Annotated in this window: 52 protein-coding genes and 1 riboswitch (1 of these 53 running past the window's edge); of the genes, 31 read left to right on the top strand and 21 right to left on the bottom strand. The window is 73.2% G+C overall.

Annotated elements, in window-relative coordinates; genetic code table 11:
• The 6 genes from ABZ810_RS15275 to ABZ810_RS15250 all read left to right on the top strand — a co-directional run.
• Positions 1–1,296, top strand: the 3' portion of a protein-coding gene (locus ABZ810_RS15275) for a DUF4132 domain-containing protein (protein WP_358403353.1). 78 nt of this gene lie to the left of the window's left edge; only the last 1,296 of its 1,374 coding nucleotides appear in the window; its start codon lies beyond the left edge, outside the window; it ends in the stop codon at positions 1,294–1,296.
• A 13-nt stretch (positions 1,297–1,309) separates the two neighbouring features.
• Positions 1,310–2,407 (top strand): AAA family ATPase, encoded by a 1,098-nt coding sequence (locus tag ABZ810_RS15270; protein ID WP_358403351.1) that lies wholly within the window; start codon positions 1,310–1,312, stop codon positions 2,405–2,407.
• Positions 2,407–4,740 carry a DUF5682 family protein gene (locus ABZ810_RS15265; RefSeq protein ID WP_358403349.1) on the top strand — a complete coding sequence of 778 codons (2,334 nt, stop codon included), beginning with the start codon at positions 2,407–2,409 and terminating at the stop codon, positions 4,738–4,740. Before ABZ810_RS15270 ends, ABZ810_RS15265 begins: the two co-directional genes overlap by 1 nt.
• The gene (locus tag ABZ810_RS15260) at positions 4,737–5,885 is read left to right on the top strand and encodes a VWA domain-containing protein (protein ID WP_358403348.1); all 1,149 of its coding nucleotides are present in this window, start codon (positions 4,737–4,739) and stop codon (positions 5,883–5,885) included. The genes ABZ810_RS15265 and ABZ810_RS15260 overlap by 4 nt, the downstream gene beginning before the upstream one ends.
• Positions 5,882–7,972 carry a hypothetical protein gene (locus tag ABZ810_RS15255; RefSeq protein WP_358403346.1) on the top strand — a complete coding sequence of 697 codons (2,091 nt, stop codon included), beginning with the start codon at positions 5,882–5,884 and terminating at the stop codon, positions 7,970–7,972. The genes ABZ810_RS15260 and ABZ810_RS15255 overlap by 4 nt, the downstream gene beginning before the upstream one ends.
• A gap of 124 nt (positions 7,973–8,096) precedes the next feature.
• Positions 8,097–8,600 (top strand): DUF4231 domain-containing protein, encoded by a 504-nt coding sequence (locus ABZ810_RS15250; protein WP_358403344.1) that lies wholly within the window; start codon positions 8,097–8,099, stop codon positions 8,598–8,600.
• 16 nt (positions 8,601–8,616) lie between these two features.
• On the opposite strand, the gene ABZ810_RS15245 is transcribed toward ABZ810_RS15250, so the two are convergent.
• Positions 8,617–9,621, bottom strand: a complete 1,005-nt coding sequence (locus ABZ810_RS15245) for a HEAT repeat domain-containing protein (RefSeq protein WP_358403343.1) — start codon at positions 9,619–9,621, stop codon at positions 8,617–8,619.
• A gap of 48 nt (positions 9,622–9,669) precedes the next feature.
• A complete protein-coding gene (locus ABZ810_RS15240) occupies positions 9,670–10,704 on the bottom strand; it encodes a LacI family DNA-binding transcriptional regulator (RefSeq protein ID WP_358403341.1) in 1,035 nt (344 codons plus the stop codon).
• Positions 10,705–10,875: 171 nt separating this feature from the next.
• Here ABZ810_RS15240 and ABZ810_RS15235 point away from each other — a divergent pair, with 171 nt between their 5' ends.
• From ABZ810_RS15235 to ABZ810_RS15185, 11 genes are all read left to right on the top strand, one after another.
• Positions 10,876–11,703, top strand: coding sequence for an ABC transporter permease (locus ABZ810_RS15235; RefSeq protein WP_358403339.1), 828 nt, complete (start codon positions 10,876–10,878; stop codon positions 11,701–11,703).
• 63 nt (positions 11,704–11,766) lie between these two features.
• Positions 11,767–12,792, top strand: coding sequence for an ABC transporter substrate-binding protein (locus ABZ810_RS15230; RefSeq protein WP_358403338.1), 1,026 nt, complete (start codon positions 11,767–11,769; stop codon positions 12,790–12,792).
• A 19-nt stretch (positions 12,793–12,811) separates the two neighbouring features.
• On the top strand, positions 12,812–13,639 hold the full coding sequence (locus tag ABZ810_RS15225; RefSeq protein WP_358403336.1) for an ABC transporter ATP-binding protein: 828 nt from the start codon (positions 12,812–12,814) through the stop codon (positions 13,637–13,639).
• A gap of 57 nt (positions 13,640–13,696) precedes the next feature.
• Positions 13,697–14,857, top strand: a complete 1,161-nt coding sequence (locus tag ABZ810_RS15220) for a Gfo/Idh/MocA family oxidoreductase (protein ID WP_358403334.1) — start codon at positions 13,697–13,699, stop codon at positions 14,855–14,857.
• Between the two features lie 34 nt (positions 14,858–14,891).
• On the top strand, positions 14,892–16,034 hold the full coding sequence (locus ABZ810_RS15215) for a dihydrodipicolinate synthase family protein (protein ID WP_358403333.1): 1,143 nt from the start codon (positions 14,892–14,894) through the stop codon (positions 16,032–16,034).
• The gene (locus tag ABZ810_RS15210; protein ID WP_358403331.1) at positions 16,031–16,840 is read left to right on the top strand and encodes a sugar phosphate isomerase/epimerase family protein; all 810 of its coding nucleotides are present in this window, start codon (positions 16,031–16,033) and stop codon (positions 16,838–16,840) included. The genes ABZ810_RS15215 and ABZ810_RS15210 overlap by 4 nt, the downstream gene beginning before the upstream one ends.
• Positions 16,841–16,892: 52 nt before the next feature.
• Complete coding sequence (locus ABZ810_RS15205) at positions 16,893–18,992, top strand: PQQ-dependent sugar dehydrogenase (RefSeq protein WP_358403330.1); 2,100 nt, start codon at positions 16,893–16,895, stop codon at positions 18,990–18,992.
• On the top strand, positions 18,989–19,891 hold the full coding sequence (locus ABZ810_RS15200; protein WP_358403329.1) for a LamG-like jellyroll fold domain-containing protein: 903 nt from the start codon (positions 18,989–18,991) through the stop codon (positions 19,889–19,891). Before ABZ810_RS15205 ends, ABZ810_RS15200 begins: the two co-directional genes overlap by 4 nt.
• 62 nt (positions 19,892–19,953) lie before the next feature.
• Entirely contained in the window at positions 19,954–20,355 is a 402-nt protein-coding gene (locus tag ABZ810_RS15195) for a DUF6325 family protein (RefSeq protein ID WP_358403327.1), read from the top strand.
• A complete protein-coding gene (locus ABZ810_RS15190) occupies positions 20,352–20,642 on the top strand; it encodes an SHOCT domain-containing protein (RefSeq protein WP_358403326.1) in 291 nt (96 codons plus the stop codon). Before ABZ810_RS15195 ends, ABZ810_RS15190 begins: the two co-directional genes overlap by 4 nt.
• A gap of 41 nt (positions 20,643–20,683) precedes the next feature.
• Positions 20,684–21,160, top strand: a complete 477-nt coding sequence (locus ABZ810_RS15185; RefSeq protein ID WP_358403324.1) for a macro domain-containing protein — start codon at positions 20,684–20,686, stop codon at positions 21,158–21,160.
• Here the strand turns inward: ABZ810_RS15185 and ABZ810_RS15180 are convergent.
• Both ABZ810_RS15180 and ABZ810_RS15175 read right to left on the bottom strand, forming a co-directional pair.
• Positions 21,157–21,516, bottom strand: coding sequence for a hypothetical protein (locus tag ABZ810_RS15180; protein WP_358403323.1), 360 nt, complete (start codon positions 21,514–21,516; stop codon positions 21,157–21,159). The genes ABZ810_RS15185 and ABZ810_RS15180 overlap by 4 nt on opposite strands.
• Complete coding sequence (locus ABZ810_RS15175) at positions 21,510–22,061, bottom strand: hypothetical protein (RefSeq protein WP_358403321.1); 552 nt, start codon at positions 22,059–22,061, stop codon at positions 21,510–21,512. The genes ABZ810_RS15180 and ABZ810_RS15175 overlap by 7 nt, the downstream gene beginning before the upstream one ends.
• A 180-nt stretch (positions 22,062–22,241) precedes the next feature.
• Between ABZ810_RS15175 and ABZ810_RS15170 the strand changes: the two genes are divergently transcribed.
• The 4 genes from ABZ810_RS15170 to ABZ810_RS15155 are packed head-to-tail and all read left to right on the top strand — an operon-like array spanning position 22,242 to position 26,146.
• Positions 22,242–23,444: a hypothetical protein gene (locus tag ABZ810_RS15170; RefSeq protein ID WP_358403320.1), complete on the top strand. Its 1,203-nt coding sequence runs from the start codon at positions 22,242–22,244 to the stop codon at positions 23,442–23,444.
• Complete coding sequence (locus tag ABZ810_RS15165; protein WP_358403318.1) at positions 23,441–24,901, top strand: VWA domain-containing protein; 1,461 nt, start codon at positions 23,441–23,443, stop codon at positions 24,899–24,901. Before ABZ810_RS15170 ends, ABZ810_RS15165 begins: the two co-directional genes overlap by 4 nt.
• Positions 24,888–25,622, top strand: a complete 735-nt coding sequence (locus ABZ810_RS15160; RefSeq protein WP_358403316.1) for a hypothetical protein — start codon at positions 24,888–24,890, stop codon at positions 25,620–25,622. Before ABZ810_RS15165 ends, ABZ810_RS15160 begins: the two co-directional genes overlap by 14 nt.
• Positions 25,623–25,660: 38 nt before the next feature.
• Positions 25,661–26,146 (top strand): ATP-binding protein, encoded by a 486-nt coding sequence (locus ABZ810_RS15155; RefSeq protein WP_358403314.1) that lies wholly within the window; start codon positions 25,661–25,663, stop codon positions 26,144–26,146.
• A 57-nt stretch (positions 26,147–26,203) separates the two neighbouring features.
• Here ABZ810_RS15155 and ABZ810_RS15150 read toward each other — a convergent pair whose 3' ends face one another.
• The 3 genes from ABZ810_RS15150 to ABZ810_RS15140 form a co-directional block, all read right to left on the bottom strand.
• Positions 26,204–27,145, bottom strand: coding sequence for an MBL fold metallo-hydrolase (locus tag ABZ810_RS15150; RefSeq protein ID WP_358403312.1), 942 nt, complete (start codon positions 27,143–27,145; stop codon positions 26,204–26,206).
• Positions 27,146–27,334: 189 nt separating this feature from the next.
• Complete coding sequence (locus ABZ810_RS15145) at positions 27,335–28,477, bottom strand: crosslink repair DNA glycosylase YcaQ family protein (RefSeq protein ID WP_358403310.1); 1,143 nt, start codon at positions 28,475–28,477, stop codon at positions 27,335–27,337.
• 50 nt (positions 28,478–28,527) lie between these two features.
• Positions 28,528–29,406 (bottom strand): alpha/beta hydrolase, encoded by an 879-nt coding sequence (locus tag ABZ810_RS15140; protein ID WP_358403309.1) that lies wholly within the window; start codon positions 29,404–29,406, stop codon positions 28,528–28,530.
• A gap of 137 nt (positions 29,407–29,543) precedes the next feature.
• Between ABZ810_RS15140 and ABZ810_RS15135 the strand changes: the two genes are divergently transcribed.
• The gene (locus tag ABZ810_RS15135) at positions 29,544–32,585 is read left to right on the top strand and encodes a BTAD domain-containing putative transcriptional regulator (protein ID WP_358403307.1); all 3,042 of its coding nucleotides are present in this window, start codon (positions 29,544–29,546) and stop codon (positions 32,583–32,585) included.
• Positions 32,586–32,592: 7 nt separating this feature from the next.
• On the opposite strand, the gene ABZ810_RS15130 is transcribed toward ABZ810_RS15135, so the two are convergent.
• From ABZ810_RS15130 to ABZ810_RS15120, 3 genes are all read right to left on the bottom strand, one after another.
• Entirely contained in the window at positions 32,593–33,609 is a 1,017-nt protein-coding gene (locus ABZ810_RS15130; protein WP_358403306.1) for a nucleoside hydrolase, read from the bottom strand.
• A 128-nt stretch (positions 33,610–33,737) separates the two neighbouring features.
• Positions 33,738–34,889 carry a S1 family peptidase gene (locus tag ABZ810_RS15125; RefSeq protein ID WP_358403304.1) on the bottom strand — a complete coding sequence of 384 codons (1,152 nt, stop codon included), beginning with the start codon at positions 34,887–34,889 and terminating at the stop codon, positions 33,738–33,740.
• 101 nt (positions 34,890–34,990) lie between these two features.
• A complete protein-coding gene (locus tag ABZ810_RS15120; protein ID WP_358403302.1) occupies positions 34,991–36,214 on the bottom strand; it encodes a helix-turn-helix domain-containing protein in 1,224 nt (407 codons plus the stop codon).
• 99 nt (positions 36,215–36,313) lie between these two features.
• Between ABZ810_RS15120 and ABZ810_RS15115 the strand changes: the two genes are divergently transcribed.
• Both ABZ810_RS15115 and ABZ810_RS15110 read left to right on the top strand, forming a co-directional pair.
• Complete coding sequence (locus tag ABZ810_RS15115; RefSeq protein WP_358403301.1) at positions 36,314–37,210, top strand: SGNH/GDSL hydrolase family protein; 897 nt, start codon at positions 36,314–36,316, stop codon at positions 37,208–37,210.
• A gap of 8 nt (positions 37,211–37,218) precedes the next feature.
• Positions 37,219–39,195, top strand: a complete 1,977-nt coding sequence (locus tag ABZ810_RS15110) for a hypothetical protein (protein WP_358403299.1) — start codon at positions 37,219–37,221, stop codon at positions 39,193–39,195.
• Positions 39,196–39,288: 93 nt separating this feature from the next.
• On the opposite strand, the gene ABZ810_RS15105 is transcribed toward ABZ810_RS15110, so the two are convergent.
• Positions 39,289–39,681, bottom strand: a complete 393-nt coding sequence (locus ABZ810_RS15105) for a nuclear transport factor 2 family protein (protein ID WP_358403297.1) — start codon at positions 39,679–39,681, stop codon at positions 39,289–39,291.
• A 121-nt stretch (positions 39,682–39,802) separates the two neighbouring features.
• On the opposite strand from ABZ810_RS15105, the gene ABZ810_RS15100 reads away from it, so the two are divergent.
• Genes ABZ810_RS15100 through ABZ810_RS15090 form a run of 3 tightly spaced genes read left to right on the top strand, consistent with a single transcriptional unit; the run spans position 39,803 to position 42,262 of the window.
• On the top strand, positions 39,803–40,360 hold the full coding sequence (locus tag ABZ810_RS15100; RefSeq protein WP_358403296.1) for a helix-turn-helix domain-containing protein: 558 nt from the start codon (positions 39,803–39,805) through the stop codon (positions 40,358–40,360).
• 41 nt (positions 40,361–40,401) lie between these two features.
• Positions 40,402–41,406: an NADP-dependent oxidoreductase gene (locus ABZ810_RS15095; protein ID WP_358403295.1), complete on the top strand. Its 1,005-nt coding sequence runs from the start codon at positions 40,402–40,404 to the stop codon at positions 41,404–41,406.
• Positions 41,407–41,434: 28 nt separating this feature from the next.
• A complete protein-coding gene (locus ABZ810_RS15090) occupies positions 41,435–42,262 on the top strand; it encodes an aldo/keto reductase (RefSeq protein WP_358403294.1) in 828 nt (275 codons plus the stop codon).
• Between the two features lie 78 nt (positions 42,263–42,340).
• Here the strand turns inward: ABZ810_RS15090 and ABZ810_RS15085 are convergent, their stop codons facing one another.
• Positions 42,341–42,673, bottom strand: coding sequence for a CHAP domain-containing protein (locus ABZ810_RS15085; protein ID WP_358403292.1), 333 nt, complete (start codon positions 42,671–42,673; stop codon positions 42,341–42,343).
• A gap of 246 nt (positions 42,674–42,919) precedes the next feature.
• Entirely contained in the window at positions 42,920–43,177 is a 258-nt protein-coding gene (locus tag ABZ810_RS15080; RefSeq protein ID WP_358403290.1) for a helix-turn-helix transcriptional regulator, read from the bottom strand.
• 234 nt (positions 43,178–43,411) lie between these two features.
• A riboswitch (cyclic di-AMP (ydaO/yuaA leader) is annotated at positions 43,412–43,547 on the top strand.
• 10 nt (positions 43,548–43,557) lie between these two features.
• Here ABZ810_RS15080 and ABZ810_RS15075 point away from each other — a divergent pair.
• Both ABZ810_RS15075 and ABZ810_RS15070 read left to right on the top strand, forming a co-directional pair.
• Positions 43,558–44,235 (top strand): CHAP domain-containing protein, encoded by a 678-nt coding sequence (locus tag ABZ810_RS15075; protein WP_358403288.1) that lies wholly within the window; start codon positions 43,558–43,560, stop codon positions 44,233–44,235.
• Positions 44,235–44,915 (top strand): glycoside hydrolase family 25 protein, encoded by a 681-nt coding sequence (locus tag ABZ810_RS15070; RefSeq protein WP_358403287.1) that lies wholly within the window; start codon positions 44,235–44,237, stop codon positions 44,913–44,915. Before ABZ810_RS15075 ends, ABZ810_RS15070 begins: the two co-directional genes overlap by 1 nt.
• Here the strand turns inward: ABZ810_RS15070 and ABZ810_RS15065 are convergent.
• From ABZ810_RS15065 to ABZ810_RS15030, 8 genes are all read right to left on the bottom strand, one after another.
• On the bottom strand, positions 44,897–46,690 hold the full coding sequence (locus tag ABZ810_RS15065; RefSeq protein ID WP_358403285.1) for a choline/carnitine O-acyltransferase: 1,794 nt from the start codon (positions 46,688–46,690) through the stop codon (positions 44,897–44,899). The genes ABZ810_RS15070 and ABZ810_RS15065 overlap by 19 nt on opposite strands.
• A gap of 24 nt (positions 46,691–46,714) precedes the next feature.
• The gene (locus ABZ810_RS15060; protein ID WP_358403284.1) at positions 46,715–47,527 is read right to left on the bottom strand and encodes a class I SAM-dependent methyltransferase; all 813 of its coding nucleotides are present in this window, start codon (positions 47,525–47,527) and stop codon (positions 46,715–46,717) included.
• A gap of 12 nt (positions 47,528–47,539) precedes the next feature.
• Positions 47,540–48,385 (bottom strand): arpA protein, encoded by an 846-nt coding sequence (locus tag ABZ810_RS15055; protein ID WP_358403282.1) that lies wholly within the window; start codon positions 48,383–48,385, stop codon positions 47,540–47,542.
• Between the two features lie 176 nt (positions 48,386–48,561).
• Positions 48,562–49,140: a class I SAM-dependent methyltransferase gene (locus ABZ810_RS15050; protein WP_358403280.1), complete on the bottom strand. Its 579-nt coding sequence runs from the start codon at positions 49,138–49,140 to the stop codon at positions 48,562–48,564.
• A 22-nt stretch (positions 49,141–49,162) separates the two neighbouring features.
• Positions 49,163–50,650: a von Willebrand factor type A domain-containing protein gene (locus ABZ810_RS15045; protein WP_358403279.1), complete on the bottom strand. Its 1,488-nt coding sequence runs from the start codon at positions 50,648–50,650 to the stop codon at positions 49,163–49,165.
• Between the two features lie 180 nt (positions 50,651–50,830).
• Positions 50,831–51,448, bottom strand: coding sequence for an ATP-dependent Clp protease proteolytic subunit (locus ABZ810_RS15040; protein ID WP_358403277.1), 618 nt, complete (start codon positions 51,446–51,448; stop codon positions 50,831–50,833).
• Positions 51,445–52,122 carry an ATP-dependent Clp protease proteolytic subunit gene (locus ABZ810_RS15035; protein WP_358403275.1) on the bottom strand — a complete coding sequence of 226 codons (678 nt, stop codon included), beginning with the start codon at positions 52,120–52,122 and terminating at the stop codon, positions 51,445–51,447. The genes ABZ810_RS15040 and ABZ810_RS15035 overlap by 4 nt, the downstream gene beginning before the upstream one ends.
• Positions 52,123–52,124: 2 nt before the next feature.
• Positions 52,125–52,433 carry a helix-turn-helix domain-containing protein gene (locus ABZ810_RS15030; RefSeq protein WP_358403273.1) on the bottom strand — a complete coding sequence of 103 codons (309 nt, stop codon included), beginning with the start codon at positions 52,431–52,433 and terminating at the stop codon, positions 52,125–52,127.
• Positions 52,434–52,492: 59 nt separating this feature from the next.
• Between ABZ810_RS15030 and ABZ810_RS15025 the strand changes: the two genes are divergently transcribed.
• Positions 52,493–54,262, top strand: coding sequence for a M3 family oligoendopeptidase (locus ABZ810_RS15025; RefSeq protein ID WP_358403272.1), 1,770 nt, complete (start codon positions 52,493–52,495; stop codon positions 54,260–54,262).
• 88 nt (positions 54,263–54,350) lie between these two features.
• Positions 54,351–56,165, top strand: a complete 1,815-nt coding sequence (locus tag ABZ810_RS15020; protein ID WP_358403271.1) for a CocE/NonD family hydrolase — start codon at positions 54,351–54,353, stop codon at positions 56,163–56,165.
• Positions 56,166–56,278: the final 113 nt, after the last annotated feature.

The following is a 56,278-nucleotide window of genomic DNA, read 5'->3' as shown; positions in this document are numbered from 1 at the left end:
GGCACCCTGCCCGAGGACGACGTCCGGGAGCTCATCGCCATCCTGGCCAAGCCGCGAGGGAGACATCGGAAGCTCACCAAGCTCCGCGAACGCTGCGATCCGCGGTCGCTCGGCGACTTCGCCTGGGCGCTGTTCGAAGCGGGCGGGCAGGGCGAGAAGCGGTGGACGCTGACCGCCCTCGGCACGCTCGGCGACGACGGTGTCGTGCGGCGCCTCGGGCCCGTGATCGCCAGCTGGCCGTCCAACCTGTTCCAGCGGGCGGGCCTGGCCCTCGAAATGCTGGCGAGGATCGGCACCGACCTGGCGCTGCTGCACGTCAGCACGCACGCGCGCAGGGGCCGGACGGCCGGCCGCAGGAAGCGCGCCCAGCGGCTCCTCGACAAGGCCGCCGCCGAGCGCGGCCTGACCGTCGAGCAGCTGGCCGACCGGCTCGTCCCCGACCTCGGCCTGGACGCCACCGGCAGCATGGTGCTCGACTACGGCCCGCGCCGCTTCACGGTCGGGTTCGACGAGCAGCTGAGGCCGTTCGTGCTGGACGGGGCCGGCAAGCTCCGCAAGGCGCTGCCCAAGCCGGGCGTCAAGGACGACGCGAAGCTGGCGCCGGCGGCCTACCAGGCGTTCTCCGCCCTCAAGAAGGACGTGCGCAAGCTCGCCGGCGAGCAGATCGAGCGGCTGGAGACGGCCATGGCGTGCCGCCGCCGCTGGACCATCGAGGAGTTCAGCGACCTGTTCGTGGCGCATCCGCTGCTCTGGCACGTCGTCCGGCGCCTGGTGTGGCTGGACGAGACCGCCGGGACGGCCTTCCGCGTCGCCGAGGACCGCACGTTCGCCGACGTCGACGACGCGGTCTTCGTTCCCGGCGACTCCGCGCGCATCGGCATCGCCCATCCCCTCGACCTGGGGGACCCGGCGCCGTGGTCGGAGGTCTTCGCCGACTACGAGATCCTCCAGCCGTTCCCGCAGCTCGGCCGCTCCGTGCACGCCCTCACCGAGGAGGAGCGGAGCACGGGACAGGTGACCCGGTTCGAGAAGCTCCCGTTCCCCGGAGGCAGGGTCCGGGCGATGGAACGGCGCGGCTGGACACTGGGCGCTCCGGCCGACGCGGGCATCCAGAGCGACCTGACGCGCGGGCCGGTGACCGTCTGGCTGGACCCCGGCCTCGTGGTCTGGGGCGACCCCGGCGAGACCCAGACCTTGCACGAGGTCACCATCGGCTCCCGCGCGCGGGACCTCGACCCCGTGACCGCCTCCGAGATCCTGCGCGACCTCACCGAGCTGACCGCCCCGTCCGACTGACACCGGAAGACAGATGACCGACACCACCGAAGAGCAACTGCAGAGGCCGCCCGCCGAGGTGCGGTTCGCGGACGAGCTGGCCCGGCTGCGCGCCGGCGACACGGCGCCGCGGCCGCCCGGCTGGGCGCTGAGCCTGGAGGCCGCGCGCCGGTTCATCGTGGGCGACGAGGCGCGCGGGATCCGGCGCAAGTTCGTCGGCGACCCGTCCCTCATCGACCGCGCGCTGGTCACGCTGGCGACCAGCCGCGGGCTGATGCTGGTCGGCGAGCCCGGCACCGCCAAGTCGTTGTTGTCCGAGCTGATCGCGGCCGCGGTCAGCGGCGACTCGACGCTCACGATCCAGGGCGGCGCCGCCACCACCGAAGACCAGATCAAGTACTCCTGGAACTACGCGCTGCTGGTGTCGGAGGGCCCGTCGCCCCGGTCGCTGGTGCCCGCGCCGATGCTGAACGGCATGGCGGGGGGCAAGGTCGTCCGGTTCGAGGAGATCACCCGCTGCCCGCTGGAGGTCCAGGACTCGCTGCTGTCGCTGCTGTCCGAACGGGTGCTGGCCGTGCCCGAGCTGACCGGCGCCGACGCGATGGTGTTCGCCCGCGAGGGCTTCAACGTGATCGCGACCGCCAACACCCGCGACCGCGGCGTCAACGAGATGAGCGCGGCGCTCAAGCGGCGCTTCAACTTCGAGACCGTCTTCCCGATCGCCGACTTCGCCACCGAGCTCGACCTGGTCGAGGCCGAGGCCACCGCGCTGCTCGAACGGTCCGGGGTGACCGCGCCGCCGCGCCGCGACGTGCTGGAGGTGCTGGTCACCACGTTCCGCGAGCTGCGCGAGGGCGTCACCGCGCAGGGCGAGTCGATGGACCGGCTGTCCACGGTCATGAGCACCGCCGAGGCCGTCTCGGTCGCGCACGCCATCGGCGTCCGCGGCTGGTTCCTGCGCGGCGAGCCGGGCTCGCCCGCCGACATCGTGGAGTGCCTGGCGGGCACGGCCGCCAAGGACAACGCCGACGACCTGGCACGGTTGCGGCGCTACCTGGAGCAGCAGGCGCCCAAGCGCGGCGGCGGCCAGTGGCGGGCCCTGCACCAGGCCCGGCACCTGCTCCCGGGCTGATGGCCGTCACCTTCGTCGGCGTCCGCCACCACAGCCCGGCCTGCGCACGCCTGGTCCGGCGGACGATCGAACGGCTGCGGCCCGCGCACGTGCTCATCGAGGGGCCGGCCGACTTCAACGGGCGCCTGGACGAGCTGGCGCTGGGCCACGACCTGCCGGTGGCGATCTTCAGCCACCATCGGGACGGCGCCAGGTCGCACCTGTCGTGGACGCCGTTCTGCGACTACTCGCCCGAGTGGGTCGCGCTCGTCGCCGGGCGGGCGGCGGGCGCGGCGGTCCGGTTCATCGACCTGCCCGCCTGGCATCCGGCGTTCGCCGACCGGCGCAACCGCTACGCCGACGCCGAGCAGCGCTACGCCGAGGTGATGGACCGGCTGTGCCGCAGGTTCGCCGTCGACAACGTGGACGCGCTCTGGGACCACATGGTCGAGATCGAGCCGGACGACCGGCTGGAGGAACGGCTCGCGGCCTACTTCGACCTCGTCCGCGGCGAGGCGGCGGCAGGGGAGGACGACGACGCCCGCGAGCGCGACGAGGACGGCAAGGGCGAGCGCGCCGACGGCAGCGAGGGCGAGGGCGATGACGACAGCGCCCGCGAGGCCTACATGGCGCGCTGGGTCCGGGCCGCGATGGCCGACGCCGGCGACCGGCCGGTGGTCGTCGTGACCGGCGGGTTCCACCGGCCCGCCCTCCAGGCGCTGGCCCGGCGGCCCGCGAAGGAGGCGGGCTGGCCGGAGGTCCCGGCCCCGCCCGGCGGCGCGACGGGCGGAAGCCACCTGGTGCCCTACTCGTTCCGGCGGCTCGACTCGTTCACCGGCTACCAGTCGGGCATGCCGTCGCCCGAGTACTACCAGCGGCTCTGGGAGGACGGGCCGGAACGCGCCGCCGCCGGGCTCACCACGGCGGTCGTGGCGCGGCTGCGCGAGCGCAGGCAGGTGGTCTCCACCGCCGACCTCATCGCCGCGCGCACCCTCACCGAGGGGCTGGCGCGGCTGCGCGGCCACCGCCACCTGTCGCGGACCGACCTGCTCGACGGCCTGGTGGCCGCCCTGGTCTCCGACGACCTCGAACGGCCCCTGCCGTGGACGTCCCGGGGCCCGATCGGCGGCGGGACGCACCCGGTGGTGGCCGAGATGGTCGCGGCCCTGAGCGGCCGGCGCGTCGGGCGCCTGCATCCCGACACCCCGGCGCCGCCGCTCGTCCACGAGGTCGACGCCGAGCTGGAACGGCTCGGGCTCGACCGTCCCGGCACGGTCACGCTGAAGCTGACCGACCCGGTCGGCCTGGCGCGCAGCCGCACCCTGCACCGGCTCCGCGTCCTGCGCGTCCCCGGGGCGCGCCGCGACTCCGGTCCCTCGACCGGCGCGGACCCCGTCCTCGACGAACGCTGGACGATCACCGAGACCGAGGACCGGCTCTCCGCCCTGATCGAGGCCGGTGCGTACGGTGCCACGCTCGCCGACGCCGCCGTCGCCGCCCTGGAGGAACGCACCGCGCTCGCGGGCGGCGACGTCGGCCTGCTCGGCGAGGTGCTCTTCGACGCCGCCCTCTGCGGCTGCGCCGACCTCTCCGACAACGTCGGCGAGGCCATCGCCGCGGGCATCGTGAGCGCGTCCGACATGGACGCGCTCGGCCGCGTGCTCGTCACGGTCCTCGGCCTGTGGCGGCACGACCGGCTGCTCGGCACCGCGGGCAGCCCCCTGTTCGGGACCGTCATCGAACGTGCGGTCACCCGCCTGCTCTGGCTCGTGGAGGGCGTCCGCGGCGGCCCGGCGCCCGCCGACCTCGGCCGGATCGCCGCGGTGGCGGCGCTGCGGGACGCGCTGATCCACGCCACCGCCCCGCTCGGGCTCGACCGGACCGCCGCCCTCGGCGTCGCGGGCCGTGTCGCCGCCCAGGCGCAGGCGCCGCCCGACCTGCGCGGCGCCGCGTTCGGCCTCGGCTGGGCGCTCGGCGAGACGGCGTCCGACCCGGTGCGCGCGGTCCGCGGCGCGGCCGGGCCGCTGACGCTGGGCGACTGGCTCGCGGGACTGTTCGCGCTCGCCCGCGACGAGGTGCTGGCCGGTCCCGGCATCCAGGACGTCCTGGACGACCTGGTGGTGGCGTTCGGCGACGACGACTTCCTGATCGCGCTGCCCGCGCTGCGCCAGGCGTTCGAGTTCTTCCCGCCGCGCGAGCGCGAGACGATCGCCGAGGCGCTCGTCTCGCGTCGCGGGCTGCGGGCCTCGGGCCGGGACCTGCTGCGCGGCCCGGCCGACCCGATCCTGATCGCCGAGGCACGGGCTCTGGAGGACAAGGTGGACCGGCTGCTCGCCGCGGAGGGACTCGCATGACGACCGACCCGGGACTCGAACGCTGGCGGCTCATCCTGGGCGCCCCCGCCGAGGGGGCCTGCGGTGGCCTCGGGGGCGACGGCGCCGCCCGGGGCGGCGCGCTCGACTGGCTCTACGGGCGCGGCGACCCCGAGCAGGACCGGCGCGGCGTCCGGCGCGGCGGGGTGAAACGCGACGGCGGGCGCCAGGGCGGCTCCGGGCCGTCCCCGCTGACCACCGTGGACTGGCTGGACGAGGTGCACCGGCTCTTCCCCAAGGAGACGATCGAGCGGCTCGAACGCGACGCCGTCGAGCGTTACGAGATCCTCGACGTGGTGACCGACGCCGCCGTGCTGGAGCGGATCGAGCCCAACCCGACGTTGCTGCGCGCCGTCCTGCGCACCAAGCACCTGATGAACCCCGAGGTGCTCGCGCTGGCCCGGCGCATCGTCGAGGCCGTGGTGCGGGACCTGGTGGAGAAGCTGGCCACCGAGGTCCGGCAGGCGTTCTCCGGCACCCGCTCGCGCCGCCCGAGCATTCACAAGCAGGCGCGCAACTTCGACTTCCAGCGCACGATCCGCGCCAACCTGGGCCACTACCGGCCCGACGAGCGCCGCGTCTACATCGAGCGGCCGCACTTCCACTCGCGGACCCGGCGCCACCTCGACCGGTGGCAGCTCGTCCTGCTGGTCGACCAGTCCGGCTCGATGCTCGACTCGGTCATCCACTCGGCGGTGACCGCCGCCTGCCTGTGGAGCCTGCCCGGCCTGAAGACCCACCTCGTCGCGTTCGACAGCGACGTCGTCGACCTCACCTCCGACGTCACCGATCCGGTGGAGCTGCTGATGAAGGTGCAGCTCGGCGGCGGCACGAACATCGCCCGCGCGGTGCGCTACGGCGCCTCGCTCATCGACAACCCGCGCCGCACGATCTTCGTGGTGATCAGCGACTTCTACGAGGGCGGCGACCCGGGCGACCTCGTCCGGTCCGTCCGCGGGCTCGTCCAGCAGGGCACGCAGGTGCTCGGCCTCGCCGCGCTGGACGAGGAGGCCAACGCCGCGTTCGACCACGGGACCGCGCAGCGCCTCGCCGACGTGGGGGCGCACGTCGGCGCGATGACCCCGGGCGAGCTCGCAGCCTTCGTCGCCGAGAGGATCGGCCGGTGACCCGTTCCGACCTGCTCGCCCTCACCCCGGAGTCGCTCTCCGCGCTGGCCAACCGGGGCCTGGTCAAACGTGCGGCCAAGGACGTCGACGCGGGCGCGGGACCGGCGGTCACCGTCGAGGCCGACGGCACCGTCCGAGGCGCCCTGCCCGACGGCACCGAGATCGTCCTCCCCGCCGGAGCCGGTCTGGAGACCGCCACCTGCACCTGCGCCGCGACGGGCACCTGCCGGCACCAGATCGCGCTGGTCCTGGCCTACCAGCGCGACCACGAGGGTTCGGCCGGGAAGGGACGGCCCGCGCCCGCGGCGGAGACCGCGGCGCCCGCCGGACCCGGCGCCGCTGACGCCGGGTCCGAGACCGGGACCGAGACCGGGGCCGAAGCCGGGTCCGGGTCGCGTGCTGAAGACGCCGGGCCCGAGGCCGGGTCCGGGTCGGGCACCGGGGGCGGGGACTCCGGGTCCGGGTCGGACGAGGCCGCTCCCTGGTCGCCCGGGGAGATCGACGACGAGGCGCTCGTCCAGGTGCTGGGCTCGCGGGTGGTCACCGCCGCCCGCCGTACGTTCCGGGCGGGCTACACCGCCCGCCTCCGGCGCGCCGACGCGGCCGTCGAGCTGCCGACGTGCAGCGTGCGGTTCCTCGTGCCGGGCGAGCTCGGATACGCGCACACCGACGCCGCCGCCACCTCCCGCGGCGAGGCGATCGTGCTGGCGGTCTGGGCGTTCCGCGCCGCCGACGAACGCGGGCTCACCGCCGACGACGTGCGGATCGACGTCGGGGGCGAGGGCGGGCGGCAGGCCGCCGACCTCACCGAGACGCTACGGCTCGCCGACCAGGTGCTGCTCGACGGCGCCATGCACGCCAGCGCCGTGCTGGGCACCGCGCTCCAGCGCGCCGGGCGCGACCTCACCGCCCAGGACCTGCACTGGCCCGCCGCCGCCGTGACCGACCTCATCGGCCAGCTCACCGCCTACCGCGACCGCCACGCCGGCTACCGGCCCGAACGGCTCGCCGAACTGATCACCGAGCTGCACGCCCGGCACCGCGCCGGTGCCGGGAGCCCGCGTTCACAGGTCCTCGGCACCGGCGAGAAGGCCGAGAGCCGGCTGCGCCGCATCCGGCTCACCGCCCTCGGCTGCCGCATCGACGGCACCGACGACGAGCGCACCGCCGACGTCTACCTCGCCCAGGCAGACGCCGGCATCGTCCTGGTGCTGCGGCGCCACTGGAACGAGACCGCCACGGGCCACGAGCTGGCAGGGCGGCGCGTCTCCGGCAGCACGCTCCGCGCGTTCGCCACCGCCAACATCGTGTCCGAGACGGCCACCCGCAGCGCCGGCCGCGTCGTCCGCCTCGCCACCGGCCGCGTCGCCAAGTCGACGGTCACCCCGCTCGGCTCGTCCTGGACGGACCTGCCCGCCCCGGTCCTGGTGCGCGACCTGCGGCGGGCCGCCGACGAGCTGGGCCGGATGCCGCCCCGCCTCGTCCGTCCCCGCGTCGCCGCCGAACTCGTGCGCGTCGTCGAGGTCGCCGAGGTGGACGGCATCGCCTACCACCCGGGCGACCAGCGCCTGGACGCGACGATCTCCGACGCCGCCGGGGGCACCGCGACGGTCTCCGCCACGTTCAGCCCGTACGCCCCCGGCGCGCTCGACGACCTCGCGGACGCGCTGGCCCGCGGCCCCAGCCACATCAGCGGCACGCTCCGCCGCTCCCACGGCGCGCTCGTCCTCGACCCGATCGCCGTCCTGGCCGCGGGCGCCGTGACCGTCCCCGACCTGGCGCCGGGCACGGGCGAGGGCGACCTGGAGGGCTCCGCCGGGCGCCGTCTCGACCCGCTGAGCGCGGCTCTCGGCGCCGCGCTCGACGCGTGCGCCGACGCGGCCCACCGCGGGCTGCTGCACCTCACGCCGGGCACCCGCTCCCGCCTCGAACGGGTCGCCGCCGACCTCGCCGCGACCGGGCTCCGCTCGGCCGCCGAGCAGGTCGACGGGCTCGCCCGCGCGCTGGCCTCCGACGATCCGCGGCGCATGACCGACGCCTGGACGGCGGCCCAGATCCGCCTCCTCACCACGGCCGAGCTCCGTTAGGGCGGGAGTCCATGGCCGCGTCGTCGGGATGGACGAGCCTGACGTTCATGCCAGGACGTCTTGCCGGAGCGGCGCCGGTGGGCAACGCTCGCGGAAGCGGATCAACGCGAACGCTGGAGGGCTGATGACGGAGACACGAGACTCGGGCGACCGGAACGAGCGGCACTGGGTGTGGTCGGCGCGAGGGGCCGACGGTTCTCCGGTGCCCGACAGCGTGCTGGCCAAGTGGCGCTGGTACTCGGTGCACGCGCGCCGGTGCCGGCTCGAGCACTACGCGCTCGAACTGATCATCCTGATCATCGCGGCGGCCATCCCGGTGTCCGCCGCGCTGGACGGGGGAGCGGGCGTGGGCGCGGTGCTCGGCGCCCTGGTGGTGGTCGGTGCCGGGCTCCGGCAGATCCTCGGGCTGAACGAGAACTGGGTGAGCTACTCGCAGGCCAGGTACGCCGTCGAGAAGGAGATCGCGCTGTACGCCGCCGGCGCCGCGCCCTACCAGATCGAGCCGGCCGCCCGGCTGGTGGCCAACGTCGGGGCGCTCACCGAGAACGAGGGGCAGGACTGGTCGGTGCGCCGCCTGCGCGGAGTGCCGGGCGGGCTCGCCGTGCCGCCGCCCGGCAACAACCTCTAGCCGGCCCGGCCCGCCACTAGATGGCCAGGGCGCCGCGGGGATGGCCGTGCTCGCGGCCGCAGTCGGTGAGGGCGAGCACGCCGTGGCCCTCGACGCGGGTCGCGGGGCCGAGCGCCGCCGGATCGACCGACGACCCGGCGGCGACCACGGTGGCATGGCAGGTGGCGGGGATGCCGAGCCGTTCGCGCACCTCGCGGTGGCGGGCCCGCAGCGCGGCCGCGTCGGTGAGGTCGACGCCGTCGTGCCAGCCCTCCGGCATGGCCTGGACGTGCGGAGGCAGCAGGCCCTCCTCGGCGGGCAGCGGGCGGCCGATCTGGTCGTCGGGGTCGGACACGTCGTAGTGGCGGACGATCTCGCCGCCCTCGGCGACGGTCCAGGCCGTCCAGCCGTCGCCGCAGCTCACCCCGTACCAGTGCGCGGCGCCGAAGCGCAGGCCGAGCGCCGCGCAGCGGGCGAGCACCACGCCGCGGAGACGCTCCTCGTAGGCCTCGTCGCGCGGCGGCCCGGTCCGGTGGACGTCGTCGGACCGGTCGCCGAACACCAGCGTCCAGCCGTCCAGCACCGGGCTGACGTAGACGCGGTGGCACCCCCGGTGCTCGGCGCGGGGGTGGGCCCAGTCGTGGTTGTCGTGGTTCCAGGCGCCGGCGCCGAGCCGCATCGTCACCGGCTCGGGCGAGGACAGGCCGAACGCGTCGAGCACGGCCTCCTGGTCGGGGGTCGGGAGCGCGAACCAGGAGCCGCACAGGTGCATCGGCGCGGGCACCTCACCGCGGATCTTGACACGGATGAGCCGCCTGATCACCGCCCGGTCGTGGTCGTCGAGGGCGTCCGGCCCGCCGACCGCGGCCAGCGCCTCCAGGGCCCGGCGGCGCAGCGGCCCCCGGCTCTCGTGCCGCAGCCTGCGCAGCCGCGGCACGACCGTGGCCGGATCGAACTCGCACAGGGCCCGGACGGCGCCGTGCCGGACGGCCTCGTCCGGGTCGCCGAGCATGCCGATGAGATCGCTGGCCGTGACTTCCACGTCCGGGACGTTAACAGTCACCGCTGACAGCGTCAGGGTGAACGGGGATCATCGCAGGGGCGCGGTGCTGGCGCGCAGGACCACCCGGCCGGTGATGCGCTCGACCCTGCTGCGGCGGCCGCGCGGGTCGCGCAGCGCGAGGTTGGTGACGCGCTCGCCCATCTCGTCGAGCGGCAGCGCGACCGTGGTCAGCGGGGGAGTGAGGTCGCCGACGATCGGGATGTCGTCGAAGCCGGCCAGCGAGACGTCGCCGGGCACGTCGAGGCCGCTGTCGCGGAACGCGGTCAGCGCGCCGATCGCCATCACGTCGGTCACCGCGAACACGCAGGTGGGGCGCAGGCCGCGGCGCATCAGCTCGGTGGCCGCCGCGTGCCCGCCGTCCCGCGTGAACGGCGCCTCGATCACGTGGTCGCCGGCCAGCTCGACGCCGGCCTCGCCGAGCGCGTCACGGAACCCGGCGAGCCGGTCGGACACGGTGGTCAGGGCGAGCGGCCCGGTCAGCACCGCGAAGTCGCGGTGGCCGAGATCGAGGAGGGCGCGGGCCAGCGCCGCCGAGCCCTCGCGGTTCTCCGGCAGCACCGCGTCGACCTTGAGGCTGCGGTGGCGGCTCACGACGGCGACCCGGCCGCCCGCGCGCTGGTAGGGCTCGAGCTCGGCGGCCATCGACCGTTCCCACGCGCGGTCCTCGAAGCCGGAGCCGATGAGAAGGATGGCGCGGGCGCGCTGGGCGCGGAGCATCGCGATGTACTCGACCTCGCGGGCCGGGTCGCGGTTGGTGCTGGCCAGCATCACCAGCTGGCCGTGCTCGCTGGCGGCGCGCATCACGCCCCGGGCGATGGCGGCGAAGTAGGGGTCGCTGACGTCGTGGCAGATCACGCCGATGGCCTGGCTGGAGGCGCCGGCCAGCGCCTGCGCGTGGGCGTTGGGGGTGTAGGCGAGGTCGGCCGCCGCGGCGAGGACACGTTCGCGCAGGTCGGCGCGCACCTGCGAGGTGCCGTTGAGGACGCGGGAGGCGGTGGCGAGCGACACCTCGGCGCGCCGCGCCACGTCCTGCAATGTCACGTGCGTGCGTTCCCCGGTCACCACTGACCCCTCCCCGTTGCGCGTACGACGGCCACCGGAAGTCCGGGACGACCCCTTGACCGTGCCAGACCGCGTCCATATCGTACAACAGAAAGCGCTTTCTGAATGCGCTTTCTGAGCCCGCCGATGGAGGTGCTCGTGGTGAGTCAGGGCACGGTTTCCGGTGTTCCGGTGGCCGGAGTCGCGGAACGGGACAGGCCCGGCGCCGGCGAACGGCTGCGAGACGCCCTCGAACGGTCGTGGCGGCCGGTGGTGCTCCTGGTGGCATGCCTGGCCGCCTGGTGGGCCGTCACCGCGGCCGAGCTGGTCAAGCCCTACCTGGTGCCGTCGCCGGGCCGCACGTTCGACGTGCTGACGGGCAAGTGGGACTACATCTGGCACCACAGCTGGGTGACCACCTACGAGACGCTGCTCGGCTTCGTGCTCGCGGTGGCGTTCGGGGTGCTGGCCGCGGTCGTCATGGTCTACTCCTCGACGATCGAGAAGACGCTCTACCCGGTCCTGCTCTTCGCGCAGGTCATCCCCAAGATCGCGATCGCGCCGCTGTTCGTGGTGTGGCTGGGCTTCGGCATGACGCCCAAGGTCTTCGTCGCGGTGCTCATCTCGTTCTTCCCGGTGGTCATCGCGATGGTCACCGGCCTCAAGGCGGTCGACCCGGAGATGCTCGAGCTCTCGTCCACCATGGGCGCCGGATCGTTCGCCACGTTCCGCAAGATCCGCTTCCCGGCGTCGCTGCCGTACCTGTTCTCGGGGCTGAAGGTGGCGGTCACGCTCGCCGTCACGGGTGCGGTGGTCGGCGAGTTCGTCGGGGCGAACGAGGGCCTGGGCTATGTGATCCTCCAGGCCAACGGCAACCTCGACACCCCCATGTTGTTCGCCGGCCTGCTGGTCATGTCGGCGATCGGCGTCGTGCTGTTCATGTTCGTCGAGCTCGCCGAGGCGCTGCTCATCCCCTGGCACGCCAGCCGCCGCGGCTCGGCCGTGACCACCGCCTACTGACACCGCCTGCCGACGCACGGCCCACCGACACTTTCCGCCCGAGACCGACGGAGGTCCACCCCCATGAGACTCCGCAGATTCGCCGCCGTCATCGTCCCCGTCGTCGCGCTCAGCGCCGCCGCCGCGTGCGGCGGTGACGACGGCGACAAGACCAAGAGCGCCTCCGGCAAGGAGCTCGACAAGGTCACCCTCACGCTCAACTGGTACCCGTACGGCGAGCACGCGCCGTTCTACTACGGCAAGAAGCAGGGCATCTACGAGAAGCACGGCATCGCCCTCGACATCAAGGCCGGGCAGGGCTCGCAGAAGACCGTGCAGGCGACCGGCGCGGGGCAGACCGACTTCGGCTGGGCGGACACGCCGCCGCTGATGGCGGGCGTGGGCCAGGGACTGCCGGTCAAGAGCCTCGGCGTCTTCCTCCAGACCACCCCCGTCTCGGTGCAGTCGTTCACCAGCAAGGGCATCAAGACGCCGGCCGACCTCAAGGGCAAGCGCATCGCCTCCACCGCGGGTGACGCGCCGTCCAAGACGTTCCCGGTCTTCCTGGAGAAGAACGGCGTCGACGCGTCCGAGGTGCAGATCCAGAACACCGACCCGGCGGGGAAGATGGCCGCGGTGCTCTCCGGCAAGGCCGACGCCCTCATCGGGTACGCCAACGACCAGGGCCCGACGATGCAGAACAAGTCCGGCAAGCCGGTGTCGTACCTGCGCTTCTCCGCGTTCGGCCTCAACTACTACTCCAACGGCCTGATCGTGGGCGAGCGCAAGCTGCAGAGCTCGCCCGACCTCGCCAAGCGCATGTTCGCCGCCACCAGCGAGGCGTGGACGGCGGCGGAGAAGGACCAGGCGGGCGCCGTCGCGTCCATGCAGGGCGCGTCCGCGCAGCTGCCGCCGGTGTCGGTGCTGACCGACCAGTTCAAGACGACGCTGACCCTGCTCCACACCGACGCCACCAAGGGCAAGGCGCCCGGGATCAACACCACCGCCGACTGGACGCAGACCATCGACCTCTTCGCCCAGACCGGGATCATCGGCAAGCCCGAGACCCCGGACGAGTACTGGGCCTCCAACGTCGCCCCGCAGGGCTGACCGACCGCGACGGAGGGCCGTGAAGATCACCAGCGAGGACAGGACCGTGACGGCGCCCGACGCCGGCACCGGCGCCCCGGCGGCGGTGCGGATCGAGGACGTCGCCGTGCGGTTCCGGACGAAGAAGCGGGACGTGACCGCGCTGTCGGACGTGTCGGTCGACGTCGCCATGGGCGAGTTCGTGGCGATCGTGGGGCCCTCCGGCTGCGGCAAGTCGACGCTGCTGAAGCTCGTGGCCGGACTGCTCAAGCCGTCCGGCGGCGTCGTGCGGCTGCGCGGCGAGCAGGTCACCGGACCGCGCCACGACATCGGGTACGTGTTCCAGCGGGCGGCCCTGCTGGAGTGGCGCAGCGCGCGGCGCAACATCCTGCTCCAGGCCGAGATGCGGCGCATGCCCGCCGCGCAGGCGCGTGAGCGGGCCGCCCGGCTCATCGAGATGACCGGGCTGGGCGGCTTCGAGGACGCTCTCCCGCACGAGCTGTCGGGCGGCATGCAGCAGCGCGTCGCGCTCTGCCGCGCCCTGCTGCACGAGCCGCCCGTCCTGCTGATGGACGAGCCGTTCGGCGCGCTCGACGCCCTCACCCGCGAGCAGATGAACGTGGAGCTCAACCGCATCTGGCGGGAGACCGGCACGACGATCCTGCTGGTCACGCACTCCATCGCCGAGGCGGTCTACCTCGCCGACCGGGTCGTGGTGATGACCCCGCGGCCGGGCACGGTCGAGGAGATCATCGACGTCGGCCTGCCCGCCGAGCGGGACTACGCCGCGACCATGGCGCGGCCCGAGTTCGCCCGGGCCACCCGCCGCATCCGCGATCTCCTGGGCGCCGAGTCGGCGCACGACTGACCCGCTGCACGACCTACCGCTCCACGAGCGACCCGCTCTCTGCGACGAAGGGGATTCATGGGCACGGAACGCAGGCCCGTCGGCATCGTCATGAACGGCGTGACCGGACGGATGGGGCTTCGCCAGCACCTGATCAGATCGATCCTGGCGATCCGCGACGAGGGCGGGCTGCCGCTCACGGACGGGACCGTGCTGTGGCCCGAGCCCATCCTCGTCGGCCGCACCGAGCACAAGCTGCGGGCCGTCGCCGAGAAGCACGGGCTCGGCGAGTGGACGACCGACCTGGCCGAGGCGCTGGCCAGGCCCGGCGTGGAGATCTACTTCGACACCCAGATCACCGGTGCCCGGTCGCCGGCGATCAGGGCGGCCATCGCCGCGGGCAAGCACGTCTACACCGAGAAGCCGCTCGCCGAGGACCTCTCCGGCGCGCTGGAGCTGGCGCGGCTCGCCGGCGAGGCGGGGATCAAGCACGGCGTGGTCCAGGACAAGCTCTTCCTGCCGGGGCTGCGCAAGCTGAAGCGGCTGGTCGACGGCGGCTTCTTCGGGCGGATCCTGTCGGTGCGGGGCGAGTTCGGCTACTGGGTGTTCGAGGGCGACTGGCAGGAGGCGCAGCGGCCGAGCTGGAACTACCGGGCCGAGGACGGCGGCGGGATCATCGCCGACATGTTCTGCCACTGGCGTTACGTGCTGGACGAGATCGTCGCGCCGGTGCGGTCGGTGCAGTGCCTGGGCGCGATCCACATCCCCGAACGGGTGGACGAGGACGGCAAGCCCTACGAGGCGACCGCCGACGACGCCGCGTACGGGATCCTCGAGCTGGACGGCGGCGTCATCGCGCAGATCAACTCGTCCTGGGCGACCCGGGTGTTCCGCGACGAGCTGGTGGAGTTCCAGGTGGACGGGACGGAGGGCAGTGCCGTGGCCGGGCTGCGCCGCTGCCGCGTCCAGCACCGGTCGGCGACGCCCAAGCCGGTCTGGAACCCCGACCTGCCCGCGACCGACGACTTCCGCGGCCAGTGGCTCGAGGTGCCCGACAACACCGAGTTCGGTAACGGCTTCAAGGCGCAGTGGGAGGCGTTCCTTCGGCACGTGGCCGAGGACGCGCCGTTCCGCTGGGACTTCCACTCCGGCGCGCGCGGCGTCCAGCTCGCCGAGCTCGGGCTGCGCGCCTGGCGCGAGGGCCGCCGCGTCGAGGTGCCGGAGCTGGCGCGGACATGAACCGGCGCGGACACGAACCGGAGCGACCGCTGACATGAAACTGCGACTGCCCGAACCGGACGGCACGCTCACCCCGTACACCCTGGGTGAGCCGCGGGCCTACGAGCGCACCGCCGCCCCCAGCGCTCGTAGGTCCGCCTACGCGGCGGCCCATGTCGTCGCCGACCCGCTGAGCGGTACCGGCGCCCTGGACTGGGACGCGACGCTGGCGTTCCGCCGGCACCTGTGGGACCACGGGCTCGGGGTCGCCGAGGCCATGGACACCGCGCAGCGCGGCATGGGCCTGGACTGGGACACGACCCGCGAGCTGATCCGGCGGAGCGGCGCCGAGGCGCGGGCGCGCGGCGGCCGGATCGTCTGCGGCGCGGGGACCGACCAGCTGCCGCCGGGGCCGTCCACACTGGACGCCGTGACCGCCGCGTACGAGGAGCAACTGGAGGTCGTCGCCGGCGCCGGGGCGGTCCCGGTCATCATGGCCAGCCGCCAGCTCGCCGCCACGGCGCGGGGCGCGGCCGACTACGCGAAGGTGTACGGGCGGCTGCTCGGCGGGCTCGACCGGCCGGCGTTGCTGCACTGGCTCGGGCCGATGTTCGACCCGGCGCTGGCGGGCTACTGGGGCTCCGGCGACCTGGGCATCGCCGCGGAGCACGTGCTCGCGCTCATCGAGGAGCACGCGCCGCGCGTCGAGGGCATCAAGATCTCGCTGCTGGACGCCGGCCGCGAGATCGCGCTGCGGCGGCGCCTGCCGGACGGGGTGCGCCTCTACACCGGCGACGACTTCAACTATCCCGAGCTGATCCGGGGAGACGGGGACCGGCACAGCGACGCGCTGCTGGGCATCTTCGACCCGATCGCCCCGGCGGCGGCCGCGGCGCTGAGATCGCTGGACGCGGGGGACCTCGACGCCTACGACGAGATCCTCGCGCCGACCGTACCGCTGTCCCGGCACCTGTTCGCCGCGCCGACCTACTACTACAAGACCGGCGTGGTGTTCCTGGCCTGGCTGTGCGGGCACCAGGACGCGTTCCGCATGGTCGGCGGCCTGGAGAGCGCACGGCCGGTGCCGCATCTGGTGCGGCTCTTCACGCTCGCCGACGCCGCGGGACTGCTGCCCGATCCCGAGCTGGCCGCGTCCCGCATGCGCGCCTGGCTGGCCGTTCAGGGAGTGCGGTCGTGAGCGCGGGGCCGTTCAGCCTCAACCAGTGGACGACGCGGTACTGGCCGCTGCCCGACCTGGTGGCCGGTTGCGCCGGGGCGGGGGTGACAGGCGTCGGGTTGTGGCGCGAGCCGGTCGCCGAGTTCGGGCTCGCGCGGACGGCGAAGCTGGTCCGGGAGGCGGGGCTCGCGGTGACCTCGCTCTGCCGGGGCGGCTTCTTCCTGGAGCGGGGAGCCCTCGACGACAACCGGCGCGCGATCGAGGAGGCGGCCGAGCTGGGCGCTCCCGTTCTGGTCCTGGTGAGCGGCGGCCTGCCGGACGGCCCCGGCGCGCGCGACGTGGACGGCGCGCGGCAGCGGGTCGGCGACGCGATCGCGGAGCTGGCCCCGTACGCGGGTCAGCACGGCGTGCGGCTCGCCATCGAGCCGCTGCACCCCATGTTCTGCTCGGACCGGTGCGTGATCTCGACGCTGGGCCAGGCGCTCGACCTGGCCGAACGTTCGCCGGCCGAGCAGGTGGGCGTCGTGGTCGACACGTACCACCTGTGGTGGGATCCGCACGCCTACGTCGACATCGCGCGGGCGGGGGAGCGGATCGCGATCTTCCAGGTGGCCGACTGGGTGACGCCGCTGCCCGAGGGCGTCCTCACCGGGCGAGGCATGCTCGGCGACGGCTGCGTGGAGCTCCGCCGGTTCCGCACGGCGGTGGAGGCGGCGGGCTACACCGGGCCGGTGGAGGTGGAGATCTTCAACACCGGCCTGTGGGCGATGCCGGGCGCGGAGGCCCTCGGCCTCGTCCTGGAGCGGTACGCCGAGCACGTCGCCTGATTTTCCGGAGGCATTGAGAAAGCGCTTTCACTACGACCCGAGGATGGGTGGGATGCGCAAGCACAGATGGTTCCTGCTGACGACGATCGTCATGATGTTGGCCGCACTGCTGCAGGCGGCACCGGCGCACGCACGTTCCGCGCCCCCCGGCGAGCCGATCCTCGACCCGATCCCGGAGGAGCCGGTCACCTCCGGCCTCGGGCTCACCGTGGAGGAGTTCGCGCAGTTCCCCAAGTCCGACCCGACGCCGCCGCCGACCGACCAGCGCCTCATGCGGGTCGCGCGGATCAACCACCTCGGTGACGTCCCCGACGGCTCGGGACGCAAGTACGTGCCCGACCTCAACGGCAGGCTGTACCTGGTCGAGAAGGGCAAGGCCCCGGCCGTCTACCTCGACGTCGGCGCCACGTTCGCCCCGGCGTTCTTCTCCGGGCGCGGCATGGGCCAGGGCTTCGGCTTCGTCACGTTCGACCCGGGCTTCAAGCGCAACGGCCGCTTCTACACCGTGCACACCGAGAGCGCGGCCGCCGCGACCCGGCAGCCCGACCTCACCCCGCAGCCCAACACGATCTACCACGGCATCGTGACCGAGTGGACCGCCGGCGACCCGTCCGCCGGCACGTTCAGCGGCAGCCGCCGCGAGGTGCTGCGGCTGGGCTTCGCCGGGCAGATCCACGGCATCCAGCAGATCGACTTCAACCCCACCGCGCGTCCGGGCAGCGAGGAGGCCCGCGTCCTCTACGTCGCGGCCGGCGACGGCGGCTCCGGCGTCCGGAACACCGGCCCGCAGGACCTCACCACCCCGCAGGGCAAGATCCTGCGCATCGACCCGCGCGGCACCGACAGCGCCAGCGGCCGGTACGGCATCCCCAAGGGCAACCCGTTCTACGGCCAGGAGGGCAAGCTCGGCGAGATCTACGCGTACGGCATGCGCGACCCGCACCGCTTCAGCTGGGACCCGGGCGGCCGCCACCGCATGTTCCTCGGGCACATCGGCGAGCACGCCATCGAGGCGATCTACGACGTGCGGCCGGGCGCCAACCTCGGCTGGAGCGAGCGCGAGGGCAACTGGGTGTTCGACCGCGAGCCGGTCAACCCGTGCCACCGCCTCTACCCGCTGCCCGCCGACGACGCCCGGAACGGCTTCACCTACCCGGTCGCGATGTACGACCACAACCCGGCGCCCGGCTGGAACTGCACCACCGACGTGGGGCGGGCGGTCGCGGGCGGCTTCGTCTACCGCGGCGAGATCGCGGCGCTGCGCGGCAAGTACGTCTTCGACGACCTGGTCGACGGCCGGATCTTCTACACCGAGGAACGCGACATGCGCCTCGGCGGCGAGCCCGCCACGCTGCACCAGCTGATGCTCTACGACGCCGCCGGGAAGCGCGTCACCATGCCGGACCTGTCGGGACCCGGCTCGATCGGCGACCCCAAGCGGGTCGACCTGCGCATCGGCCGCGACGCCGCCGGTGAGCTCTACCTGATCGCCAAGTCGAACGGGAAGATCTGGAAGGTCACCGGCACGCGGGGCTTCGCGTCCTGCGACGTCGGCCGCACCACCGTCAGGCACGTCATGGCGGGCGGCGACTGGGCGCCCGTGACGCCGGCCAAGTGGAGCTTCCCCGGGCGCGAGGCGATCCTCACCGAGGCCGGGGCCGAACGTCCCGGGCCGCGCCGCCCGTTCGAGTACGCGGTGCTCACCGCGGGTCCGGTGTGGGGCTCGTTCCAGCTCGACGCCGAGGTCCGGCTGGACACCCCGGTGGAGATCACCAACAGGGACGTGATCCTCGTGTACGACCACCGCTCGGACCTGGAGTTCTCCTACGCCCACCTCTCCTCCGACAACACGATCTATCCGCACAACGGGATCTTCACCGTGAACAACGCCGACCGGCTGCGGCTCGACGACCAGTGGAACGCCGTCCGGTCCCGCGGCGCCGCGCCCGCCGTCACCGACACCGCGTGGCACAAGGTGCGGTTGCGGCACTGCGCGGACACCGGCGAGACCGCCGTCTACCTGGACGGGTCACGGACCCCGCTCATGACCGCCGTCGACACCACGTTCGCCTCGGGCCGGGTCGGCTTCGGCTCGTTCGACAACATCGGCCGCGTCCGCGACGTCCGGATCACCGGGACGGTCGCGCGATGAGGCCCCACAGGACGGCGGCGGCCCTCGCGGCCGCCGCCCTGGGCGGGTCGCTCGTGGTGGCCGCTGCAACCCCCGCGGCGGCCCGCCCAGACAGCCTCCGGCACCATCTGATCGCCGCGTACGACTTCGACCACCCCGTGCGCGGCAACCCGGCCGGGGAACGTGACCGGGGCCGCTCGGGCACGGCCATCGACCTGGTCAACGGCGGCGCGGCGATGCGCGTCCGCGACGGCCGCGGGCACGCGCTCCAGACCGGCCAGCGGCCCGGCGCCAACGACGACTGGAAGGCGGGCACGTACTCGGCGACCGGCGTCACCAGCCTGCGCGCGTTCAACGCCGTCCGCGAGGTCACGATCATGGGCTGGTTCAAGACGACCGGCCAGAACCCGAGCCCCAACACCAACACGCCCGAACCCGACGACCTCTACAACGCCGTCGGCCTCGCCGGGATCCTCAGCGGCAACTCGGCGGGCCACGACGTGCGGGCCCTCCTGGAGGTCATCAACGTCTCCGGCGAACTCCGCGTGGTGGCGCTCGCCCGCCGCGTGGACGGCTCGGCGTCCCAGACGTTCGCCGCGTCCGAGCCCTGGCAGTCGGTCCTGCCGCCGAACACCTGGGTCCACCTGACCGCGACGTTCGACTTCGACAACGCCGTCATGCGGCTCTACAAGAACGGACGGCCCCTGGACGGCTTCACCACCGTCGCCGGCGACCCCTGGGCGGTGGAAGGGCCGCCCGAACCCGACGTCACCACCGCCACCGACCCGCGCGGCATCAAGATCGGAGGCAGCTTCCCGCAGAACGACCGGGAGCAGAACCCCTGCGCCTGCCGCATGGACGGCCTGAAGTTCTTCGACCGCGCCCTCACCGGCAGGGAGGTACTGCGCTTGGCCCGGTGATGGACCCCGCTTTGCCTCCGGCGGGTATGTCAGCAGGACATGATCCGTTGGAGGCGATGCACATGACCTGGGGTCCCCTGGAGTTCGTCGTGCTCACCTTCCCGGGCCCCGCGCCCGGGAAGGAGGCCGTCGACGCCCTGGCCGGCCTGCGCCGCGCGGGCGGCGTCCAGATCGTCGACTCGCTGGTGGTCGTCAAGGGTGCGGACGGCGCCGTCACCAGCACCGAACTGGCCGACATCCCCGAGCTCGAAGGCGTGGTGTCCGGCCGCGACCTGCGCGACGACCTGATCGGGGCCGAGGACGCCGACGAGGTCGGCGCGAGCCTGGACCCCGGCACCTGCGCGCTGGCCGTCCTGGTCGAGCACGCCTGGGCCAGGGAGGCCGCCGACGCCGTCCGCGACGCCGGCGGCCGCCTGGCCGCCTCCATCCGCATCCCCGCCGAGCACATCCCGGAGAAATCATGATCGTCCGACGCCGGGGCATGCCCCTGCTGCGCGGCGCCCTCATCGGCGGCAGCGCCTACGCCATGGGCCGCCGGGCCGCCTCGAACGCCCAGCGCGAGGCCCAGCAGGACGCGGCCATCGCCGACCTTCAGGCCCCGCCGCAGCCGCCGCCACCCGAACCCGTTCAGGCGAGCGTCCGCACCGCCACGGTCGCCGACCAGCTCCTCCAGCTGGGCCAGATGGTCCAGCAGGGCCTCCTCACCCAGGACGAGTACGCCGCCGCCAAGACCAAGCTCCTCTCCACCTGACTGGTCGGCGAAATGTCGGAGGCACCCCGTACCTTCGGGTCATGGCCGAGATCGCGTACCTCAGGGGTGATGCCACGTCACCCCAGGCCAAGGGGGTCAAGGTCATCGCCCATGTCTGCAACGACCTGGGCGGGTGGGGCAAGGGCTTCGTCCTGGCGATCTCACGCCGCTGGCCGGAGCCCGAGAAGGCCTACCGCGCCTGGTACCGCCAACGTTCCGGCAACGACTTCGGCCTCGGCGCCGTCCAGCTGGTCCAGGTCGACCCGTACACCTGGGTGGCCAACATGGTCGCGCAGCGCGGCATCAAGCCCAGCCGCAAGGGCCCGCCGATCCGCTACGACGCGCTCGACACCTGCCTGGCGGCCCTCGCCCCCGGCGCGGCCGGCCTGAACGCATCGATCCACATGCCCCGCATCGGCTGCGGCCTCTCCGGCGGCAAATGGGAGCGCGTCGAGCCGCTCATCCAGGACCGCCTGGTCACCAAGGGCCTCGACGTCACCGTCTACGACCACGACTAGCCCGGCGACGTGCCCCGGCGGAGCATCCTCAGCAAACGCCGTCTCTGCTCGGGGCCCTCGCCTGTCACGGCGATCCCGTTCGCCATGGTCAGGAGGTCCGGCGCCGTGAGGTCCGCGCGCACCGTCCCCGCCCGCTGCGCCCGCGTCAGCAGGGCCGACACGGTCGCGTGCATCGCCTCGTGCCACTCGGTGGTCAGCGGCGTGCGGCGCCCCCCGGCCGCGATGACCGGCTCGGGACTGGACGCCACGTGCGTGATGTACGAGCGCAGCCAGGTGAACAGGGCGTCGCCCGGCTCCAGCGCCTCGAGCTGCTCCTCGCCCTCCGCCACCAGCCGGTCGAGGTCCCCGGCTACCACAGGGCCGTCCGTTCTCGATCGAGGAGGTCGGGGCGGGCCAGCTGGTCCAGCATGAGCCGCACCGCCTCGCGGGCGTCCCGGGTCCACGCGTGGCAGCGCTCCATCGACGTGCACTCGGTGGCCGCCCGGCGCCGGGCAGCCGCCACGATCTCCTCGGCGTCGGCCCGCACGCCCGCCACGTCCCCGGCGTCCAGCGGCACCCCGCTCGCGGCGCCGACGTCGGCCAGCTGGCCGCGCAGCCACTCCCACGGGTCCTCCCGCAGGTAGTCGCGCTCACTGGGCTCGACGCCCTTGAAGTACGGATGGAAGTGCGCCGCCGCGAAGTTCCCGGGCGGCCCGTCCAGCCGGTCGAAGAGATCGGCCCGCCAGAGCGGCTCGTCCACCACGATCTTCTGCGCCGCCGACTCGGTGCCGCGCCTCTCCTGCGGAACGAGCCACCGCACCTCCAGCCGCGCCCCGTGCTCCAGATGGCTGTCGTCGAGGTCGATCTCGAACCAGTGCCGCACCAGCACCGCGACCTGGTCATAGACGAACGCCTGCTGCACGGCCCACCCCTCCCCAAATGATCACTTACCCCCCGATTCTACGAACTCCGCGAGCCGAGTCCCGTCAGGCCGGGGGGACTGGGCTTAGAGAGGGGGAACCGGATGATGGGGAGGGCTGTCTAATCAGCGGCCGGTCCCGGGCCGGCCGGCTCTGAACTCGGCGCGTACCGGCGGGAGGTCGTGACCTTGGGTTCTCCGGCGACCGAAGAGCCGTCACTGAACGTCCTGCGGTCGGCTCCGTACTTCCTCAGGCGCAGGTTCCTGACGCGGTTCGCGGCGCTGGCGCTGGTGCCGCTGGCGGGGCTGGCGGTACTGGCCGGGCAGGAGAAGCTGCTGCTGCCGCTCGAACGGGTCGTGGTCATCAAGGGCAAGCTCGCGTCCAAGGGCGACTACTTCGAGGACGCGGAGGTGCAGCGCATCCTGATGCGGCACGGCATCCGGGTGCGGATCACCAAGTCGTCGTCCCGGGAGGTCGCGGTCAACTCGCTGGGCGAGTACGACTTCGCGTTCCCGTCCGGGCAGCCGTCGGCGCGGCTCATCCTGGACCAGCGCAACGCGAGCGGGCTGCGGGCCAGGCAGTTCCGGCCGTTCGTCAGCCCGATCGTGCTGGCGACCTTCCGGGAGTACGCCGAGACGTTGCGGCGGGCGGGCGCGGCCCGCCCCCAGGACAGGGCGGGCTCGCTCTACTACGACCTCGACATGAAGGCGTTCCTCGGCCTGATCAAGGCCGGGAAGAGGTGGGACGACCTGGGGATCGCCGGGCACGGGGTGTCGAACGGCAACCTGGTGCTGGCGCAGACCCCCGACCTGTGCGCGGCCAACTCGGCGGCGACGTACATGGGCCTGATGGCGTTCGTGGAGAACGGCAACAAGGCGGCCGGGTCGGAGCGGGAGGCCGTCGCGCTGGCCCGGCGGATCAAGCCGCTGCTGACCGAGCAGGGGCTGCCCACGTCGGAGATCTTCAAGACGTACGTGGCGAGCGAGGGGCGGCAGATCGCGCCGATCATCGTGGTGTACGAGCACCAGTTCCTGGCGTACCAGCTGGACCGGGGCGGCACCGACACCGGGCGGGTGCTGATGTACCCGCAGCCGGGGTTCTTCCCGCTGCCGGAGCTCATCTCGTTCAACGACAGGGGCGACCGGCTCGGCGAGCTGATCATCAGTGACCCGGCGCTGCGCCGGCGGGCGGTGGAGCTCGGCTACCGGCTGCTCGACGACCCCGGCGCGCCGCAGGGGCAGCACCTCGGGCCGTACCTGGAACAGGAACGGGTCCCGTCGCCCGCCCTGGCGGCGCCGGACCTGACCAGGACGGTGCTTCCTTCGGTCGCGAACCTGGAACGGATGCTGGTCGAGGTCGGCTGCGCCGAGAGCAAGCCGTCGTGAGGTGGCGCGCGGGGGCGGTGGCGCTGCTGCTGGCGATCGGCGGGTGCTCGGGGACGGCGCGCACGGAGCTGTCGGTGCTCGCGGCGTCCGAGTTGCGCGACATGGGGCCGCTGCTGGCCGATCTCGAACGCGACACCGGCGTGCGGCTGCGGCTGGACCCGCGCGGCGACGCGCTCGAGCCGGGCCGTTACCGGCACGACCTGGCCTGGCTCTCGTCCGACCGGTCCTTCCGGCTCCGGCTGAAGGGGACCCGGACCGAGCCGCCGCTCAGCACGACGACCATGCTCTCCCCGGTCGTCATCGGGCTCAAGCCCGCCACCGCGGCGCGGCTGCGCCAGGGCCGGCCCGGTCTTTCGTGGGCCGACATCGCGGACGCGGCGGCGCAGGGGCACGTGCGCTTCGCGATGGCCGACCCGAGGACGGACGGCGGCGGGCTCGCGGCGCTGGTCGGCGTCGCGACCGCGGCGGGCGGGGGAGTGCTGCGGCCCGAGACCGTACGCTGCGACCGGCTGCGCGGCTTCTTCACCGGCCACGCCCTCACCTCGGCCGGAGCCTACGCCGCGAACGAGGGCGCGGCCGACGGCGTGATCGCGCACGAGTCGACGCTGCTGGCGCTGAACGGCCGGCTCTGGCAGCCGCTGGAGATCGTCTATCCGCGGGACGGCATGGTGATGTCGGACCACCCGCTGATGTTGCTGGACCCGGCCAAGCGCGCCGCGTACGACAAGGTCGTGGCCTGGCTCAAGCGCGACGCGACCCAGCGGAAGATCATGGAGCGGACGTCGCGGCGGCCGCTGTCGCCGGGCGTGACGCGCGATCCGCGCCTGCGCGCCCCGGTCGGCAACGCGCTGCCGTTCCCCGGCCAGCGGCAGGTGCTCGACACCCTGCTGGCCAACTACGCGCCACCCGGTGAACGCGCGCCGGACGGGGTGGTCTTCCTCCTCGACTTCTCCCGCTCCATGGCGGGCGCCCGGATCGAGGCGGTGAAGTCGGCCTTCGCCGGGCTGGGCGGCGCCGACGACTCGGCGACGGGCCGGTTCGTGCGCTTCCACCGGGGCGAGCGGATCACCGTGGTGCGCTTCGGCGGGCGCGTCCTGTCCGAGCGCACGTTCACGGTCGGCGAGCCCGGCGCGATGGAACGGCTGCGCGACGCCGTCGGCGCCGACGACTTCGACGGCAGCACGGCCGTCTGGTCGGCCCTCGACCACGCGTACGCCACGCCGGGACGCACGTCGATCGTCCTCATGACCGACGGCCGGAGCAACAGCGGCCTCACCCTCGACGCCTTCCTCCGCCGGGACCGGCCGCGCGCCGTCCCCACGTTCGCCATCGGCTTCGGCGACGCCGACCGGACCGGCCTGCGCCGGGTGGCCGCGGCCACCGGCGGCCGGTACGTCGACGGCGACACCCGGCCGTCCCTACTCGAAGCCCTCAAGGAGATCCGTGGGTGCCGCTGACAGCCTGTGGCGGAGCATCAACCTGCCGTGGATGCTCGTGTGGCTCGCCACGCTCGCCGCGTTCGCCGTCCTGGTCGTCTACGTCGCCGCCGCGCACCGCCGGCACCGCCGCACCAGGCCGGGCCAGGGCGTGGTCGACATCTGCGTCTATCTGAACGCCCGGTCCGTGATGGGCGTCTACCAGACGAGCAAGGTCCGGCCCGCCCTCGTCCGCCAGGTCACCGAGCGCACGACCCGCAGCCGGTCCCGAGAGGCGTGGGGCTCGGTCTACGGCCTCGGCGGCGGAGGCGGCCGGGAGGCCAGCGACGAGAAGCTCCTCAGCTACATCGAGGAGAAGGAGCCGATCACGGTCATCGCCGAGGTCATGGAGATCCTGGAGCAGCGCGACGGGGTCGTGCACGCCGACCTGACCGAGGGCACGATCACCGCGGGCCCGGTCCGGCCCGGCGCTCGGACGTTGCGCCTGAGCGACCTGCGCGGTCACTACGTCTCGGTCACCGGGCTGTTCCGGCTGGCCGACGCCGGGCCGGGGAAGGTGACCTTCCTCGCACCGTACGGCGCGCCGTCGTCCGGCGGCCCGCACGTCAAGATCAGCTGTTCCCCGCGCGACCTGCGGGATCAGGACGCCGAACGGTTCCACGGCCGCTGCCTCGGCAAGGTGAACGGATGGGACCCCGAGACCGGTCTCCTGGACGTCCATCCGGTCGCCGTTTTCCGCTGAAACCAGGCGTCCGTCACATGCGTCACAGAGACGCCATGATGAAGACTGATGAGCTCAGGCTGGAGCTGCTGGCCTCGGTGGCGGCCGTCGGGCTGGTGCGGACGCTGGTCGAGCAGCGGCTGCTCAAGTGGGGCCTCGCCGGCCTGGTCACCGACACGACGCTCGTCGCGGCGGAGCTCGTCACCAACGCGGTGGAGGCGGCCCCCACCGGCTCGGTCGTCCAGGTGCGCCTGTCCCGCGAGCCGAACGGCGTCCTGCTGGAGGTCTGGGACCCGGTCGACGCGCTGCCGCAGGCACGGCAGCCCCGCCTGGACCTGGCCGACGATCCCGCCCGCGACGATCCCGCCCGCGTGGCCCACCCCTACTTCGACCGGCCCGCCGACAGGACCCGGTCCGGCGGTGCCGACTTCGACGACAACGGCGGCTGGGGCCTGACGATCGTCGAGGCGCTGTCGGTCGAGGCGGGCTACGAGCGTACGAGGGGCGGCGGCAAGACCGTCTGGGCCAGGCTCAAGTCGCTCTGACCCAGCCGCTCTCGGAGACGGCGGGCTCGGGGTCCGTCCGCGTCGCCGTGGCCCCCGTCAGGCGCGGCAGGTGAGCGGGCGGCCGCCGTTGAAGGCGACCATGTCGTTCAGCGCCGAGACCAGGTCGATCTGCGCGCCCGGCTCGGCGCCGTCGAGCTCGGCGTACGCGCGGTAGAGGTTGCCGACGATGCGCTCGTGATCGCTGAGCTCGGCGTACGGTCCGAGGTCGGTCTCGCGGGCGAGCTCCAGCGGCGACAGGCCGGCGGCCTTGCCCTCGGCCGCGGTGGCCTGCACGAAGCGGGCGTAGCCGACCACGTGGTCGATCAGCTCGGGACCGGCGACGGGCCCGTGCCCGGGAACGATGGTCTCGGCGCCGAGCGGGGCGATGACCTCCTCCAGCACGGTGACGGCCCCGGCGATCGAGCCCTGCATGAGGAACGGCGTGCCGCCGTTGAACAGCAGGTCGCCGCAGAACAGCACGCGCCGGTCCGGGACCCACACGATCGAGTCGTTGGTGGTGTGCGCCGCGGTCCCGACGTGCCGGACCTCGCAGCGCAGGTCGTCCACCCACACCGTCACGCCCTCGGTGTAGGTGAGGAACGCGGGCTCGATCTCGACGCCGCCCCACTCGACCTTGGTCCAGAACGGCTCGTCGAACGGCCGGCCCCAGGCGATCGCCCCCTCGCGCGTGCCCTCGTGGGCGACGATCGTCGCGCCGCCGAAGAGGTAGTTGCCGAACGTGTGGTCGCCGTGGTGATGGGTGTTGACCAGGGTCCGCACCGGCCGCGCCGTCACCGTCCCGATCGCGTCGAGGTAGGCGCGGGTGCGGCGTTCGGTCGAGCAGGCATCTACGCTGACCACCCCGCGCGAGCCCGCCAGGAACCCGGTGTTGTTGATCCACCACGTGCCGTCCGGCTGGATGTAGCCGAAGATCCCGTCGCTGACCTCCTCCAGGCGGGGCGGTGCCGGGGAGGTGACCTCGTGCGCGCTGCTGCTCATGGACAGCCAACCTAGGTGACACGCTCGGGTGTGACACGGTCAGAGGTGACACGGTCGGGGGTTGCGCGGCGCTCGGCGGGGTCAGGACGGCGGCGGCCCCGGCGGGTCGCCGGTCAGCATGTGGAACGTCATCGCGCCTGCCCGGCCCGGACGCCGCCGGAGGCGGATTGTCCGGGGAGGGCCGGCCGGTCAGGCGTCCTCGTGCACGACCGTGACGTCCTTCGCCCCGCGCACCGCGCCGATCGCGGCGGCCTCGCGGCCGGCCTCGGCCCGTTCGGAGGCGGACAGGCGGCGGAACGCGATCACGGTGATGGTGAGGCGGGCGCCGTTCGCCCGGGGCCGCCAGATCCCGGCGACCTCGCCGCGGGCGAGCACGACGCCCGGCGCCCCGGCGGGCTTCCACACCTTCGACCGCAGCGCCTGCTCGGGGACCAGGAGCTTCTTGTCCCAGCCGCGCAGCAGCACGTCGCCCGGCGGGAGCAGGCGGACGCGCTCGGGCTCGGGGGCGGTGCGGAGCGCGTCGAGGTCCGCCTCCAGGATCCAGGCCTTGCGCCCGCCGGCCTTCACCGGGACGAGCTCGTCCGCGACGAGGTCCCACAGGGCACGGACCGGACCGGGCCGCGAGCCGATCCAGTCGGCGAGGCCGGCCGGGGCGGTGGGGCCGAGGCGCCGGACGAGGCGGCGGACCAGCTCGCGCCGCGCCTCGTCCGGCTCGACCTCGGCGACCGGCCCGCCGAACGGCCGGAACACCACGCCCTTGGCGCCGGGGTCGATGACGAGCCCGGCGCGGACGGCCGCCAGCCGGAAGATCTGGTCCTGCGGATGGAAGACCCCGCACCCCTCGCACCACGGCGCCAGCACCCGGGGGAGGTGCCCGGCCACCTGCCCGGACAGGTCGCCCTTCGGCGTCGGGCCGGTGACGATCTCCCGCATGTGGCCGGCGATGGTGTCGACGGCGTCGTCCGGCTCGATCCCGGCGGCCTCGAGCTCGGTCCCGTAGGCCAGCAGCCGGCCCATGGCGTCGGCGTGGCCCGCGGGGCGGAGGCCGGCGGCGAGCAGCCCGAGGTCGTCCTCGTGGTGCAGGTGCGCCGCGCCGCGCACCGACCACAGGAGCACCAGCGGACCCGCGGGCCACAACGCGGCCCGCAGCCGTTCCGGGTCGTCCACGCCCGTCCGCGCGCGCACGGCCAGGAGCGCGGAGCCGGGAGGCGTGTCCTGCAGCCCGGTCTCCAGCGCCCCCAGCGTCTCCGGCTCGGCCCCCTGGGAGTCGAGGTCGTGTCTCAGCGCGCGGTAGGCGAAGACCTGCGCGGGCTCGACGGATACGGCGTCCATGGCGTCAGTCCTACCCCGCCGGGCTCGGCGCGGCATCCCGCCGTGGCGGCTCAGCGCGCCATCAGGGCGCGCAGGGCCTTGACCACCGCGGCGGGGGACTCCTCGGCCATGAAGTGGCCGCTGGTGACCGTGGTGTGCTCCAGGTCCGCCGCCCAGGCCTCCCAGAGCGCCGCGGCGTCGTACCCGAGCGCGGCGCCCCAGTCCTGCTGGAGGACGGTGACCGGCATCTGGAGCCGGTTGCCGGCCTCCCGGTCCGCCGTGTCGTGCTCGACGTCCACCGACGCCGAGGCCCGGTAGTCGGCGACGATCGACGGGACCGCCTCCCGCGAGGCCTTCAGGTATTCGGCCCGGACGTCGGACGGGATCGCCGCCGGGTCGTTGGCCCACCCGTCCAGGAAGGACCCGAAGAAGGCGTCCGCGCTCGCGGAGATCATCTGCTCGGGCAGGCCGGGTGGCTGGGCCATCAGGTAGAGGTGGAAGCCGACGGCGGCCGAGGCGCCCCGCATCACGTCCCACATGTCCAGCGTGGGCAGGACGTCGAGCGAGGCCAGGTGCGTGACCGTGTCCGGGTGGTCGAGCCCGGCGCGGAGGGCGACCAGCGCGCCGCGGTCGTGGCCCGCCAGCGCGAACCGCTCGTGGCCGAGGGCCCGGGCCAGGGCGACGACGTCGGCCGCCATGGTGCGCTTGGAGTACGCCCGGCCGTCGGGGTCGGCGGGCTTGTCGCTGGCGCCGTAGCCCCGCAGGTCGGGGGCGATCACGGTGTGGTCGGCGGCCAGGTCGGCCGCGACGTGCCGCCACATCAGGTGGGTCTGCGGGAAGCCGTGCAGCAGGACGACCGGACTGCCCGAGCCGCCCACGGCCGCGTTGAGCGACACGCCGTCCGCGACCGGGACGCGCCGGTGGTCGAAGCCTTCGATCGTGAGGGTCATGAGGATCTCCAGTCCGTCGGGTCGTACGCCCGTTCGGGGCGTACTCCATGAACGGTGCCGCGCGCCGATCAGCGCTGAATCAGCGCCCGCCGAGTGCCTGATCAGGGGTGACGGGACACGGCGCTACCGTGGGAGGCGTGTCTGGAGTGACCTTCGGGGTGCTGGGGCCCCTGGTGGCCGGCGGCGAGGGCGGCCCGATCGACCTGAAGGGCCCGCGCCACCGGGCGGTGCTGGCGCGGCTGCTGGTGGCGGGCGGCCGGGTCGTGCCGGTGTCCCGGCTGATCGACGACCTCTGGACGGTCCCGCCCGGCAACGCCCTGGGCGCCGTGCAGACGTTCGTCGGGGCCCTCCGCAAGGCGCTGGAGCCGGATCGGCCGCCCCGGACGCCGGCCAGGCTGCTGGTGACGGCGGCGCCGGGCTACGCGATCAGGACCGACCCCGCGAACGTGGACGCCTGGCGGTTCGAGGCCGCCGTCCGTGCCGCGGCCGGGGCACCGTCCGCAGCCGCGTTCGAGCGGCTGGACGAGGCGCTCGGCTGGTGGCGCGGGCCCGCGTACGCCGAGTTCGCGGACGAGGGCTGGGCGCGCGGCGAGGCCCTCAGGCTGGACGGGCTGCGGCTCCTCGCGGTGGAACGGCGGGCCGAGGCGGCGCTGGCGACCGGCCGCGCGGCCCTGGCCGTGCCCGACCTGGAAGGCCACGTCAAGGAACACCCGCGGCGGGAGGACGGCTGGCGCCTGCTCGCCCTCGCCCTCTACCGGACGGGCCGCCAGGCCGACGCGCTGGCCGCCCTCCGCCAGGCCAGGGACTATCTCGACGCCGAACTCGGACTCGATCCCACCGAGGGCCTGCGGCGCCTCGAATCCGACATCCTCCGGCAGTCGCCCGGCCTCCTCGCCGGGGCGCCGGCCGCCGCCGAGGCGCCGGCGGCTCCCGCGCCCGCCGAACGTGTCTTCGTGGGCCGTGCCGCCGAGCTCGCCGAGCTGGAGCGGTCGGCAGGCGCCGCCGTGGCCGCCGGGCGCCCCGTCCTGGCCCTCGTCTCCGGTGACGCGGGAGCGGGCAAGACCGCCCTGACCGAGACGCTGGCCGAACGCCTGGAGGCGCGGGGCTGGACGACCCGGCGGGGGATCGGCGGGGAGACGTACGGGGAGGGGGCCGAGGAGGGGGCCGACCCGGCCGAGGCGAGGTTCCGCAGGCATCGGGCCGTCGCCGCCCGGCTGGCCGGCCGCACGCTGCTGGTCCTCGACGACCTGCACTGGGCGGGGGAGGAGACCCTCGCCCTGATGACCGCGCTCGCCGCCGACCCCGCGGCCGGCCCCGTGCTGATCGTCGGGACGTACCGTTCCACCGAGGTCCCGGCCGTGCTGACCGAGGCGCTCGGCCGCGCGGCCCGCGCCGAGCCCGTCCGGATCTACCTGACCGGGCTGGCCGAGCGGGAGGTCGCGGCGCTGGCCGGAGCGATGAGCGACACCCAGGTCACGCCGGAGGAGGCGCGCCGGATCCACCGGCGCAGCGGCGGCAACCCGTTCTTCGTGCGCGAGCTGACGCGGCTGCTCGACGCCGGGGGAGCCCTGGACGAGGTGCCCGCCGGGGTCCGCGACGTGGTCCGGCGGCGGCTGGGCCGGCTGCCGGAGCGGGCGCGGACGGTCCTGCGGCAGGCGGCGGTGGTCGGCGACGACGTCGACCTCGACGTGCTGATCCCGCTGGCCGGTGACGAGGACACGGTGCTCGACGCGGCCGAGGAGGCGCTGCTCGGCGGGTTCCTGGCCGAGCCGGACGCCGACCGGCTCCGGTTCGCCCACGCGCTGGTGCGCGAGGTGCTGTACGACGAGGTCCCGCGTGCCCGCCGGGCCCGCTGGCACGCCCGCATCGCCGAAATCCTCGAAGACGCCCATCCCGGCCGGATCGAGCCGATCGCCCATCACCTCGTCCAGGCGGGCAGCCGTGCCACCGCGGCCCGGGCGGCCCGCTACGCGCGCGCCGCGGCCGAACGCGCCGAACGGCGGGTCGCCCCGCACGAGGCGGCCCGCTGGTGGCGGGCGGCGGCCGATGCCGAGGACGACGCCAGGCTCCGGCTGGAGGCGACCATGGGCCTGGTCCGCGCGCTGGCCGTCACCGGCGACCTCGACGGCGCCCGGCGGCTGCGCGCCGACGCGACGGCCGCCGCCGAGCGGCTCGGCGACCCGCTGCTCACCGCCCGGGTGATCGGCTCGTTCGACGTCCCGGCCAACTGGACGACGACCGACGACCCGGCGCTCTCCGCCGGGATCGCCGCCGCGGCCGAGCGCACGCTCGCGGCCCTGCCCGCCGGGCACGACGCCGAACGGGCCCGTCTGCTCGCCACCGTCGCCCTCGAACTGCGCGCCGACGCCGGCCCGCGCGGCGGGGAGGCGGCGGCCGAGGCGGAGGAGATCGCCCGTGGCCTCGCGGATCCGGCGCTCCTCGCGTTCGCCCTCAACGCCCGCTACCTGCAGTCGTTCCGGCGGGCCGGCCTGGCGCCGGAACGGGCCCGCATCGGCGCCGAGCTGGCCGGCCTCGCCGCCGCGCACGGGCTGGCGACCTTCGAGGTGCTCGGGCACCTGATCCTGGTCCAGGCGCACGCGGCGCTCGCCGACCTGACCGCCGCCGACGAGCACGCCGCCACGGCCGACCGGCTCGCCGAACGGTACGAGCTCCCGCTGGTCGGCGTCTTCACCGCCTGGTACGCCGCGCTCCGGCAGGCCGTCTCGGGGCGTACGGCCGAGGCGGAGGACGCCTACCGGCGGGCCGCCGCCCGGCTCGCGGGCTCCGGCATGCCGGGAGTGGAGGACGGGATGCTGCCGCTGGCCCTGCTCTCCCTGCGACTCCAGGACGGGACGCCGCCCGCCGACCTGGCCGGGCTCGACTTCGGCCCGTACGAGGCGTGGGCGCGCCCGCTGATCCTGGCGGCCCAGGGCAGGGACGGCGAGGCGCGCGCCGCCGCCGCGGCCGTCCCCGAGTCCCCGCGCGACCTGCTCTTCGAGGCGCGCACCTGCCTGCACCTGCGGAGCGCGACCGATCCCGCGACGCGCCGGAGGCTGCGCGACGAGCTGCGCCCGGCCGCGGGCGAACTCGCGGGGGCGGGCTCGGGGATGGTCACCTTCGGCCCCGTCGCCGGCCACCTGGACGAGGCCGGCCACCCGGACGAGGACGCACCGGCATGAGCCCGGGTCATCTCCGGCCGTTGAGAGTGGCGAGGAAACGTTCCTCGAAGCCCGCCCGGTCGGCGCCGATCGCGTAGCCGACCCGGCGTCCCGTCGCGGACAGGAACGTGCGCCCGGCCGCCGGGCCGTCGGTGACGACGTCGACGCGTCCCGAGGTGAACTCCACGATCTCCGGATGGACGACGCTCACCGCGGCCAGCGGGTCCCACCAGAACAGCAGGTCCGCCGCGATCAGCGGCTGGACGTCGGGATGGGTGAAGGCCTCGACGACGATCTCGGCCGCGGGCGTCCTGGCGTCCGCCCGGAGCCGGTCGACGTACTCCTGGGTGACCGGGACGTCGTCGGTGGCGTTGAGGGGCACCATGCGCGGCGGCCGGGGGCTGTGCCTGATGAAGGCGCGCGACGCGGGCGGGTCGATCCAGTAGTTGAACTCCTGCGAGCCGTCGAACTCCGGAGGGGTGCGCCAGAGGTTCCCCGGCACGCCGACGGCACCGCCCATCGAGGTCACCCGGCCCGCCGCCTCGGGCAGCGCCGCCGCCACGTTGCTCAGCGGCCCGGTGGCGATGATCTGGGCGCCGGGCTCCTGCCTGAGCACCCGCCGGATCAGCTCGGGAGCGGGCACCCGCGACGGCGTCTCCGCGGCGGTGCAGCCGCGGGTCACCGTCGTGAGCACCTTGTCGACGGTCTCCAGGATCTCGACGGGGAACGCGTTGGGCGCGGTGTTCGAGCCGTCGGCCACCTGGACGCCGCGCAGCCCGAGCCGTTCGACCAGGCAGCGGGCGTGGCGGATGGCCCGCCCCGGCCGCCCGCCGCCGTTGTTGACGACCGTCACCGCGCGCAGCTCGATCCGGCCCAGCCGGTGCTCCTGCGCCAGGTACGCCAGCGTGGCCGCGTCGTCGTAGTCCATGTCGGTGTCGAAGACGACCACGGGCGGCGCCGCCCGCTCCCGCGCGTGCGCGCTCGCCGGGGCCAGCAGGGGCACCAGGAGCAGCGCGGCGCCCAGCATTCTTCGTCCGAACCGCACGCGGCCTCCCGAGGTCGACGACACCATGATTCTTTGTACCGATCGGGAAGGTGTCGTCGCAGCGGCGAATCCGGACGTATGACCCACGACTTCGGCCGAGCCCGGAGCCCGGACCGGGGCGTCCGGGCCTAGAAGACCTCGGCTCCGAACTCCTGGAGGGCCTCGGTGACCGGCTGGAAGAAGGTGACGCCGCCCGACTGGCAGTCGCCCGCGCCGCCGGAGGTCAGTCCCAGTGCCGTGGTGCCGCTGAACAGCGGGCCTCCGCTGTCGCCCGGCTCCGCGCACACGGTGGTCTGGATCATGCCGGTGACCGTGCCCTCCGGGAAGTTCACCGTGGCGTTGACCGCGGTGACCTGGCCGGTGCTGACCCCGGTGGTGCTGCCGCTGCGGACGACGTCCTGGCCCACGACCGCTTCGGCCGCCTCGGTGATGTCCCGGGTCTGCCCGTTGAACAGGTTGACCTCGCCCTCGCCGGCGGCGCCCTCCTCGGACCGGACGAGCGCGAAGTCGTCGCCCGGGAAGCTGCTGGCCACCGTGGTGCCGAGCGCCTGCGCTCCCTGCTGGTCGGAGGTCCAGTTCTGTACCGCGTTGCCGCAGTGCCCGGCGGTCAGGAAGAAGTCCTCCTCGCCGCGCTTGACGTTGAAGCCCAGCGAGCAGCGCGAACCCTGCCCGAAGATGGCGTCACCGCCGAGCGCCAGCGTGCTGAGGCGCCCCGGTATGCGCACCATCCGCACGGCCGAGCCCATCTCCCGCGCCGTCTGGCGGACGGCCGCCAGCCGCCTGCCGGTGACCGTCCCGTCGGTCCACATCACCACCCGGCTGGTGGCGGGATCGATGGTCCATCCGGTGCCCGGCACGGTCATCGTGCGCCGCAGCGTGCTGGTGATCCCGTTGAGCGCCGCCGGGCTGCGGGCCGCCATCCTGGGCGTCGCTCCCGCCGCGCGGACCGTGGCGGCGTCGGTGGCGTTGGTGACGGTGACGACCGCTCGCCCCGAGGCGTCGAGGTAGGCGCCCGACGTGCGCGCGCCGAGCTGCCGCGCCAGCCTGGCGGCCGTGGCGCCGGCGCGGTTCGTGGACACCGGGACCGTACGCCCCTGGCCGGCGCCTCCCTGGTCGGCGTCGTCCGCCAGCGAGGTGTTCTTCGCCGTCCGGTCCGACGGCTCGTGCGCCTGCACCGCGTAGAGCGCGCCGGCCGCGAGACCGGCGGCCCCCGCGGCCACGGCGCCCGCCTTGGCCGCCGTGCGCACACGTCCTTGCCCTGCGGCGTTCCGATGCCTCATGAGCCCCTCCAGACTCTGGGAGCGATCTACGCCAGGGAAATACGGCCGTTACGCCGGAGATGGTTCAGAAACGGGCGCCGGGGCGTTCGCCCGGCCGCGCCTCAAGGGCTGCCGAGCGAGCGGCGGGCGACGAGCGCCGCGTTGATGAGCTGCAGGTCGGTCGGGCGCGCCGGGTCGAGCCCGGTCAGCTCGCAGATGCGGCGGATCCGGTACGCGACCGTGTTGGGGTGGATGTGCAGGGCGGCGCCCGTGCCGCGCCGGTCGAGGTCGCGCGCCAGGTAGCACTCCAGGGTCAGCAGCAGCTCGGGTTTGGAGTCGAGCGGCTCCAGCAGGCCCGCGAGCCCGCGCAGCGCCTCGCTGGGGCGGCTGAGCTGGTAGTCGAGCAGGACGTCGGCCAGCCGGTAGAGGCCGGGCGCGCGGCCGGTGCGCCGGACGACGTCCATCACCTCGGCGCTCTGCGTGACCGCGGCCGGGACGCCCGCCGGGCCGGCGAGCTCGGCCGCCGCGGTGATCAGCGTGTCGGCGGCCTTGGTCGCCTGCGCGACGACCTCGCACAGGGACTCCCACGGCGGCGCCGCCGGCACCGGCAGCAGGACGGTGCCGCCGGAGCCGTCCAGGGTGGTCAGCGCCGGCTCGCCGGCGAACCCGTCCAGCACCGACCGGACGCGCCGGATCTTGCGCCGGGCCGCGACCCGGGCCCGCTGGCCGGTGCCGTTCTCGTCGGGATGCGCGGCGAACGCCAGCGTCATCACCACGTAGCAGGCCGCCGGACGCAGCCCGGTCCGGTGGATGACGCGGCCCAGCGGCTCGCCGGACAGCAGCGCCGTCATCAGCGCGTGCCGCCCGCCGTGCTCCTGGCTGTCGATGAGCCGCCGCGCCTCCAGGTAGGAGCCGCTCACCACCGACGTCAGCTGCCGCTGGAAGTCCAGCAGGCACGAGAGCGCCTCCTGGAAGTCGGGCAGGTCGCCCGGCCCGACGCCGTCCGCGATCTCGTTCCAACCCATCGCCGCGCCGATCTGGTACGCGGTGAGGATCGCGTCCAGCGGCACGCCCTCCTCGGCCCGCTGCGCCGCCGAGTCGCGCTGCCGGTGCAGGTCGGCGGGACGTACGGGGCGGCGCCGTTCCAGCACGTCGGCGAACTGCCGCAGGCTGTGCTGCACGATGTCGGCGATGTCGCCGGCGACCTCCTCCTGCGGGAGTTCGGCGTAGACCGGGAGCTCGTCCAGCAGCCGCTCGACCACGCGCCGGGTGAGGTGCGGAGCACGTGCGCGCAGGTGGGCGGCGATGGGCCGCCCGCCGACGCACAGCGGCTTGTCGTGCGGCACAACGGCTCCCGGCAAAGTCTGCTTTTCGGGCCAATTGAACGGTTCATCCCGAGTCTGCATGATCGCGGCCACATCCACCATCACGGCGGGAGCAGAACCGTGAACTCTTCGTACGCCCCGACGAAGCGCCGCCTGTTCACCGGCATCCTCGGCACGTTCGCCCTCGCGGCCCTGACCGTGGGCGTCGCCGCGCCCGCGCGGGCGGCCGCCGCGCCGGCCGACGTCTACGTGGCGCTCGGCGACTCGATGCCCTCCGGCCCGCTCATCCCCAGCATCACCGGACCGGTCGGCTGCGGCCGGTCGAGCAACAACTACCCGCACGAGCTGGCCGACCGCCTCGACGCCGGCACGCTCCGCGACGTCACCTGCAGCGGCGCCTCGTCCAAGCACCTCACCGAGCCGCAGTCGACCAGCGTGCTGGACGTCCCGGCGGAGACGGTGCCGCCGCAGTTCGACGCGCTCTCCGCCGCCACCACGCTGGTGACGCTGACGATCGGCGGCAACGACACCGGGCTCGTCGGCGTCGCGGAGGACTGCGTCCGCCTCGACCCGACCGCCAGGCCCTGCAAGGACGAGTTCACCTCCGGGGGAGTGGACCGGGTCGCCGAGCGCATCCAGGCGTTCGAGCCCAAGCTGTCGGCCGCCCTCGGCGAGCTCGCCCGGCGGGCGCCCAACGCGCGCGTCGTCCTCACCGGCTACGGGCTCTACATCAAGCCGCGCGGCTGCTGGCCGGTCCAGCCCGTGCTCCCGGTCGACGCCGACTACCTCCAGGGCAATGTCAACAAGCTGAACACGGTGATCGCGCGGCAGGCGGCCGCGCACGGCGGCACCTACGTCGACCTGGTCACCCCCAGCGCGGGCCACGACACCTGCCAGAGCCCGTCGCGGCGGTGGATCGAGGGGTACGTGCCGACCACGCTGGCCGCGCCGCTGCACCCCAACGCGGCCGGCGAGGCGAACTACGCCCGTATCATCGCGGGCGTCATCGGGAGCTGAGGAATTCGATGCGACGACGTCTGATCGGGGTGCTCGGCGCCCCGGCCCTTGCCGCGGCGGTGCTCGCCGTTCCGGCCGCGCCCCCCGCGCTCGCCGCGGAGCCGAGCGCCCCGGGCGGATGCGACCCCCTCGCGGCGGCCGAGTGCCTGCTGCCGTTCCCCAACGACTGGTACACCCGTGCCGACGCGGCGACCGCCACCGGCCGCCGCGTCGCGTTCGGGCGCGACGTCATCCCGCGCACCCTGCTGAGCGGTGCGGTCGACCCCGCCGCGTGGAACCGGTCGGACGGCTTCTCACCCGGCTCGGCGCTCATGACCCAGATACCGGGCCTGGACCTGACCGCCACCGGCGCCGCGCCCGTCACCGACATCGGCGCGTCACTACGCGACGACGCGCCCATCGTGATCCTGGACGCGGCCACCGGCGAACGTCACCCGTACTGGGCCGAGCTCGACTCCAACGCCCCCGCCGGCGACCGCAGGGCACTGCTCGTCCACCCCGCCCGCAACCTCCGCGACGGCCACCACTACATCGTCGCCCTGCGCGACCTCAAGAACACCGCCGGCGGCGCCATCGCGCCATCCGCCGCGTTCGCCAAGGTCGCCGGACCGGACCTGCCCGCCACCGACCCACTCCGTCAACGGCAGGACCAGCTGCGGCCGGCGCTCACCCGCCTGGCCGCCGCCGGGATCGACACCGGTTCACTGACCCTCGCCTGGGACTTCACCGTGGCGAGCACCCGCAGCCTGACCGGCGACCTCCACACGATCCGCGACGACGCGTTCCGCCGCCTGGGCGACCGGGCCCCGGGCACGGTCGTCACCAAGGTCACCGACTTCACGCCCGAGCAGGACGCCCGGGTCGCGCGCGAGGTCGAGGGCGTCGTCGCCGTGCCCAGCTACCTCGACACTCCCGGCGGCCTGCCCGGGTCCAGGTTCCACCGGGACAAGGACGGGCGGCCGAGCCGGGCGCTCGTCAACACGCAGGCGGCGGGCTTCCGGTGCGAGATCCCGCGCAGCGCGTTCACCACGCCGTCCAGCCCCGCGCTGTACGGGCACGGCCTGCTCGGCAGCCGCAACGAGGTCGGCGCCGGCAACGTGAAGGCGATGGCCGCCGAGCACAACTTCACCTTCTGCGCGACCGACTGGATCGGCATGGCGCAGGAGGACGTGCCCAACGTCGTCTCCGCGCTGCTCGATCCGGCGCGCTTCGAGACCATCCCCGACCGCATGCAGCAGGGCATGCTGAACGCGATGTTCCTCGGGCGCGGCCTCGTGCACGCCAAGGGCCTGGTCGCCGACAAGGCGTTCCGGACGCCGGACGGCAAGCCGCTCATCGACCCCGGCCAGGGGGTCGTCTTCGACGGCAACAGCCAGGGCGGCATCCTCGGCGGCACGCTCGTGGCCGCGTCCCCCGACATCAGGCGGGGCGTCCTCGGCGTCACCGCGATGAACTACAGCCTGCTGCTCAACCGCAGCTCCGACTTCCCGACGTACGGGCAGGTGCTGGACGTCTCGCAGCCGGACAAGCTGAAGCAGCAGCTGCTCATCTCGCTCTTCCAGATGCTCTGGGACCGCGGCGAGACCAACGGGTACGCCGGCCACCTCACCGACGGGCGCCAGGTGCTCATGCACATCGCCTACGGTGACCACCAGGTGGCCAACGTCGCGGCCGACGTGCAGGCCAGGACGACCGGCGCCCGCCTCGTCGTCCCGGCGCTGACGCCTGGCCGCAGCCCCGACCGGGTCCCGTACTGGGGCATCACGCCCGCGGGGAAGCTGCCCTACACGGGGTCGGCGATGGTGGTCTGGGACAGCGGGACGCCGTCGCCGCCGACCACCAACACGCCGCCGACCGAGGGTGAGGATCCGCACTCCGACCCGCGCAACATGGCGAGCGCGCGGCTGCAGAAGGCGGTCTTCCTGCGCACCGGCCAGGTCATCGACGTCTGCGAGGGCGCGCCCTGCAAGGCGAACCCCAGCTGAGCGAGGCCCCGGGCTGACCGGGGGCCCGGCTCCGTCGGGGGTGGCCTTCCCGACGGAGCCGGGCCACCGGCGCTCCTGGGACGGGTACGGGGGTCAGGCCACCCCCGCCTCCCGCTTGATGTCGTCGAACTGGGCGCCCATGGCCTCGGCCAGCGCGTTGGCGGCGCTGAGCGGGCGCACCATGACGCAGAAACGGTCGATCAACCCGTTCTCGTCCAGGTGCAGGAAGTCGCAACCGTGCACCTCGCGGCCGTCGACCGTGGCCTTGAAGATGAGGGCGAGGTCACGGCCGCCGGGGTCGTTGATCTCGTTCACGTAGTGGATGCCCTCGAAGACCCGCAGGACCCCGCGCAGGATCGCGGCCACCAGGTCCCTGCCCACGTAGGGCTTGAACGCCACCGGGCTCAGGAACTCGACGTCCTCGGCCAGCAGCAGCGGAAGGCCCTCTAGATCACGGTTCTCAACGGCCGCACGGAACGCGTGCATCCAGGCCTCCTAGTCATATTATTGAATAAGTAAGAATGCTAGTTCGGTTCCGGCGATGTTGTCCAGGCAGGTATCAACCTGACGTTTTGCGCATAGAACGTCAGAACGTACACTCGGTCATATGGGACTCAAGCCCGCCGATCGGCTGAGCCAGGTGCTCGATGCCACCTACATCTGCCTCACGCTGCACGGGGTGCGGCGCACGACGATGGACGACATCGCACGCCAGGCGGGTATGTCCAGGTCGGCGGTCTACCAGTACGTCCGCAACAAGGACGACGCCTTCCGCCGGCTCACCGAGCGCCTGCACGACGACGCGCTCGTCCGGGCCAGGGCGGCGGCGTCCGCCGGGGGGCCGCCCGCCGACCGGGTGCGCGGCGTGCTCGGCGCCAAGCTCGACCTCGTCGGGCAGCTCATGGGGGCGTCGCCGCACGGCGCGGAGCTGCTCGACGCCAAGGCCCGGCTGTTCGCCGACGTCTGTGCCGGGTTCGTGACCGAGCTGAAGGCCCTGCTGGCCGGGGTCTTCGCCGAGGCCGGCGTGGTCTCCACGGTCACCCCTGACCAGGCGGCCGACATCTGCATAGCTCTCGTGATGGGGCTGGAGGCGCGCCCCGACGGCGCCGTTCTCCTCCAGCCCGCCGCCGACGCGCTGATCAGCGGGCTGCTCGCGGCCCGCTGACCCGCCCGGCGCACGTTCACCTACTTCTTGGAGGTTCAGTCATGTCCGTCGCCAGCAGGGAGGTCCACCTCGTGGCCCGCCCGGTGGGGGAGCCGAAGCCCGAGGACTTCGCGATCCTCGACGCCACCGTGCCGGACCCGGGGCCCGGCCAGGTCCTGGTCCGCAACGACTGGATCTCGGTCGACCCGTACATGCGGGGACGCATGAACGACGTGAAGTCCTACGTCGCGCCGTTCGGGCTCGGCGAGGTCATGACCGGCGGCGCGGTCGGCACCGTGATCGAGTCGAACGCCGACGAGCTCCCCAAGGGCACCGCGGTGCGGCACTTCCTGGGCTGGCGCGAGCACGCCGTCCTCGACGCGTCCGCCGCCGAGGTCATCGACACCGACCTGGCCCCGGCCGAGGCCTACCTGGGCGTGCTCGGGCTGACCGGCCTGACCGCGTACGCCGGGCTCAAGCGGGTCGCCCCGGTCACCGAGGGCGAGACCGTCTTCGTGTCCGGCGCCGCGGGGGCCGTCGGCAGCGTGGCCGCCCAGGTGGCCAGGAGCCTGGGCGCCGCGAGGGTCGTCGGCTCCGCGGGAGGCCCCGAGAAGGCCCGGCGGATCGTCGAGGAGTTCGGCTACGACGCCGCGATCGACTACAAGGCCGGCGACCTGGCCGGTCAGCTCGCCGCGGCGGCGCCCGGCGGGATCGACGTCTACTTCGACAACGTCGGCGGCGACCACCTGCGGGCCGCCCTCGACTCGCTGCGCGTCCACGGCCGGGTCGCGATGTGCGGCGCCATCTCCCAGTACAACGCCACCGAGCCGGTGCCCGGGCCCGACAACCTGTTCCTCGCGGTCGGCAAGCGGCTGACCCTGCGCGGCTTCCTGGTCGGCGACCATCTCGACCTCGCGCCCGAGTACGCGCGGTTCGCCGCCGCCCTGCTGAGCGACGGCAGGCTGCGCAACGAGGCGACCGTCGTCGAGGGCATCGACAACGCCGTGGAGGCCTTCCTCGGCCTGCTGCGCGGCGCCAACACCGGCAAGATGCTCGTCCGTCTCTGAGCACGTCCGTCTCCGAGGAGAAACGATCATGCAGAACGTCACCCTGAACAACGGCGTCGTCATGCCGCAGCTCGGCTTCGGCGTCTGGCAGGTACCCGACGACGAGGCGCAGACCGCGGTGACCACCGCGCTCCAGGCCGGATACCGGAGCATCGACACCGCGCGGATCTACGACAACGAGGCGGGCGTCGGCCGCGCGATCGCCGCGGCCGGGCTGCCGCGCGAGGAGCTCTTCGTCACCACCAAGCTCTGGAACAGCGACCAGGGCCACGACGCCACGCTCCGCGCGTTCGACGCCGGGCTCGACCGGCTCGGCCTCGACCACGTCGACCTCTACCTCATGCACTGGCCGATGCCGGGCGTGGGCAAGTACGTGGAGACCTGGCAGGCCATGGAGAAGATCTACGCCGACGGCCGGGCCAGGGCGATCGGCGTCTCCAACTTCACCGTCGAGACGCTGACCCGCCTGATCGGCGAGACCGGCGTCGTGCCCGCGGTCAACCAGATCGAGCTGCACCCCTACCTGGCGCAGAACGGCCTGCGCGCGTTCCACGACGAGCACGGCATCGCCACCGAGGACTGGAGCCCGCTCGGCCAGGGCAAGGGCCTGCTCGACGACCCGGCGCTGAAGCCGATCGCCGGCAAGCACGGCAGGACCGCCGCCCAGGTCGTGCTGCGCTGGCACCTCCAGCTCGGCAACATCGTGATCCCCAAGTCGGTGACCCCGTCCCGCATCGAGGAGAACATCGACGTGTTCGGCTTCGAGCTGGACGCCGCCGACATGCGGGCGATCGGCGAGCTCGACAACGGCACGCGGTTCGGCCCCGACCCCGAGACGTTCGCCGCGGGGGCCTGAAGACCCCGGCAGAGCCCGCACGCAAAGGGACGAGGCCGCCCTTCCCGCATCACGGGAGGGCGGCCTCGCCGTTCCCGGTCAGAAGTGGATGTAGTTCTCGACGCTGCCCTTGGTGACGGTGCGGGTGCCGTACACGTGCGTGCCGCCCTTGTCGTACTCCTCCAGCGGCACGGTGCCGTCACTGTTGACCCGCGCCACGTACGCCACGTGACCGTACGTGCCGGCGTTCCACTGCGCGACCGCGCCCACCTTGGGCGTCGCGTCGACCCGCACCCCGGCGGACCGCGCCGCGTTGTCCCAGTTGTTGGCGTTGCCCCAGTGCACGCCGCGGTAGGAGTTGGTGAAGTCCACGCCGAGCCGCCGGCGCACCCGCCAGGCCGCCCACGACACGCATCCGCGCTTGTAGAACAACCACGGGTCGGCCTGGTTCCACGAGTCGCTCTTGTACGGGTAGTCGTTGGTGGACCGTCGTGACGCACGGCGGCGCCACCGTGCCGTCCGAGCCGGTGTAGACGTAGGCGTCCGAGACGTATCCGGCCGGGCCGGTGGCCGCCAGCGCCGCCGGGGAGGTCAGGGTCAGCACGGTGACCCGCCGGGCTGCGGCCAGTGGGTCGCCGGGGACGACGTCGTCGATCGGAAAACGACCGTGAACCGACCCTAATGTGGACGCCTCTCGCGTTCTCCTCGATCATTCGGCGTGCGGGGCTCGAACGTGAGGATCAGGCGCAGGCCGAGGACCTCGCCGATGCGCTCCAGGGCCGGGATCGGCGGCAGCGGTCCCGCCGCCTCGAAACGCGAGATCGCGGGCTGGCTCAGGCCGGTCAGCTCCGCGAGGCGGCCCTGGGTGAGCCCCAGCGCCTTCCTGCGGCGACGGGCGACCTCACCGAGACCGCTGCCGAGGTCCGTGTGCTGCATGGTGGTCACCTCCTTACGCCCCACGCTCGCCGCCCGCGTCCGCGCCCGGATCGCGTGATCGCCGCATCCCCGGGTCAACCGATCGGTTGATGCTGGCGGTGCGCCGAATAAGGCCAGGCGCCGACGCCATCGAAGGAATGGCCTCATCGGCCGTTCGCTTACGCATAATTTATTTGCTTTACCCGTTTGATAACTGCTCTTTAACCTGATTAATGTGCGCTTCATCGGCCGATCGCCGGCCGACCGCCGAGTCTCGCAACGAGAGCCGGGGAACCACGTTTCTGGGGTGAATCCGCTGTTCGCAGCGGTAGGACCTGCCTCCTTGGCCCGAACCCGTCAGCTAACCCGGTAGGCGGCACAAGGAGAGGTGCATTCCCCTCATGGATCCTGGCATCCAACAGATGATCAAGGTGCTCGAAGCCGAGCTCGGATATACCGAATCAGGCAACGGGTACTCGAAGTTCGGCGACTGGTACGAGAAGAACGTCGACGATTCCTACTCCTTCTCGAACGCCGCCTGGTGCGACATGTTCCTCGCCTGGGGCGCGACCCAGGCGGGAGTCCAGGCCAAGACCGGCACGTTCGCCTACACCCCCTCGCACGCCGCCTGGTTCAAGAATCAGGGCGCCTGGGGCGACAAGCCCCAGCCCGGCGCCTTCGTCTTCTACGACTGGTCGGGCGGCGGCTCGATCGGCGGCATCGACCACATCGGGATCGTGACCGAGGTCGAGGGCGGGAAGATCCACACGATCGAGGGCAACGTCGACGGCGTCCACGCCAAGCGCAAGGTCCGCGACCAGGACCAGGTCGTCGGCTACGGCTACCCGGAGAAGGTCGTGCCGAAGCCGGAGCAGCCCGCTCAGCAGCAGGCCGCGGCCACCACGTCCACCACCGCGCTCACCGGGACGGCGAAGCCGCCGCCCCTCGACGGGGCTCAGGTGGAGCTCTCCGGGGCGTTCACCTCGGTGCTGCTCCCCGTCATCGCCCTGCTCACGCGCGTGAAGCGCCGCGACGCCGCCGCCCGCGCGGCGTCCATCCGCACGGAAGGGATCTCCTGATGCGCCTCTCCCGCCTGATCACGCCGGCGCTGGCCGGTGCCGCGATCGTCGCCGCGCTGGCCGGGCCGGCCGCCGCGGCGGCACCCGGTTCGGACCTGCCGCACGGCATCGACGTCTCCAACCACGACCGCGGCGTCGACTGGGGCGACGACGGCCTCGACTTCGGCATCGCCAAGGCCACCGAAGGGGTGCACTTCAAGGACGGCACGTTCGCCGGCCAGTGGAAGGAGATGCGCGACAACGGCGTCGCCCGGGGCGCGTACCACTTCGGGCACCCGAAGAACGACCCGGTGAAGGAGGCCGAATACTTCCTGACGGCCGTGCGCGCCCAGGGCCTCCAGCCCGGCGACATCCTCGCGCTGGACCTGGAGGTGACCGACGGCAGGTCGTCCGGCGACGTCAACGCGTGGGCCAAGCGGTGGCTGGAGCACGTGACCCGGCAGACGGGCGTCAAGCCGTTCCTGTACACCTCCTGGTCGTTCGCCCAGGAGAACGGCGCGGGCCTCGGTGACTACCCGCTGTGGGTCGCGCACTACGGCAGGGAGCCCGGCGAGGTGAAGGCGCCGCGTCCGTGGAAGGACTGGACGATCCACCAGTACGAGGCGACCGACCACGACCACAACGTCTCCCGGATCTCGCCCGACGAGCTCCGGAAGCTGGGTCAGGTCAGGAGTTCCTGAAGCTCCGCCACCGCCTCCCTGAGCCGGTCGGCGAACGTGTGCATCGCGTCGGCGACCGGCGCCGGGGTGCTCAGGTAGAGGTTGAAGCGGTCGGGCAGCAGCACGTAGCCGACTCCGATGCACTGCGCGCTGGTCGACCCGAAACCGAAGTAGCGGATGTGGGTGGACGGTGCGGAGCTGGTGCTCAGGTAGTCGTCCCGCATCGTGGTCCAGCCGGGTGAGTCGAAGAGCGTCAGATGCTCGGTGACGCCCAGCTCCGCACCGCGGCGCTTCTGGATCAGCTGGAGCTCCCAGAGGTGCTGCTCGGGCACCTGGCCCGCCTGCGCCGCCTTCGCGCGCTCGACGTGCTTGGCCGCGGCGGCGCGGAAGGCGGCGCGGCGGGTCTCGGTGCCGGCGTCCGGGTCGTCCATCACCTCGGTGAACCGGACGGACTCGGGCGTCACGACGCGCATCGCCTCGGTGCGCCCGCGCCGGAAGTGGCGGGTGGCGATGGATTCGTACGTGGCGCCGACGAATCCCTTGGTGCGTTTGTGGGCGAGCTGGTAGGCCATCTGCACGAACGCGTCCGGCGAGACGCGCAGCTCCTTGGCGCGGCTCGACCCGAAGTCGTCGAAGCCCACCGTCGTGGTGGCGTTGGCGGCGGCGTACTCGGCGAACGCCTCGCCCGCCGCCCGCACGTCGGCGCGCAGCGCGCGGTCGAGGACGAACTCGATCGGCGCCGTGGCGGGCGTGCCCTGGGAGAACGCCCGCGCCTCCCGCTCGTGCTCCTCGGCGGGCGTGCCGAGCATGTCGTCGACGAAGCCGAGGATCGTGGTGCCGTCCAGGCCGCAGTGCTCGACGTTGATCCCGGCCGTGCCGTCGGCGAAGACGATCAGCGACACCGCCTTGTCGAACCACCGGTTGCCGCTGTCGCCGTGCAGTAGCTGGTCGCAGGCCTGGAGGGTGTCACGGGGCGCGAAGTCCTCCAGGCACACGCAGAAGAGCGCGGTCTCGACCTCGTCCAGCCGGGCGGCGTTGTGCGGGTCGGCGGCCAGCAGCGCCTCCCGGCTCGCCGCCCACTCGGCCCGCGCCTTGGTGGTGAGGTGGCCGGCCGGGTGCTCCGCGCGGGCGTCGTCCTTCATCACCGTGCGCAGCCCGGCCGCCAGCTCGTCGAGGGTGTGGGGGCGCCGGTCCGGGCCGAGCACGTCCATCCGGACCATGTTGCCGCGATAGAACACGACGATGTGGCGCGCCGGGGACGGGCCGGGCGCCTCGTCGGAGTAGGGGGCGCGGACGGTGTCCTGCACGGCCCCGGGCCGGCGCGTGGTGGAGAAGAGGTACTTGTTCTGCTCCATCGTGAGCGCCTGGCCGCGCTGGACGATCGGCGGGACGCGCTCGTCGTCGAGGCGCGCCTTGAAGCCGAGCGCGGCCATGATCAGCCCGGCGGCCCGTTCGACCTGGGCCTGCCCGGTGTCGTGGAACAGGAAGAAGAAGTTGGCGTTCAGCGCGATGCGGTCGCGCCGGCCGAGGTAGCGGTAGGGCCAGAACGTGTCGAGCCAGCTGTGCACGCCGGGGCTGCGGTCGTACTCCTCGAGCGCGGCGTGCAGCGCCCGGCCGGGCCCGTCCGGGCGGAGGAACGCGGCGAGCGCGGCCTCGGTCTCCGCCAGTTCCTCCGGCGTGAGCAGCGGTGCGCACCACTCGATGAACCGCGCGCCGCTGTCGTCCAGCGAGGGCAGCGGCACCCGGGGCAGATGGTCTTCGTTCTCGAACGTGCGGGGCGAGTGGTCGCTGGTCAACTCTGGTCCTCGTTCTGGAAAGGGTCAGGGGAGGTCGCGGCCGTGCGGCCGCGAGGTGAAGAGCTCTGCGTAGAACCAGCCGTCGGTCTCCAGGCCGCCAGGATCCACCCCGACGTCGGAGAGCCGGTCGAGGACGAGCGTCTGCTCCTCGGACGTGGCGAAGCGCCGCTGCCGGAACACGCCCTCGTGGCGGACGGTCTCGTAGCCGGCCGCGGCCAGGCACTCGGTGACGGGATCGAAGGGGAACATCCGCAGCACGAAGTGTGCCATCCAGGGGAGACGGTCGCCATGAGCGGCGACGACGCGGGAGATGGTCCGCTCGGTGACATAGCCGATGCAGCCCGTGGAGACGACGAGGTCCACCCCGGCGAGGCGTTCGTGCTCGTGCGGGGTCGGGTCGCGTTCCTCGAGGTCGGCGTGCATCGCGCCGTCGATGAATCCGGCCCGCAGGGCGTACGACAGCGCCTCGGACGAGGCGTCGAGCCCGATGAACCGCAGGCCGCGGGCCGGTTCGCGCGCGCCCACCCAGGTCCGGTCGCGGTCCAGCAGCTCGTCGGTGCCGAGCTGGGTCTCGGCGTACCGCTGGTAGAGGTCGTCCATGGAGGCGTCGCAGCGCAGCAGCGCGCCGTTGACGCCGTAGGAGCAGCCGATGTCGAGGACGGTCGGCACCCTGACCCGGTGCGCGTCCCGGTATTCGTCGATGAGCCCGGCGAAGAACGGCTTCGCCAGTTCGGGGATGATGTAGCCGAGTCCGCGCAACGTGCCGAAGTAGGCGCGCGGATCGGGCTGCGTGTAGATGTGGTCGAGTGAGATCTTCCCGGTGGTATCGACTTGCACGGCGCAGGTCCCCTAATCCAAGAGTTGGTCGACCCGTACGTTCTCGGCCTCCAGATGCGCGGGGAGCACGCGCCCGAACAGTTGCCTCGTCCGCGCCACGCTCCCGATGACGCCGGGCCTCTCGCTGTAGGCGAAGATCGCGGAGTGCCGCGACGCGGTGCCCTCGACCTCGCTCACACGGTGCAGCGAATACCGTCCCTGGAACAGCTGGAGGTCCCCGGGCCGGAGTTCGAGCCGCCGCACCAGCGGCCCGCCGTTCCCCGCCAGGACCCTCGCGACCTCCGCGAAGTTCTCGTCGCCGGCGGACCGGATACCGGGGCAGTACTCGAACACACCGCCCGTCTCCGGCTCCTGGGTCAGCATGCTGATTGTGAACTCGTTGATGTCGAAATGCCAGGGGTGTTCCATCCCCGGCCGGACCACGTTGAGGCACAGGGCCGACAACGGGTCCGCCAGCTCGAACACCTGCGGCAGGCCGAAACAGTCGGCCACAAAACCCTGGAACAACCTGCTCGAATAGAGCCGCTGAATAACCGCGTCGACCGGAATGCGGTCACGGGCCACGAACGCATTTCCGCGCTCGAACGTCACCCGCCCGGGATGCCCCTCGGGCAGCTCCGCCCCGACGTCGAGGTTGTAGACGTTCACGGTCTCGACGTCGTAGTGCGCCTGCGGGGCGACGGCGGCGCACTCCCGCCGCAGCGTGTCCCGCACGTCCGGGCTGATGAAGTCGGGGAGGACGCTGCATCCCGTCTCCCGCAGCTCGCCGCGGACCCGCGCGACCAGCTCGCGCCGGCACGCCGGCTCGCCGAGCCGGTAGAGGGTCGTGTTGACCACCCGTTCGACCGATGTGCTCATTCGGACCCTCTCGCCTGACCTGAAAGAGAGTCTTAGCACATCAATTAGTGCTAATTCGGCGAAGCATTTATGGTCGTGCCTTATCAGCCGTCCTCAGAATGGTACGGGTGACCTGCGCCTTTGGGGGTCCCAAACGGGGTCCGCGGGATCATCGCCCGTGGTCGGTGTGTCTCACATCACGCCCTGCGGGCGAGAAGCCTCCGCTTGCCGTTCGGCAGGTCGTTCTCCTGCACAACGGTGAAATCCCCGGGCAGCAGCGAACGGGGCTCATCGGCCCCCAGGCACCACTCCAGCGGCAGGCCGGGCCGCTCCTCGCGGGCGCCGAGGGTGAACGCCTCCCATCCGAGCGAGCCCCCTGCCGCGACGGCCTCCACGTTCCGCCCGAAGACGTCGCGGTCCCAGAATCCGGTGCAGAGCACCACGGCGAAGCCGCCCTCCGGCCGCCACGTCCCGAGATCGGCCTGCACCAGCGTGATCAGCCCGTCCAGGCCGCGCCGCCGCGCCTCCCGGCCGAGCAGCTCCAGCGCCACGTCCGACACGTCCACGGCGGTCACCCGCCGTCCCGCCGACGCCGCCAGCAACGTGCTCCCCGACGGCCCGCACGCCAGGTCGAGCACCGCGCCGTCCGGCGCGGCCGACAGCGCCGCCGCGGCGAGCGGATGCGCCGTGAACGACGCACCCGCTCCGCTCTCGTACTTGGCGTTCCACCGCAGCCGGTCGGGATGACCGCCCGGTTCGGGCCCCGCTTCACCCATGCCCGGACCCTACTCCGGGCGTTCAGAGCTCGCGGGCACGGTTGATGAGGTCGGCGAGTTCGCGGACGTCGCGGTCCTCGGTGGTGGTGCCGAGCTCGGCGGCCTGGCGGGCGAGCAGGCCGAGGTCGGCGGTCTGCTCGCCGGGAAGGCGCCCCTGGGTGACGAACGGGCCCTGGGACGGCGTGGTGTACGGGCTCTGCGGGGCGTAACCGGGGTCGCGGTCGCGCAGGTGCTCGGCGAAGTAGGCGGCGGCGACGGAGACGCGGAGCCTGGGGGCGCCGCTCTCCCACAGGTCGGGGGAGACGTCGTCCACCGTGATGGGGCGCTCCTGCTCGGCGGGCTCGCCGGTGCCGGGGTCCTGCCAGCGGACGGTGACGTCGGCGAGGTGGCCGGAGGCCTCGGGGCGCAGGCGGACGGCGTACAGGGCGGTGACGGAGTGGCCGGGGCCGATCTCGCCGCCGTCGACGGAGTCGTCGCGCAGGTCCTGCGGGCGCAGGCCGCGGTTGTCGTAGCCGATCAGCCGGAACGTCTGGACGGTCCGGGAGTCGAAGGCGACCTGGGCCTTGGCGTCCTTGGCGCGCAGCTCGATCGTGGCCGGGAGCTGCTGGACGAACAGCCGCTTGGCCTTCTCGACGTCGGACACGTAGACGGCGCGGCCGTTGCCGTTGTCGGCGAGCTGCTCCATCAGCTTGTCTCCGTAGTCGCTGCCGACGCCGACGCACAGGAGCGAGACGCCGGCGTTCGCCTCCTGCTTGACCTGCCGCAGGATCACCTCGGAGCTGGTGGAGCCGGTGTTGGCCAGGCCGTCGGAGGCGAGGATGACGCGGTTGGTGGCGGCCGAGCGGAAGGCGCGCCGGGCCTCCTTGTAGCCGGCGGTCATGCCCGCCTCGATGTTGGTGCTGTCGCCGGTCTCGAGCGAGTCGATCGCACGGTGCAGGGAGCGGCGGTCGGAGGCGGGCGTCATCTCGCGGACGACCTCGGCGTCGCTGGAGTAGGCGACGATGGCCACCGAGTCGCTGGGGCGCAGCTGGTCGACCAGGGCGTGCAGGGACGACTTCACCAGGTCGAGGCGGCCCGGCTCGTCCATCGAGCCGGACGTGTCGACGACGAAGGTCAGGTTGGCGTCCCGGCGGGAGCCCTCGCTGGACCGCCTGGTCTGCAGCCCGACGCGCAGGAGGCGGACGTCGCCGGTACGGCCGCCGTCGGCGGACACGGCGAAGCCGTTGCCTTCAGGCTCGGCGTAGCCCTGCTTGAAGGTGTTGACGAACTCCTCCGGCCGGATCGTGCGCGGGTCGGGGGTGCGCCCGTCGAGCAGGGCCCGGCGGGCGTAGCCGTAGGACGCGGTGTCCACGTCCAGGGCGAACGTCGAGAGGTAGGAGGACGGGCGTTCCTCGGTGCTCGGAATCCTGTCCTCGGGGATCGCGGGCCGGGCCGGAGCGCCGATGCCCTTGCCGCCGGTCGAGTCCGACTGCTGTCCGGGGCCCGAGCAGGCGGTGGTGAGAAGCGCCACGCCGATCAGGGCCGCTGTGAGTGCTCCACCTCTTTTTCTCATGCCCGGTAGACGGGAGCCCCGCGGGGACCGGCTCCCCCCGCGACGCAAACGAGACAAACAGTTCATCAGTCCGTGGCCGGGCGTGGCGCGGCCGCGGCGCGGCCCACGATGGCCGCCCCGCCCCCGGCCCGGGGAGCCTCAGCGTTTGGAGATGACCGTGTCGACCAGCCCGTACTCCTTGGCCTCGGCGGCGTCGTAGTAGCGGTCCCGTTCGAGGTCGTCGCGGATCCGCTCGACCGCCCGCCCGGTGTGCTCGGCGAGCGCGTGCTCCATCAGGTCCCGCATGCGCAGGATCTCGTTCGCCATGATCTCCAGGTCGCTGGACTGCCCGCGGCTCCCCTCGATGCCCGGCTGGTGCAGCAGGATCCGGCAGTGCGGCAGCGCGAGCCGCTTGCCCGGCGTGCCCGCCGCCAGGATCAGCGCCGACGCGGCGGCCGCCTGCCCGAGGCACACCGTCTGGATCTGCGGCGAGACGAAGCGCATCGTGTCGTAGATCCCGGCCATCGCGGTGAACGAGCCGCCCGGGGAGTTGATGTAGATGCTGATGTCGCGGTCGGGGTCGAGCGTCTCCAGGGTGAGCAGCTGGGCGATGACGTCGTTGGCCGAGGTGTCGTCGACCTGCGTGCCGAGGAAGACGATGCGCTCGTGGAAGAGCTTGTTGTACGGGTCCATCTCCCGGGTGCCGTACGACGTGCGCTCGGTGAAGGACGGCAGGATGTACCGGTCGTGCACCGGCAGGCTCCGCGGCGCGCTCATGCCAGCCCGGGGGGTGCCATGCCGGCCACGTCGTGCACGAAGCCGTACGCCAGGGCCTGCGTGGCGGTGAAGACGCGGCCGCGCTCGGCGTCGTCGCGGATCTCCTCGACCGGGCGCCCGGTGATCTCCGACAGCCGCTGGTACATCGCGCTCACCAGCCGCCGGTGCTCCTTCTCGCGGATCGCGAGCTCGGTGGCGGTCCCGTCGAACCGCTGGGTGGGCTCGTGCAGCCGCAACACCGCGTGCCGGGTCATCTCGCGCCGCCGCGCCGCCGCCAGGATCGCCAGCGCGGCGCCGCCGACCTCGCCGACCACCAGCGCGTGCACCGGACAGGTGAGCACGTCGATGGTGTCGAGCAGGCTGAACGCGGCGTCCAGCGTGGCGTCGCGGGCGCGCAGGTGCATGGTGATCGGGCCCTCGCCGAGCGCGTCGAGCGTCATCAGCTCCGAGCACAACTCCGTGGCGCTCTCGCCGTCCAGCTCGCCGAAGGCCATCACCATGCGCGGCCGGCGCAGCGGATCGACCTCGTAGGAGGTGACGCGGATCGGGGTGAGGGCTTCGTTCGGCCTGTACGGCGTCAGCGGATCGTCGCGGAACGGCGCGAAGCCGGGTCGGAAGGGGCGCGGGCCGCGGTCGGGCGGATCGGGCATCTCCGGGGGGAACGAGGCGCTCATGTCTACTCCTTGCGGAAATCGACCTGCCAGCTGATGACACAACCCAGGGCGGCGGCGTAACGCTCCAGCGTGGAGGCGCGCACGTCGGCGCCCCCCGTCTCGAGGCGTGCGACCGCCGACTGCGAGGTGCCCATGCGTGCCGCGATCTGTGTCTGCGAAAGCCCGGCCGAGCGACGCTGATCGACCAGCTCGGCGATCAGCCTGCGGCGTTCCTCGGCCATCCTCCGGTGGCGCAGTGCCATCTCCCGGAACCCCGGCAGCACCGGGAGGTCCTGGAGCTCAGGCTCCGGAGGTTGCGCGGGCCTGTCCATATCGCCAAGGCTATCTCTCATTCGATATAACGCAAGAGATGGCGCCCTAGGCTGACGGCATGACCGTCTCCTGGGACCTCGGCGACCTGATCTCCGACGCCGGACGCGACGATCCGCCACGCGCCGTGGACGTCCTCCTGGCCGAGGCGGCCCGCCTCACCGGCGTCTTCGCCGCGCGCTTCACCGGCGCGCTCGCGGAGCTGGACGGGCCGGGACTGGTCGGGGCGATGCGCGCGCTGGCCGAGATCAGGGAGCTCACCACCCGCGCCGCCACGTACGCCGACCTGTCGTTCGCGGTCGACACCGCCGACCCGGCGCGCGGCGCGCTGCGCCAGCACGTCGTGGAGAGGCGCACGGCCATCGACAAGGACCTGCTGTTCTTCCGGCTCGAATGGGCGGCGCTGGACGACGCGCGGGCCGGCGAGCTGCTCGCCGCCGACGGTCTCGGCTTCGCGCGCCACCATCTCCGCACGCTCCGGCGAGACCGTCCTCACCTGCTGACCGAGCCCGAGGAGAGGATCCTCGCCGAGAAGGCGGTGTCCGGCCGGGCCGCCTGGGTGCGCCTGCACGAGGAGCGGACGGCGGCGATCGAGGTCGCGCTCGACGACGGGCCTGCCTCGCTGGAGACCGCGCTCGCCCGGCTCTCCTCGGCCGGCCGCGAGGTGCGGCGCGACACCGCCGAACGGGTGACCGCCGCGCTGGAGCCCGGCATCCGCACCCGCGCCTACGCGTTCAACATGCTCCTGGCCGACAAGGCGTCCGACGACCGGCTGCGCGGCCACCCGCACTGGCTCTCCGCGCGCAACCTGGCCAACGAGGCGTCCGACGCGTCCGTGGAGGCACTGCTGGACGCCGTGCGCCGCCGCCACGAGCTGCCCCGCCGCTGGTACCGCCTCAAGGCGGAGCTGCTCGGGCTCGACCGGCTCGCCGACTACGACCGCACCGCCGCCGTCGCCGGCGACCAGGAGGACATCCCCTGGGCCGACGCGCGCGACCTGGTGAACGAGACGTACGCCGACTTCTCGCCCGAGCTGGGCGCGATCGTGCGGAGGTTCCACGACGAGCGCTGGATCGACGCACCGGTGCGCCCGGCCAAGCGCGGCGGCGCGTTCTGCGCCTACGCCACGCCCGGCGTGCACCCGTACATCATGCTCAACTACACCCACACCACCGCCGACGTGCTGACCCTCGCGCACGAGCTCGGCCACGGCGTGCACGGCGCGCTGGCCGCGCGCCAGGGGATCTTCCACATGGCCACCCCGCTCACGCTCGCCGAGACCGCCTCGGTGTTCGGCGAGACGCTGGTGTTCCACCGCCTGCTGGAGCGCGCGTCCACACCGGAGTCGCGGCTCTCGCTGCTGGCCCGGTCGATCGAGGGCTCGATCAAGACCGTGTTCCGCCAGGTCGCGCTCAACCGTTTCGAGCACCTCGCGCACACCGGCCGCCGCGAGGAGGGCGAACTGTCGGTCGAACGGCTCGGGGACCTCTGGACCGGGTCGCAGCGGGAGATGTTCGGCGACTCCGTCGAGCTGACCGGCGGTTACCGCCACTGGTGGTCGTACATCCCGCACTTCGTCTCGACGCCGGGCTACGTGTACGCCTACGCCTACGGGCAGCTCCTGGCGCTGGCGGTCTACGCCCGCTACGAGGAGGAGGGGCCGGCGTTCGTGCCCCGCTACCTCGACCTGCTCGGCGCCGGCGGTTCGCGCGGCCCGGAGGAGCTCGGCCGCATGGTCGGCGTCGACCTCGCCGACCCCACGTTCTGGGACCGCGGCCTCGACCTGGTCGAACGCCGGCTCGACGAAGCCGAGACCGCCGCCCGCGCCTAGCGCCCCTACCTGGCGGCCCCACCCGCCACCGGGTCGCCGGACGTCCCGGGCCTTCTTATAAACACTAATGTTTGTTAGGGTCCGCGCCATGCGCAAGGCCCTGATCGCCCTATGCACCACGGGCTGCACCGCCCTCGCCCTCCTCGCCGCGCCCCCGGTCCGGGCCCGCGAATCGGGGACCTACGACATCACCGTCCAGCGCAACCTCGAGGTGAGGCTGAGCGACGGCCGGGTGCTGCGCGCCGACGTGCACGCGCCCGCCGATCCGGCCACCGGCAAGCCGGCGCCGGGGCCCTTCCCGGTGGTCGTCGGGTTCACCCCGTACGGGAAGACGCCGTCCGCCGTGGCGGGCACGTTCGGCGGCTTCAATCCCTACCTGGTCCAGCGCGGTTATCTGGGGGTCGTCGTCGACGTCCCCGGCACCGGCGGCTCGCAGGGGAAGTTCGACCTGTTCAGCCCGGACGAGGCCCGCGCGGGCGCCGAGGTCGTCCGGTGGGCGGCGCGCCTCCCGCGCAGCAGCGGCAAGGTCGGCATGCTCGGCCTGTCGTACGTCGCCATCGACCAGCTGTTCACCGCCGCCGAGATCGGCCCCGGCTCGCCGCTGAAGGCGATCTTCCCGATGGCCGCCTCCGTCGACCCCTACCGCGACCTGTTCACCAGCGGCGGCGCGCTCAACGTGCTGTCGCCCCTGGGCCTGGTCTTCGGCTACGGCGTGACCCGCGTCCTCACCCCGTTCGTGGAGCTTCGATCCAACCCGCTCGCCGCGTTCACCCTCGCCTACGAGCACCTGCTCCAGGCCGGGCCGTTCGAGCTCGCCTTCGCGCGCGACATGCTCACCAACGGCCCGCGCCGCTACGACAACGCCTACTGGAAGGCCCGCGCGCCCGAACGCATCCTCTCCAAGATCGTGGCGAACGGGGTGGCCGTCCATCTCGTCGGCGGTCTCTACGACGTCTTCCAGCGCGGCGAGCCGCTCCTCTACAGCGGCCTCCAGAACGCCGCCGCCGGACGTCCCGTCGGCGCCCCGATGGTCCCCGGCCAGCCGGTGTCGCCCAAGTACCAGCTGCTGTTCGGCCCCTGGACGCACGGCGACATGGGCCGCGGCGTGGACATGAACGCCCTCCAGCTCCGGTGGTTCGACCACTGGCTGAAGGGCCGCGACACCGGTGCCACCGACACCCGCACCCCGCTGCGCGTGATCGAGCCGGGCGGCGCCTCCTACTCCACGTCCCACTACCCGATGACCAGGCCCACCCAGCTGTGGCTGCGCTCCCAGGGCCGTCTGACCCCCGGCCGGCCCCGGCCCGGCGAACGTCCCGACGACCTGTACTTCACCGGGCTGTCGAACCCGTGCACCCGTTCCACCGACCAGTTCGCCGCCGGGCTGCTCGGCATCTGCACCGGGCCCCAGCGCAAGCCCGCGCGGAGCCCGGGGGAGCTGACCTACACCACCACCCCGCTCAGCCGACCCGTCCGGCTCGCCGGCCCCGTCGGCGTCACCCTCCGCGCCACGTCCGACCGGCCCGAAACGCTCTTCACGCTCACCCTCGAAGACGTCGCGCCGGACGGCACGTCCACCGACCTCTCCGGCGGCGGCCAGCTCGGCTCCCTGCGGGCGCTGGACGAGAAGCGCAGCTGGCCCGGCACCCCCGGCCACTGGATCCACCCGTACCACCGGTCGACCAAGGCCTCCCAGAAGGCCGTCCCCACCGGCAGGCCCGTCCGCTACGACATCGCCGTCCGTCCCACCTTCGCCACCGTCGCCGCCGGCCACAGCCTCAGGCTCCGCATCGCCACCGCCGACTTCCCGCACCTGGTCCCGCTGGCCGACCTCCCCGGGCTCCTGGGCGGCCGCTACACCATCGAGCACCCCTCGAGCATCCAGCTCTCCATCGCCCCGTAGCCGGCATCGACAAGAAGCGGCATCGACAAGAAGCGGCATCGACAAGAAGCGGCATCGACAAGAAGCGGCATCGACAAGAAGCGGCATCGACAAGAAGCGGCATCGACAAGAAC

The sequence above is a fragment of the Spirillospora sp. NPDC047279 genome (assembly GCF_040643285.1).
Taxonomy (GTDB): Bacteria; Actinomycetota; Actinomycetes; order Streptosporangiales; family Streptosporangiaceae; genus Spirillospora.
The sequence above is the reverse complement of the archived record's forward strand: the minus strand, read 5'-3'. Positions and strand labels throughout refer to the sequence as shown.

What these genes read in the sequence shown, in the direction of transcription:
- ABZ810_RS15215 (WP_358403333.1), top strand. Translation starts at nt 14,892, where the DNA reads ATGAAACTGCGACTGCCCGAACCGGACGGCACGCTCACCCCGTACACC.
- ABZ810_RS15260 (WP_358403348.1), top strand. Translation starts at nt 4,737, where the DNA reads ATGACGACCGACCCGGGACTCGAACGCTGGCGGCTCATCCTGGGCGCC.
- ABZ810_RS15270 (WP_358403351.1), top strand. Translation starts at nt 1,310, where the DNA reads ATGACCGACACCACCGAAGAGCAACTGCAGAGGCCGCCCGCCGAGGTG.
- ABZ810_RS15055 (WP_358403282.1), bottom strand. Translation starts at nt 48,385, where the DNA reads ATGAGCACATCGGTCGAACGGGTGGTCAACACGACCCTCTACCGGCTC.
- ABZ810_RS15020 (WP_358403271.1), top strand. Translation starts at nt 54,351, where the DNA reads ATGCGCAAGGCCCTGATCGCCCTATGCACCACGGGCTGCACCGCCCTC.
- ABZ810_RS15185 (WP_358403324.1), top strand. Translation starts at nt 20,684, where the DNA reads ATGGCCGAGATCGCGTACCTCAGGGGTGATGCCACGTCACCCCAGGCC.
- ABZ810_RS15110 (WP_358403299.1), top strand. Translation starts at nt 37,219, where the DNA reads ATGCGACGACGTCTGATCGGGGTGCTCGGCGCCCCGGCCCTTGCCGCG.
- ABZ810_RS15205 (WP_358403330.1), top strand. Translation starts at nt 16,893, where the DNA reads ATGCGCAAGCACAGATGGTTCCTGCTGACGACGATCGTCATGATGTTG.
- ABZ810_RS15080 (WP_358403290.1), bottom strand. Translation starts at nt 43,177, where the DNA reads ATGCAGCACACGGACCTCGGCAGCGGTCTCGGTGAGGTCGCCCGTCGC.
- ABZ810_RS15040 (WP_358403277.1), bottom strand. Translation starts at nt 51,448, where the DNA reads ATGAGCGCGCCGCGGAGCCTGCCGGTGCACGACCGGTACATCCTGCCG.
- ABZ810_RS15230 (WP_358403338.1), top strand. Translation starts at nt 11,767, where the DNA reads ATGAGACTCCGCAGATTCGCCGCCGTCATCGTCCCCGTCGTCGCGCTC.
- ABZ810_RS15070 (WP_358403287.1), top strand. Translation starts at nt 44,235, where the DNA reads ATGCGCCTCTCCCGCCTGATCACGCCGGCGCTGGCCGGTGCCGCGATC.
- ABZ810_RS15050 (WP_358403280.1), bottom strand. Translation starts at nt 49,140, where the DNA reads ATGGGTGAAGCGGGGCCCGAACCGGGCGGTCATCCCGACCGGCTGCGG.
- ABZ810_RS15075 (WP_358403288.1), top strand. Translation starts at nt 43,558, where the DNA reads ATGGATCCTGGCATCCAACAGATGATCAAGGTGCTCGAAGCCGAGCTC.
- ABZ810_RS15145 (WP_358403310.1), bottom strand. Translation starts at nt 28,477, where the DNA reads ATGGACGCCGTATCCGTCGAGCCCGCGCAGGTCTTCGCCTACCGCGCG.
- ABZ810_RS15035 (WP_358403275.1), bottom strand. Translation starts at nt 52,122, where the DNA reads ATGAGCGCCTCGTTCCCCCCGGAGATGCCCGATCCGCCCGACCGCGGC.
- ABZ810_RS15125 (WP_358403304.1), bottom strand. Translation starts at nt 34,889, where the DNA reads ATGAGGCATCGGAACGCCGCAGGGCAAGGACGTGTGCGCACGGCGGCC.
- ABZ810_RS15140 (WP_358403309.1), bottom strand. Translation starts at nt 29,406, where the DNA reads ATGACCCTCACGATCGAAGGCTTCGACCACCGGCGCGTCCCGGTCGCG.
- ABZ810_RS15095 (WP_358403295.1), top strand. Translation starts at nt 40,402, where the DNA reads ATGTCCGTCGCCAGCAGGGAGGTCCACCTCGTGGCCCGCCCGGTGGGG.
- ABZ810_RS15200 (WP_358403329.1), top strand. Translation starts at nt 18,989, where the DNA reads ATGAGGCCCCACAGGACGGCGGCGGCCCTCGCGGCCGCCGCCCTGGGC.
- ABZ810_RS15100 (WP_358403296.1), top strand. Translation starts at nt 39,803, where the DNA reads ATGGGACTCAAGCCCGCCGATCGGCTGAGCCAGGTGCTCGATGCCACC.
- ABZ810_RS15190 (WP_358403326.1), top strand. Translation starts at nt 20,352, where the DNA reads ATGATCGTCCGACGCCGGGGCATGCCCCTGCTGCGCGGCGCCCTCATC.
- ABZ810_RS15090 (WP_358403294.1), top strand. Translation starts at nt 41,435, where the DNA reads ATGCAGAACGTCACCCTGAACAACGGCGTCGTCATGCCGCAGCTCGGC.
- ABZ810_RS15150 (WP_358403312.1), bottom strand. Translation starts at nt 27,145, where the DNA reads ATGAGCAGCAGCGCGCACGAGGTCACCTCCCCGGCACCGCCCCGCCTG.
- ABZ810_RS15025 (WP_358403272.1), top strand. Translation starts at nt 52,493, where the DNA reads ATGACCGTCTCCTGGGACCTCGGCGACCTGATCTCCGACGCCGGACGC.
- ABZ810_RS15030 (WP_358403273.1), bottom strand. Translation starts at nt 52,433, where the DNA reads ATGGACAGGCCCGCGCAACCTCCGGAGCCTGAGCTCCAGGACCTCCCG.
- ABZ810_RS15265 (WP_358403349.1), top strand. Translation starts at nt 2,407, where the DNA reads ATGGCCGTCACCTTCGTCGGCGTCCGCCACCACAGCCCGGCCTGCGCA.
- ABZ810_RS15155 (WP_358403314.1), top strand. Translation starts at nt 25,661, where the DNA reads ATGAAGACTGATGAGCTCAGGCTGGAGCTGCTGGCCTCGGTGGCGGCC.
- ABZ810_RS15220 (WP_358403334.1), top strand. Translation starts at nt 13,697, where the DNA reads ATGGGCACGGAACGCAGGCCCGTCGGCATCGTCATGAACGGCGTGACC.
- ABZ810_RS15195 (WP_358403327.1), top strand. Translation starts at nt 19,954, where the DNA reads ATGACCTGGGGTCCCCTGGAGTTCGTCGTGCTCACCTTCCCGGGCCCC.
- ABZ810_RS15250 (WP_358403344.1), top strand. Translation starts at nt 8,097, where the DNA reads ATGACGGAGACACGAGACTCGGGCGACCGGAACGAGCGGCACTGGGTG.
- ABZ810_RS15105 (WP_358403297.1), bottom strand. Translation starts at nt 39,681, where the DNA reads ATGCACGCGTTCCGTGCGGCCGTTGAGAACCGTGATCTAGAGGGCCTT.